This window comes from Streptosporangium lutulentum (assembly GCF_030811455.1).
In the GTDB taxonomy this organism is placed as follows: Bacteria; Actinomycetota; Actinomycetes; order Streptosporangiales; family Streptosporangiaceae; genus Streptosporangium; species Streptosporangium lutulentum.
In genome coordinates, this window is the sequence record NZ_JAUSQU010000001.1 from 7,217,991 (window position 1) to 7,273,387 (window position 55,397).

Sequence of the window (55,397 nt, forward strand, 5' to 3'; positions counted from 1 at the left end):
GACCTTGACGATGCCCTTGCGTGCCCGCGAGAGCTGCCGGCCCTTCAGCACGCTCCGGTCGGGCGGGGCGACCTCGACGAACTGACCGCCCCCTATGCCGTCGAACACCTTGGGGAAGCCCGAGGTGTCGATGAACGCCTTGATCGGCGCCTGCAGGTCCTTGGCCCCCTCCGGCATCACCTGGTCGACGGTGCTGATCAGCAAGGACCTGTGGACCTGCTCGCTGAGCATGGTGAACTGCGACGAGACCAGTAAGGAGCCGATCAGCCAGGCGACGATCAGGACCGAGAACGCACTGGTGAACGTGCCCCCGACCGCGTCGACCACCTTGGCGGGCTCCCAGGTGACATGGCTGCGGACCACCGCGCCGATCGTCGACGAGGCGAACTGCCCGATCGTGGCGGCGAGGAAGACGACGACGATGGCGAGCAGCGCTCGCTCGGTATCGCCGTCGACCACGGCCTCGGCGATAGGGGGGGCGATGAACATGCCCAGCAGCGCGCCCCCAACGAATCCGACAAAGCTTAGGACCCCGATGATGAACCCCTGGCGGTATCCCGACACCGCGAAGGCCACCATCAGGGCGATCAGGATGAGATCGAGGAGATCACCGCTCACCCCTTTACGGTATCCAGCCGTTGTCCCGCGCGTGCACACCTTCCCCGAGGTATCTGCGGTTATCGTGGCCAGATGGCAACGATCGGGGGGTCGGCGGCCGTGGAGTCTCTCATCGAGACCGCGCTGCGAGATCAGGACCAGGACGGCGCGATCCGCTGGCACGCGATCAATGAGCTGCAAAAACGTGGCGATCTGGAGACTTTCACCGCGGCCCGGCGGTTGTGCTCGGGAAAGACTACGGCCGAGCGGATGCTCGGGGTGGACATTCTCGGCCGGCTCGGTTTCGTCGGTCGTAGCCTGCCGGTGCTCCGTTCCCTCTCCGTCCGCGAGGACGACTGCCTGGTGCTCTACTCGGTGCTGATCGCCTTCGGTCACCTCAGAGACCGTCGCGCTCTCCCCTCGGTGATCGCCCTGGCCGAGCACCCCGATCCCAGGGTTCGCTACGGCGCCGCCTACGCGTTACCGAACATCATGGGCAACCCGCCGGACCCGTCCGGTCTGTCCGCCCTGAGACGGCTGATCAACGACCCCGACGACGACGTGGCCGACTGGGCCTGCCTCGGCCTGGCCCTGTCAACGGGATGCGAGGTTAACGACGTCAGGGGGCAGGTCCTCGACCCGTGACCGATCCCAGGGGAGCTCGAAGCCCGAGGCGGCGAGCACCCCGTCGAGCACTCCTGCCGTGAACCCCCACACCAGCAGCCCGCGCACCCGGAACGCCGGGCCGCGATAATCGTTCGAGTGGCGCAGCCTGAGCCTGTTGGCCGGATCGACGAGCTCGCTGATCGGGACCCGCTCCACCGACTCCACCTCGTCGGGTGAGGCCGCGTGCACCACGCAGGGAGTGTGCCACCAGCCCAGCACCGGGGTCACCCGGTTGTCGCTGTGGGGCAGGTACAGCTCGGACATCGTGCCGATCACCCGGACACCGGCCGGATCGAGACCGGTCTCCTCCTGGGCCTCACGCAGCGCGGCGGCGATCGGGCCGTCGTCCTCGGGATCCACCCCTCCGCCGGGGAAGGCGGGCTGCCCGGCGTGCGTGCGCCCCCGCGAGCTGCGCTGGATCAGCAGCACGTCGGGGCCGAGCGGCCCCTCGCCGAACAGCATCAGCACCGCGGCCGGGCGTCCGCCGGACGCGGGCGGGCGCATCGGCGGGGGCACCGGTGCCCCCGCGGCACGTTCGGCCAGCGTCTCCAACCATTCAGGCACTTCCACGGGCACACCTCCGGTCTCTGCAACACGGCATCCCGCCCGGCGCTTCCCGATCGCGGGAAGCGCCACCGCCCGATTATGCGGGCGACCCCGGCGGTTACGAGGGTGGCCCCGCCCCGTTACGGGAACGGACCCGCCCGGTTACGGGAACGATCCCGGACGGCCGCGGGACGACCGGGGAGGACGTCAGGAGAACGGCCCCGGACGCACCAGCTTGGCGGCCTCGACGGGGTTCGTGGGACCGATGCCGTACGAGGGACAGAGCGCGGCGAGCGGGCACACGCCGCAGGCGGGCTTGCGGGCGTGGCACATGCGGCGGCCGTGCCAGATCAGGCGGTGGGACATCATCGTCCAGTCGCGCTTCGGGATGAGCTCCGCGACGGCCTGCTCGATCTTGACCGGGTCGGTCTCCTCGGTCCAGCGGAACCGGTTCACGAGCCGCTGGAAGTGCGTGTCCACGGTGATCCCGGGCACCCCGAAGGCGTTGCCGAGCACCACATTGGCGGTCTTTCGGCCGACTCCGGGAAGGGTCACGAGATCCTTGAGCCTGCCGGGAACCTCGCCGCCGAAGCGGTCGCACAGGACCTGGGCCATGCCGACGATGCTGTTGGTCTTGGCCCGGAAGAACCCGGTGGGCCGGATGATCTCCTCCACCTCGACCCGGTCGGCGCCCGCATAGTCTTCTGCTGTCCGATATTTCGCAAAAAGCGTAGGAGTAACCGTATTGACCCTTTTGTCCGTACACTGCGCAGATAAGATCGTCGCTACCAGCAGTTCCAGGGGATCACGGAAGTCAAGCTCACAGTGGGCGTCAGGGTAGGTTTCCGCCAGAATTCGGTCCATCCGCCGAGCTCGACGGACCAGGGCAAGCCGGGATTCACCTGCGGAGCTGACGTTGCGGAGCACTCCGACAGCCTACGCGCATGGCCCCCCGGAGAACCGCGCGGTGCGATAGGTCACAATTACTGCGTGAGCCGTGAAACAGGAGGCACTGTGAACACCGACGACGTGCTGGGCAAGGCTCCGCTCTTCTCGGCGCTCGACCGGGAGAGCGCCGCCGCGCTGCGCACGAGCATCTCCGAGGTGCAACTGTCCAAGGGACAGACCCTGTTCGCCGAGAACGAGACCGGGGATCGCCTCTACGTGGTGCTCGAAGGCAAGATCAAGCTGTCCAGGACCGCGCCCGACGGCCGGGAGAACCTGCTCAGCGTGCTCGGCCCGAGCGAGATGTTCGGTGAGCTGTCGCTGTTCGACCCCCGCCCCCGCACGGCGTCCGCCACCGCGCTGACCGACGTCCGCCTGGCCGGGCTCGGCCACGACGACCTTCGCCCCTGGCTGACCGGTCGCCCCGAGGTCGCCCTGCACCTGCTGCGCGCCCTGGCCCAGCGGCTCCGCCGTACCAACGACGTGCTGGCCGACCTGGTCTTCACCGACGTCCCCGGCCGGGTCGCCAAGGCCCTGCTCGACCTGGCCGAGCGCTTCGGCCAGCGGATCGAGGACGGCGTCCGGGTCCACCACGACCTCACCCAGGAGGAGCTGGCCCAGCTGGTCGGAGCCTCGCGCGAGACCGTGAACAAGGCCCTGGCCGACTTCGCCCAGCGCGGCTGGCTGCGCATCGAGGCCAAGGCCGTGGTCATCATGGACCTGGAGCGGCTGCACAACCGCTCGCGCTAGCCGTCGAGATAGTCCAGCTGGGCGCGGACCGACATCTCGGCGGCGAACCAGAGCGACCTGTCCACGTCCGCGTAGACGATCTCCACGATCTCCCTCGGCGTCGCCGCACCCCCCTCGCGCGCCTTCCGGATCTGGTCCAGCCGCCGCCGCCGGTGTGCGATGTAGCCGTCCAGCGCGCCGATCGGGTCGGGCAGCACCGGGCCGTGGCCCGGCAGCAGCGCCTCGGCGCCGACGTGCTCGGTCCTCGCGCGAAGCCGGTCGAGAGACCGCAGGTAGTCGGCCAGGTCGCCGTCCGGAGCGATCACGGTGGTGCCCCGGCCGAGCACGGTGTCCCCGGTCAGGATCGCCCGGTCCTCGGGCAGCCAGAAGCAGAGCGAGTCGAACGAGTGGCCCGGCGTGCCGACCACGTGGAGCTCCAGGCCGCCGACCGTGAGCACGTCACCGTCACCGAGCCCCTCCTCCCCCAGCCGGTGCGCGGGGTCCAGTGCCCTGACGGGTGCGCGGAGCAGCCCGGCGAGCTTTCCCGCGCCCCCGCTGTGGTCGTGGTGACCGTGGGTGAGCAGGATCGTCGCGACCCTGCGCCCCTCCAGCTGACCGGCGACCCTCGCGAGGTGGTCGTCGTCGTCCGGCCCGGGATCGACGACCAGGACGTCCTCCCCGTCGCCGATCACCCACGTGTTGGTCCCGTCCAGGGTCATCGGGGACGGATTCGGGGCCAGAAGGTTGAGGGCGTGGGTCGTGCCCGACCCGTCGGGCCCTTCCAGGGGGATCCGCAGCCCGCTCACGCGGCACCGAACCTGTAGTCGTCGTCGAGCACGATGTGCATCTCCCCGTCCACCTCCGCGATCTCCGGCATGAGGGTGACGATCTCCCGTTCGACCGCCAGCACGTCGGGGACCTTCTCGTAGGCGCGCAGCTCGCCGAGCGTGCGGTAGGTCGGGGGCATCAGGAAGATCTGACCGCTCCTGGCCCGGTCGATCGCGTCGGCGGGCCGTACCCAGGCGACCTGGTCGGCCTCACCGCCGACGTCACGGGTGCGCTGGCCCGGAGGGAGGGCCGCCACGAAGAACCGGGTGTCGAAGCGCCTGTGCTCGACCCTGGGGGTGATCCAGTGAGCCCAGGGACGCAGCAGGTCGGAACGGAGGACGAGACCGCGCCTGTCCAGGAAGTCGGCGAAGGACAGGCTCCTGTCGATCAGGGCGAGCCGGTCGGACTCCCACTCGTCGCCGGTGGTGTCGGCCACGACGGAGTCCTCGGACAAGCCGGCGAGCAGCACGCCCGACTCCTCGAACGTCTCCCGTACGGCGGCGCACACCAGCCCCCGCGCCGTCCTGTCGTCCGCGCGGAAGACCTCGCCCCACGCGGCGGGCGAGGGCCCGGCCCAGGCGACCGCCTGGTCGGTGTCACGTGGATCCACCGAGCCTCCGGGGAAGACGTAGGCTCCCGCGGCGAAGGCCATACTGGCCTTGCGCCGCAGCATGTAGACCTCCGCGCTCTCGCGGCCCTCCCGGAGGATGACCACGGTGGCGGCATCCCGGGCCGGGACGGGCTCCACCCGCCCGGCCAGAATGTCGCGTGCGCGCTCGCCCAGCTCACCAGGAAGCGGGATACCACCCATTCAGACCCTCCACCAGAACCTCACTCGGTTTCAGGGTCCATCATGTGGCACCGCCCGGTCTTGGACAATCATCAACAAACCCTAATGAAACTCAGCGAACCTCAGCGATCATTTCGATCTCGACGGGCGCGTCCAGCGGGAGAACCGCGACGCCCACCGCGCTGCGGGCATGCGCGCCCGACTCGCCGAACAGCTCGCCGAGCAGCTCGCTGGCCCCGTTGACCACCCGAGGCTGGCCGGTGAAGTCAGGAGCGCTGGCCACGAAACCGACGACCTTGATGATCCTGACGACGTTCGGCAGGCCGCCGGACACCGAGGCGATGGCCGCGAGGGCGTTGAGGGCGCAGATCTTGGCCAGGCCGTGGGCGTCCTCGACGTCCACCTCGGCGCCGACCTTGCCGGTCGTCATCAGCTTGCCCTCCACCATCGGGAGCTGGCCCGAGGTGTAGACGTAGTCACCCGTGCGGACGGCCGGGACGTAGGCCGCCAGCGGCGACGCCACCTCCGGCAGGACCAGGCCCAGCGCCGCCAGCCTCTCCTGCGGGGTCACTGCTTGGGCCGCTTCATGTAGGCGACCAGCTGCTCGGGGTTGTTCGGCCCGGGCACGACCTGGACGAGCTCCCAGCCGTCCTGGCCCCAGTTGTCAAGAATCTGCTTGGTGGCGTGCACCAGCAGAGGAACCGTCGAGTACTCCCATTTCGTCATGCGGGACACATTAGCGAGACCTCCGCGGCGAGCGGTTCCATCCGAACATCCCTCCGGTGGAACGGCTTGCCATAACAAGCTGTGAGAAACCACATATTTATGTACGGAGCAAGGCCGCGGCGAATCGTCAAGTGGCCGTTGGGTAGCCTTCGAAAGGTGAGAGCTCGCGACACCGATTGGGACGGCGTACGCCTCCACGTCGTCACCGGTAAGGGCGGCACCGGTAAAACCACGGTGGCCGCCGCACTCGCCCTTGCCCTCGCCGCGGGCGGACGCAAGGTCCTGCTGGTGGAGGTCGAGGGCCGGCAGGGAATCGCACAGGTCTTCGACCTGCCGCCGCTGCCGTACGAGGAGAGGAAGATCGCCGTCGCGCCCGGTGGCGGGGACGTCTACGCGCTGGCCATCGACGCGGAAGAGGCCATGCTCGACTACCTCGAGATGTTCTACGGCATGCGCAGGGCGGGCAAGGCGCTGAGCAAGATGGGCATCGTCGACTTCGCCACGACCATCGCCCCGGGCTTTCGCGACGTCCTGGTCACCGGCAAGACGAGCGAGGCCGTCCGGCGCAAGGGCAAGGACGGCAGGCGGGTCTACGACGCGGTCGTGCTCGACGCGCCGCCGACCGGCCGGATCGCCCGCTTCCTCAACGTCACCAACGAGGTCTCCGGGCTGGCCAGGATGGGTCCGATCAAGAACCACGCCGACCTGGTGAACGGGGTCGTGTCCTCCCCCGAGACCGCGGTGCACTTCGTCACGCTCCTGGAGGAGATGCCCGTCCAGGAGACCCTGGACGGGCTGCAGGAGCTCCACACGATCGGCCTCCCGGCCGGCGGGGTCTTCATCAACATGGTCAGGGAGTCGTTGCTGCCCGACTCCGTCCTGAAAGCCGCAGCGAAGGGCCGGTTCGACCCGGGCGAGCTGGTGCTCGGCCTCAAGGCGGCCGGACTCACCGACGGCGGTTCCACCGGGGTCTCCGTGGCCGAGGCGCTCGCGGAGGAGATCGCCGATCACGCCCACCGGGCCGAGCTCGAACACCGCGAGCGGCTGGCGCTGAACAAGGCGGGCCGCCCCCGCTACGAGCTGCCGCTGCTGGCCGACGGGGTCGACCTTTCCGGGCTGTACGAGCTGGCGGAGTCGATCCGCGTCCAGGGAGCGGCATGAGCAAGCGCGACGAGCGACCCGGCGGGCACCGGAAGGCCCCGGTCCTCGACCTCGACGCGATCATCGACGATCCGGGCACCCGGATCGTCGTCTGCTGCGGCTCCGGCGGCGTCGGCAAGACCACCACCGCGGCGGCGCTGGGACTGCGGGCGGCCGAGCGCGGCCGTTCCGCCGTGGTGCTCACGGTGGACCCCGCCCGGCGGCTGGCGCAGTCGATGGGGCTGACCGAGCTCGACAACACCCCCAAGCCTGTCTCGGGCGTGAAGGGCAAGGGCAGGCTGCACGCCATGATGCTCGACATGAAGCGGACCTTCGATGAGATCATCGAAGCGCACGCCGACCCAGAGCGAGCCCGCCAGATCCTGACGAACCCCTTCTACCAGTCTCTGTCGTCCAGCTTCTCCGGCACGCAGGAGTACATGGCGATGGAGAAGCTGGGGCAGCTCCGCCGCTCGGGCGACTGGGATCTGATCATCGTGGACACCCCGCCGTCCCGCTCCGCGCTGGACTTCCTGGACGCGCCCGAACGGCTGGGACGTTTCCTCGACGGACGGCTCATCCGGGTGCTGATGGCCCCCGCCAAGGCCGGAGGGCGCAGCGCGTTCAAGCTGCTCAACGCCGGTTTCGGGTTCATCGCCGGAGCCATGACCAAGCTGCTGGGCGCGCAGGTGCTCAAGGACCTGCAGACCTTCGTGTCCGCCCTGGACGCCGTCTTCGGCGGGTTCAGGGCGCGTGCCGACCAGACCTACAGGCTCCTGCAGGCCCCCGGCACCGCGTTCGTCGTCGTGGCCTCGCCCGAACGCGACGCGATGCGTGAGGCGTCCTACTTCGTGGAGAGGCTGGCCGCGGAGCGCATGCCCCTGGCCGGACTCGTGATCAACCGGATGCACCTCTCGCCGGCGGGCGTGCTGTCGGCGGCCCGGAGCGCCGCCGCGGCGGAGGACCTGGAGTCGCGTGGCGAGCACGAGCTGACCGCCGCCGTGCTGCGGCTGCACGCCGGCCGGATGCAGCTGGCCGCCCGCGAGCTACGCGAGCAGGAGCACTTCGTCTCCGCCCATCCCACGGTGCCCGTGGCCCGGGTTCCCGCCATGGCGCAGGACGTGCACGACCTGAAGGGTCTGCGCGAGGTGGGCGAGCTCCTGGGCTCCCAGTAGGCGCACACGCCTGCCGGACGCGCGGCCTCGTGCCGCCCGCGGGGGCCCGCGCGGATCGTCCCGGTCCCGTGGGCGGGTCCGGCTCCTTCACGGAGACGGACCCGGCGTACGGGCACGATTACGGACGACCGCATGCGCGGACCGATGACGGACGGGCACGGCCGCGAACGTCGCACGCGCGGACCCATGGGTCTGCGACAGCCCAGGGAACGTCAGGCGCGAACGTCGCACGCGCATGCGCGGACCGGTGGCGCCCGGTCCTGGCATACGCGTGTACGGCTGACGCCCGGCCAGGCGTTCACAAGGATCGAAAACACCTGGCCGGGCGTACGCAATGTACGGCCGGCGCCGAGCGCCGGCCGTACAGGATCAGTGCGAACTCAGCCGGCGATCAGCTCATTCGTTCGCTCGTACTCTTCTTTGGCCAATTCCAGCAGGTCTCGCCAGGAATCGACATCCGGTCGCCGGCGCAGCAGCGCTCGGCGTTCGCGCTCGGTCATCCCGCCCCACACCCCGAACTCGATGCGATTGTCCAGCGCATCGGCGAGGCACTCGGTCCGGACCGGGCACCCTCGGCAGATCAGCTTTGCTCGATTCTGGGCTGCACCCTGAACGAACAAAGCATCAGGATCCGCACCCTTGCAGGCCGCACGGGAGGTCCAATCCGTGATCCACATTCGACCCCACTCCCCTTAGGTGGTCAGTCGTGACTTTTGGGGCCGACGGGCGCGGGCGTCGAGCCTTCGGTATTCAATTGCCGCAGAAAGAGAACGTACGCAATCAGACGTTCGGGCCGACAGACCCCGGCGGGACCAAATTCTCACATGGTCATCCACGGCCATCTGGCCGGGAATGACTAGTCACCTGTCCAAGCACAATCGAGACACGGACATGTCAAAATGTCGTTCCGTTACCGTTTGAGCCATCCGTCCGTCGCCGTCCGACGTACCCTGGGACTCGTGCAAGCTCAAGGCAAAGATCTGAGTTCGGCAGCCGTCAATGTGCTACGGCTCCTCGCCGCAGCCGTTGCGACAGGCGTACTGGTCGCCGCCGTGGCACTTCCGGCGATAGGCGGGGCGGGTCTGACCGTGAACGCCGCCACCGACGAGTTGCGCCTCCTTCCCGAGGAACTCAACGAACCCCCGCTCCCCGAGAAGACGATCTTGCTTGACGCGAGCGGCAAGCAGTTCGCCCAGTTCTACTTTGAGAATCGCGAATCGGTCTCGCTCGACCAGGTCTCCGACTTCATGAAGACCGCGATCGTCGCGATCGAGGACGACCGGTTCTACCAGCACGGGGCCATCGACATCGAAGGCACCTTCCGCGCGCTGGTGAAGAACTCCGCCGGTGGCGGCGACGTGCAGGGTGGCTCCTCCATCACCCAGCAGTACGTCAAGCTTGTACGGCTCAACAGCGCGGAGACCAAGGAGGAGCAGGCCGCCGCGATCGCGCCGACCGTCTCCCGCAAGCTCAACGAGCTGCGCTACGCGCTGGCGATCGAAGAGAAATACACCAAGCCGGAGATTCTTGAGCGCTATCTGAACATCTCCTACTTCGGTGCGGGCGCCTACGGCATCCAGGCGGCGGCCAAGCGCTTCTTCGGCAAGCCGGCCTCCAAGCTGAACCTGGCGGAGGCGGCCACCCTGGCGGGAGCCGTGCAGAACCCGAGCAAGACCGACCCGAACGCCGGCAAGGAGAGCCGCCAGCGCCTGCTGGACCGGCGCAACCTCGTCCTGGACCGGATGGCCGAGCTCGGCAAGGTCACGCCGCAGGAGGCGCGGGAGGCCAAGGCGAAGAAGCTCGGGTTCAAGGACACCCCGGTCCCCGGCGACTGCGACGCGAGCCCGTACCCGTATTTCTGCCTCTATGTGAAGTACGAGATGCTCAACAACGAGGACTTCGGCAAGACTCCGGCGCTGCGCAAGAGGCAGTTGCAGCGCGGCGGCCTGACGATCAAGACGACGCTCGACCCCCAGGCGCAGGCGGCCTCCGAGAAGGCCATCAAGCAGTACGTGAAGACCAGCGACAAGCCGGTCGCCTCACAGGCGATGGTCGTCCCCGGCACCGGTGCCATCAAGGGCATGGCCGCCAGCCGGAAGTACGGGCAGAACAAGAAGAAGAACGAGATCAGCTACAACCTCCCCGCCGACGGGATGCACGGCGGCGGAAGGGGCTTCCAGGCCGGATCCACGTTCAAGATGTTCACCCTGGTCACCGCTCTGAGCGAGGGCCTCAAGATCGACGACGGTTTCGGCACCGGCTCGGGCTACCGGGCTCCGAGCTCCAGCACGTTCCGCGACTGCAAGGGCAACAGGGTCGGCGAGCCCTCCCACGAGGTCCGCAACTCCAGCGAGGGCGGCGGCGGCTTCAAGACCCTGACGACCGGCACCCTGGGCTCGGTGAACACCTTCTTCATGCGGCTGGAGGAGGAGGTCGGCCTCTGCGACGTGGTCAAGACCGCCAAAAGCCTCGGTATCAAGCGGGCCGACGGGGGCAAGCTCCAGGAGGTCGAGACCTTCACCCTCGGGGTCAACGAGATGGACCCGGTGACGGTCGCCGCCGCCTACGCGACGATCGCCTCCCGCGGCGCCTACTGCAAGCCGATGGCCATCACCGAGATCCGCGACCGCGACAACAAGGCCACGTCCTACAAGCCGTCGTGCAAGCAGGTCCTGGACGAGGAGGTCGCCGACGCGGCCACCCACATCATGTCCGGGGTGTTCACCAAGGGCACGATGTCCGGGATCGGCGGCATCGGCCGCCCGGCCGCGGGCAAGACCGGCACCACCGACGCCTACACCGCCGCCTGGTTCGCCGGTTTCACCCCCGACCTCGCCTCGGCGGTCAGCCTCGGCGACCCGCGCGGCGCCTTCCAGCACGACCTGATGGGCGTGACCATCGGCGGCCAGTACTACAGCTACGTCTACGGCGCGGACATCTCCGGCCGGATCTGGAAGGACTCCATGGGCCGCGCCCTGAAGGGCGTCGATCCGACCTCCTTCACGCCGGTGAACAAGGAGCGCTTCGGCGGTTGCTCCGGCGGCAGGTGCGCGCCCAAGCCGCCCCCGAAGCCCAGGGGTGACTCGGGCGACCAGGGCGACGGCGGCGGCACCGACAACGGTGGCGGCGACGGCGACAGCCCGCCCCCGGACATCATCCTGGACCCCAACGGCGGCGCCCCCATCGTCCCGTAGCGGCACCTGAGCCCTCACGACGCCCCCGCGTCTCGCCGGGTCACCGGGAGGGCTCCCGGTCCACATCCGGGCCGCCTGTCGCGGCGAGCGGGCCCTCAAGGCTCTAGGGCGGAGCGGATGCCCACACGCGGGCGCGCGCTCCGCCCAGGGCCGTCAGGGGCTCGGGCAGAGCGCGTCGGGGACTCCGGCGCCGGAGTCCTCGTCGAAAAGCTCGGGCGAGGCGGTCGTCAGGGCCCAGGAGGGCCACCGGATCCGTCACGGGTCCGCACGAGACCGCCGGAGTTCGGCGCCGGGCCGGGATCGGCCCGGCAGCCGGGCCCGTACGCCAGGCCGACAGACGGTCGGACAGGCCCCAATGACCGTGTCGCTGAGCCGGGCCCCGTACGTCAGGCCGACAGGCGGGCCCGTACGGCCTGCGCCACCCGGCCGCCCTCGGCACGTCCGGCGACCTTCGGGTTCAGGACCTTCATGACCTGGCCCATGGCCTGCGGCCCGGCGGCGCCGCTCTCTGCGACGGCCTCGTCCACGAGCTTGAGGAGCTCCTCGTCGGAGAGCTGGGCGGGGAGATACTCCTCCAGCACGGCCTGCTCGTCCACCTCGGCCTGCGCCTGCGCCGTACGGCCGGCGCCGCTGAACGCCTCGGCCGCCTCCCGGCGCTTCTTGGCCTCCTTGGCCAGCACCTTGACGACTTCGTCGTCGGAGAGCTGACGCGCCGTCTTGCCCGAGACCTCCTCGACCCCCACGGCCGCCAGGGCCATGCGAATCGTCCGGGTGCGGATCTCGTCCCTGCTCTTCATGGAGGCCGTGAGATCGGCCTTCAGCTTGTCCTTCAATGCGCTCATGCAGTCCATCTTGCCGTCTCGCCATCCCGCTGTATCCCAAGTTTCCTTTCGAGTGCTTGATGTCGGGCATGATGGGAGGGTGAGGAAAGCAGCTGCTGTGCCCCTGTCCCTGCTCGGCGCCGGCCTGGCAGGCCTCGCCTACGCCTCGGTCATCGAGCGCAACGCCTTCCGGCTGAGGCGTTTCGACGTGCCCGTGCTGGAGCCCGGCAGGCGTCCGGTGCGCATCCTGCACCTCTCCGACCTGCACCTCACCCCCGGCAGGCGAATGCTGATCAACTGGGTCCGCTCGCTGGGCGCGCTCAACCCCGACCTGGTGGTCAACACCGGCGACTCCATCGCGCACCCCGACGCGGTCGGCCCCCTGCTGCACGCCCTCGAACCCCTGTTGTCGCGTCCGGGCCTGTTCGTCTACGGCTCCAACGACCTGTACGCGCCGCGCCCCAAGAATCCCGCACGCTACCTCTGGCGCACCTCCAAGGGTGATCGCCGCCAGACGATCCCCTCGCTCCCCTGGGAGGAGCTGGGCGCCGGCATGGCCGTCGAGGGCTGGCTGGACATGAACAACACCACGGCCCGCATCAAGGTCGGCGATCTCGACGTGGCCGTGGGCGGCATCCACGACTCCCACATCAACCGCGACCGCTACGACCTGATCGCCGGACCCGCTCCCGCGGAGGCCGATCTGCGCCTGGGCGTGATGCACTCCCCCGAGCCCCGCAACATGACCCGCTTCGCCGCCGACGGCTACCAGCTGCTGCTCGCCGGCCACACTCACGGCGGCCAGCTCTGCGTCCCCTTCTACGGCGCCCTGGTCACCAACTGCGGCATCGACCGAGCCCGGGTCAAGGGTCTGAGCCGCCACGACTCCGCCTATCTCCACGTCTCCGCCGGCCTCGGTACCAGCCCCTACGCCCCGGCCCGGTTCGCCTGCTACCCCGAGGCCACTCTCCTGACGCTGGTGCCTCGTCGCCGTGGCGACGCAAGCACCTCCGAAGTCCGCTAGACTTTCCCAAGCACGAGCAAGACCGGGGTGTGGCGCAGCTTGGTAGCGCGCTTCGTTCGGGACGAAGAGGCCGCAGGTTCAAATCCTGTCACCCCGACGTTGCAAGTCCCGAGGTAGAGGGCCGTTCCTGAGAGATCAGGAGCGGCCCTTTGCGTTTGCCGAGTGAATGACCGCGTGACGACGCTTCTCCGGCGTCTTTGTCATTCGTCCCATAAAAGCCGGCATGTGGCCTTCCCCTTCTGTCGCGAAGATCTGACCTGAGAAGAAGGTCGGGTCGCGGGAAAGACCAGATGCAGATTCGAGCCGGAGTTCCTGCGGCAGAGGACTTCCCCCGGTGGATCCGAGTCAGCCCCCGATCCAGAAGAGGATCGTGTCCGCGGCGTGGCCGCGCTTCAGGGAGGTCTGCCACTCCTCGTGCTCCACCTGGAGGAGCTCGATGAGGAGCTTGGTGTCGTAGGTGAAGGCGCCGTCCAAGCGGTCGAGTACGGCGGTGTAGGCGTCGGCAGCGGCTTTGGCCTGGGCCAGGGGGAGGTAGCCGATGGCCGGGTAGCCGTCCATCGGGCTCGGGATGTGGAACGGAATCTCCTTGGGCAGGCCCGCGTACAGAAAACCGCGTGGCAGAAGATAGGCGGGGACTCCCAGGTCACGGAGTTCGTCGTCCATGAGGCCGAAAAAGGTGGAGGGTTTGGAGTACACGCCCACGTCGAGGGCGTCGGATCCGGTGCACGCGATGACGGCCAGCAGCGCGGTGTGGTAGGCGTTGCCCGCGTAAGGGCCCACCGCGTCGGCCCGTCCGGCGATGAGGTGCTCCAGGGCCTCGGGGATGGTGAGGTCCCAGTCGATGCCCTCCTCGTCGAGGCGCAGCTGGTCGGCCCGCGCCCGCTCGCGCATGTTGTCGAGGATCTCCTCCTGCTGGGCGCTGAACGGGCCGCCCTGGACATAGGCGAAAGTCCGGCTCAGGGTAACCGTCTTCATGGCGATCACGTGACTCATGCGGACATGGTCGCATGAGCCACTGACACCGGCGTCCCAGAGCGGCAGGGGGTGGCGGCAGAGGAGGTGCCGGGCCCATAATCAAGGCCGATTTCCGCCAGCGCGTCAGACCGGCGAAGTCCAGCATGAATCTATGAGCATTTTCCGTACATTTGCCATCGACGCCGAGGTCGTCGCCGAGCTGCGCGTCCGCGACGACGCCGGGCGTCCGCCCCGCCTGATCGTCGACGCCGAGGGCGGCTCCCCGCTGCGATGCTGCCTGCGCCGTAGCCTTCCAGGAGAGCGGCTCGCCCTGCTCTCGTACGCGCCGCTGCGCCGGTGGGCGGCGCGGACCGGAGGCGATCCCGGCCCGTACGAGGAGCTGGGCCCGGTGTTCGTGCACGCGGAGCCGTGCGAGGGGCCCGGCGGGACGGGTTTCCCGGTCGACGTGGGCGGTGAGCGGCGGGTCTTCCGCGCCTACGACGCCGCGGGCGACATCCTCGGAGGACAGCTGGTGGATCACCACGTCAGCTGCGACGCCATCGCCGCGGAGACCATCTTGGCCGAGCAGTTCGCGGACCCCGAGGTGGCGCTGGTTCATGTGCGGGCGGTGGAGTTCGGCTGTTTCCTGTTCGAGGCGCACCGGGCCTGACCGTTTTCCTCGTACTTCCGGCTCGAAGGCGCGTTGACGGGGTCGAGGGAGATCGGGGAAGAGATCGGCGCCGAGGGCCGGGACGCCGGGGGCCGCGGGTCGGCGCACGGCACTGTGGCACGGCTTCCCGAGCGACCCGCCGTAACGTCATACGAACATGTTTGCGGGAGACTGTTCGGCATGATTGAGACAGAACCGAAAGCGGATCTTTGCCGTTACCTGCAGACCGTCCGCGAAGCCCTGCTGTGGAAGCTCGACGGGCTCTCGGAATACGACATCCGCCGGCCGCTGACGCCGACCGGCACCAACCTGCTCGGATTGGTCAAACACGCGGCCGGCGTCGAGCTGGGGTACTTCGGCGAGACCTTCGGGCGGCCGTTCGACGAACCCCTGCCGTGGCTGGCGGAAGACGCCGAACTCAACGCGGACATGTGGGCGACCGGCGACGAGACACGCGACGAGATCGTCGGCCTGTACCGCCGGGCGTGGGCGCACGCGGACGCGACGATCGACGCGCTGACGCTGGACACCGTCGGTCACGTGCCGTGGTGGCCGGCCGACCGGAGTGAGGCGACGCTGCACCGGATCCTGGTACACGTGATCGCTGAGACCAATCGGCACGCCGGGCACGCCGACATCGTCCGGGAGCTCATCGACGGAGCCGCCGGGCTGCGGAAGGACAGCGGCAACATGCCGTCAGACGACCAGGCGTGGTGGGAGGACTACCGGAACCGGCTGGAGCGTGTGGCGCTGGAATCCGGTCGGGGCTGAGCCCGTCGTGCCGTCGTCCGCACGGACACCCCCGGCTCCCGGAGGGGGTCCGCTGCGCCGGACGACCGCCCACCGGAGTGGCGCCCGGCGCCGGCGCCATCACCGTCGCGCCCGCGCCGGACCACTACCGGCGGCATGATCAGGATCTACGGCTCGCCGTACGCGGGGTAGCGGCGGGCGAACGGCCCGCTCGCCTTCTCAACCCGCCAGCACCTTCCGCAGCGCCTCGGCGAATTCCTGGGGCTGCCCGAGGAAGCCGCCGTGGTCGCCGGGGAACTCGACCGGCTGCGTGCCCAGCAGTCCGGCCAGCGCCGTGGAGGTCTGGTAGGTGACCAGGCCGCCCGAGCCGACGCCGAGGCCGACGACGATACGGGTGGGGCCGGCCGTCAACGCGGCGATGTCGGGCACGTGGCGGGTGGTGCCCCGGAGCTCGTGGCCGAAGAAGTGGGTGTTGTCGGCGAGGTCCTGCTCCGAGGGTTCCCCCTGCGGGGGGCCGGCGGGGACGTCGTCGCTGCCGACGTCGAGCCCGGAGCTGATCATGAACTTCTTCCACGCCGCCTCGTGCCCCTCCCGGTGGAAGGTCTCGATGATGTCGTCGACCGCGGCACGCCGCTCGACGACGTCGGGGAGCAGTTCCAGCAGTGGGGGCTCGTGCGCGACGAGCGTCCGCACCCGTCCCGGATGCCGCGCGACCAGCGCGAGCCCTGTCACCGCGCCGCCGCTGCTGCCGAACACGTCGGCGGACTCGGCTCCCAGGGCGTCCAGAAGGGCGGCGACGTCGTCCGCCCGCAACTCGGGGGTGGAGTCCTGCTCGGGGTCGTCGAGAGTGCTGCCCGCGACGCCCCGCGGATCGTGGGTGACGACGGTGTGATCGCCCGCGAGCGCGTCGGCCAGGGGCGCGAAGGCCGCGGCGGACATCGGCGCCCCCATGACCAGCAGAAGCGGTCCCGCGCCACGGACCTCGTAGTGCAGGCGCCCGCCTGAGATGTCAAGAGTGTGGATGGTGGTCATGACCGATCGTCCTTCCTCAAGTGGTCGTCGCGATGGCGGCGACGAAGCTATGACTCCGGCCGGCGGCGAAACTCATCGCTCGCCCGCTCGATCTCCTGATCATCTTGAATCTCCGCCTCGTCCTCGTGGACGCCGGCGTCTTCTCCCCGCGCGGATCAGGCCGGATCCGCGCGATGCGTCTTTGTGCGTTTCACCGTTCCGTCCGCGTCGTGGTCCGTCCACTCGCCTGTCTTCCTGCCGTTCACACACTCGCCGTCGTCGTGTGCCGTTCCGCCGGTTGTTCTCGTCGCCGGAGGAGCCGTCGCGGGACGCCCCGTAGAGAAGTCTCCTTGGTGGCCCGTGTCCGGTCGGCGGTTGAAGCTGATTTCACCAATAAGACGGTTATGCGGATCTGCTGCCGCACCGGCCGGTAATTGTCGATGCGACCCGTTAATCATCGTCCGTATCGAGGGACGGCATCAAGAAAACATATGAATCAGCGTCTAGCCCGTAAGAACCCCATATCAATTGTCCCGTCCTCATCGAGCCGGTCCGACACTGAAAACGCCGACCTCAGGAGGAGACATGGCAGTACGCACCCCCGAGCACAGTGAGCTCCCGGATACCAGGAGCGCTCTGGGACGTGGAATGGAACAGTTCCATCACCCGCGCCCCGTGTGCATCGGCCACGGGAGCGATTTCCACCCGACCCCGCAGCGCGAGCGGTTGACGGCGGGTCTCACCGGACGCGTTCTGGAGATCGGAGCCGGAGACGGGGTGAAGCTCGGATGCTTCCCCTCGGGACTCGACGAGATCGTCCTCATCGAGCCGGATCCCTTTCTCCGCGAGGTGGCCCGGACTCCCGCCGCCGAGATCTCGACACCGGTGCGTATCCTCGACGGGGATCTGATGACCCTGCCGGTCGCGAACGCTTCCTGCGACGCCGTCGTCTGCTCTCTGGTCCTGTGCTGCGTGCCCCGGCCGGAGGCGACGCTGTCCGAGGTGAGGCGCGTTCTCCGCCCGGGAGGCGAACTGCGGTTCTACGAGCACCAGCGCTCGGGCAATTCGGTTGTCGCGCTGATCGAGACCATGGCGACCCCTCTCTGGGCGCGCGCCTGCGGCGGCTGCCATCCCGCCCGCGACACCGTTGCCGCCATCGAGCGGGCGGGGTTCGGCATCGAACGACTCGACCGCCTCTCCTTCGACCACGTCAGCCACGTCCTGGGGGTCGCCCGGCCCCGGTGAGAGCACAGTCGCCCGGCCCCGGTGAGAGCCCGAAGGACCACCGGAGGAACGGAAAGCCGGGCGACCCGGCGTCTCGCGTGTCGCCCGGCCCGATTGAGCGTTTCGCCCAGCCCAAGTGCGGCCCAAGTCCGGCCTGAGCCCGGCCTGAGCCCGGGCGGAGCCCGGCCCGGGTGGGAACGCGAGGCGGGCGTCCGGGGATCGGGAAACCCGGACGCCCGCCTCGCGCCGATCCGGCATCGCCGCGCGGACGCCGGGATCAGGGATTGAAGCGGTAACCCATTCCGGGCTCGGTCAGCAGGTGAACCGGGTGGGCCGGGTCCCGTTCCAGTTTCTTGCGCATCTGGGTCATGTACTGGCGCAGGTAGTGGGTCTCCTTGAGGTACTTCTCCCCCCACACCTCGGTCAGCAGCTGGCGCTGGCTGACCAGCTTGCCGGGGTTGCGCAGCAGGATCTCCAGCAGATGCCATTCGGTGGGGGTCAGCCGCACGCCGTCGGAGACGGTCTTGCTGACCAGGTCGACGACGCGGTCGCCGATGTGGATCTGGGCGAGCTCCGACTCGTGGAGAGCGGTCCGCCGGGTCACCGCGCGGACGCGGGCGAGCAGCTCGTCGATGTTGAACGGCTTGGTGACGTAGTCGTCGGCGCCCGCGTCGAGCGCGTCCACCTTGTCCGCGCCGCCGGTCCGGCCGGAGAGCACCAGGATCGGGATCGAGGTCCAGCCGCGCAGCCCGTGGATGACGTCGATCCCGTCGATGTCGGGCAGACCGAGGTCGAGTATGACCAGGTCCGGGTGCCAGTCCGCGGCCTCGCGCAGTGCCGCGCCGCCGTCGGCGGCCACCGCGACCTCGTAGCGGCGGGCGGCCAGGTTGATCCGGAGCGCGCGCAGGATCTGGGGCTCGTCGTCGACGACAAGAATGCGGGTCATGCTCCCTCCGCAACGGCGGGCATGACCTGCTCCCGCGAGGAGATGGGCAGTGTCAGGGTCATGGTGAGACCTCCCCCTGGTGTCTCTTCGGGGGTGAGGGTCCCGCCCATCGCCTCCGCGAGTCCTCGGGAGAGCGCGAGGCCGAGACCGACACCGGTGTGGTTGTCCCGGTCACCGAGCCGCTGGAACGGCAGGAAGACACGATCGTGCGCCTCCACCGGGATGCCCGGACCACGATCGACGACCCGGATCTCCACATGGTCGCCGTGCGAGCTGCCCGTGACGAAGACCTTCTGATCGGCCGGGCTGTACCGGATCGCGTTGGACATCAGATTGACCAGGATCCGCTCCAGCAGCGCCGGATCGGCACTGATGTCAGGCAGTTCAACCGATATGTTCCCCTCGATCCTCTCGGACAGGTGACCGAGATCGTCGATGGCGCGCGGCACGACCTCTCCCACCCCCGTCGGTTGCGGCACCAACCCGAGCACCCCGGCCTGCAGGCGGCTCATGTCGAGGAGGTTGGCGACCAGCCGGTCGAGCTTGACCAGGGACTCGTCGGCGGTGGCGAGCAGTTCCTCCCGATCCTCCCGGCTCCATCTGATCTCGGTGGTGCGCAGGCTCTCCACGGCCGCCTTGGCCGAGGCCAGCGGGGTGCGCAGGTCGTGGCTGACGGCGGCGAGCAGCGCGGTGCGCATCTTGTCCGCCTCGGCCAGCGGCTTGGCCTGGTCGGCCTCTTCCCTCAGCCTCTCCTGGCGCAACGCCACGGCCGCCTCCGCGGCGAACGCCTCCAGCACCCGCCGGTCGGAGGCCTCCAGCAGCCTGCCCCGCACGACGAGTACCAGTTGCTCGTCGATGACCACGTCGGTGTCGGCCGTGCCGGGACAGGTGCACGGGGAGCCGCCCGCGGTGGCGACGATCCGCCACGCCTCGGGATCCGACTGGTCGTCCGGGCCTGGTTCGTCGATCCTCTCCAGCAGCGTGACCGAGGTCAGGCCGAAGGTCTCCCTGAGCCGGGCCAGCAGGGACGGCAGCGCCGCATCGCCACGCAGAACATGGCCCGCCAGGGTGGACAGCACCTCGGCGTCCGCCGTCGCCCGTGCCGCCTCCCTCGTACGGCGGGCCGCCACGTCGACGATCCCGCTCACCGCGGCGGCGACCACGATGAAGACGACGAGGGCGAAGAGGTTCTCCGGGTTGTAGATCGTCAGGGTGTGGAGGGGAGGGGTGAAGTAGTAGTTGATGAGGAAGGAGCCGACGATCGCCGCGGTGAGGGCCGGCCACATGCCGCCGATGAGGGCGACGCCGACGACCATGACCAGGAAGAACAGGATCTCGCTGGGCAGCGACAGCACGTCTCTGAACGGGATCAGCACGGCGGTGAGCGCCGGCATCCCGACGACGGCGACCGCCCATCCGGCCAGCCTCCTCTTGCGGGTCAGCGCGGCCCGCGCGTACGGAAGCCGGCGTCCTTTCCTCGCCTCGTCGTGAGTGACCATGTGGACGTCGATGGTCCCGGACATCGTGGTCGCCGTGACCCCCACCCCCCGGGAGAAGATCTGAGCGAACCGGCCACGCCGGGAGGCCCCCAGCACGAGCTGGGTCGCGTTCACCCCCCGGGCGAAGTCCAGCAGAGCACGCGGGACGTCGTCACCGACGACCTGGTGGTAGGTGCCGCCCATGCTCTCCGCCAGTGCGCGCTGGCGGACCAGACTGGCCGGGTCTCCCTCGGTCAGGCCGTCGGACCTGGTGACGTGGACGGCGAGCAGGTCGGCGCCCTTGGTCCTGGCCGCGATCCTGGCGGCCCGCCGTACCAGCGTGTCACCCTCCGGACCGCCGGTCAGCGCCACCACCACCCGCTCACGGGCCTCCCACGTCCCGGCGATGCCGTGGTCGGCGCGATACCGGTCGAGCTGCTCGTCGACCTTCCCCGCGACCCAGAGCAACGCGAGCTCCCGCAAGGCGGTCAGGTTCCCGATCCGGAAGTAGTTGGAGAGGGCGGCGTCGACCTTCTCCGGGGCATACACGTTGCCGTGGGCCATCCTGCGACGCAGCGCCTCGGGCGACATGTCGACCAGCTCGACCTCACTGGCCCGCCGGACGACCTCGTCGGGCACCGTCTCGCGCTGCGGCACCCCGGTGATCGCCTCGACGACGTCGTTGAGCGACTCCAGGTGCTGGACGTTGACCGTGGAGATCACATCGATCCCGGCATCGAGGATCTCCTCGATGTCCTGCCAGCGCTTCGCGTTCCGCGACCCCGGCACATTGGTGTGCGCCAACTCGTCGATCAACGCCACCCTCGGCCCACGCGCGATGACCGCGTCCACATCCAGCTCGGTGAAGACGGTCCCCCGATAGGTCAGGGACCGCCGGGGAACCACCTCCAGGTCGTCGACCAGCTCGGCCGTACGGGGGCGGCCATGGGTCTCCACGAGACCCACGACCACGTCCTTGCCCCGCATCAGTCTCCGCTGCCCCTCACTGAGCATCGCGAAGGTCTTGCCGACACCGGGAGCCGCACCCAGATAGACGCGCAGCCGCCCGCGTGCGGTGTTCACCTGGTCGCTCCGCTCCGAGGTCGCGGCGCGAACCGCTCGTGCCTCGCATTCCACAGCGCCCACCCGGTCGCTCCGCTCCGGGGCCGCGGCGCGAACCGCTCGTGCCTCGCGTTCCACAGCGCCCACCTGGTCGCTCCGCTCCGAGGTCGCGGCGCGAACCGCTCGAACCTCGCATTCCACAGCGCCCACCTGGTCGCTCCGCTCCGAGGTCGCGGCGCGAACCGCTCGTACCTCGCGTTCCGCACCGCGGTCATCCTCTGTCGAGGGCCAGGTTGAGCTTCAGCACGTTGACGGCAGGATCTCCCATGAAGCCCAGGGCACGGCCGGTGGTGTTCTCCTTGATCAACTGCTCGACCTTCTCCAGAGACATGCCGCGCTCCTTGGCGACGCGAGGTGCCTGGATCTCGGCGTAGGCGGGCGAGATGTTCGGGTCGAGGCCGGAGCCGCTGGCGGTGACCGCGTCGGCGGGCACCACGGCCTTGGCGTCACCGCGAACGGCGACCGTACGGCCGGCCGCGTAGTCCTCGCCGGGCTTGCCGCACTCCACCTTCACGCCCTGGTAGTCGGTGACGAACGGGGCAGCGGGGCAGGCCTGGTTGACGCTGACCGCGCGGGTGACCGTGCCGACGGCCGGGAAGACCTTCAGCACCGCGCCCACGCCGTCCGGCGTGCAGTACGGCCTGGCGCCGCTGACGCCGTCCAGCTCGCCGATCGCCTTGGACCGGGCGCAGACCTGGGTGAGCAGCGACTGCTTGCCCTCGTCCGGGTTGCCCTCGTCGTCCTTGGCTCCCGGCACCGGCAGGGTGTCCAGGATGTCCTCGGGGCCGAGGTTGCTGGCACTGGTGGAGGTCGGGTCGTAGCCGTCACCGGCGGCCGACGGGCGGCTCTGGAAGTACTGCTTGAGCGGATTGCCGTCGGCGTCGGTGAATTTCTGGCCGATCAGCGCGCTGCCGACCGGCTTGCCGCCCTTGTCGATGATCGAGCCGTTGGCGTTGCCGTTGAACACGGCCTGGGCGACCCCGGTGACCAGGAGCGGGTAGGCCGCGCCGAGGATCAGGGTCAGGACGATCAGCGCGCGGAGCGCGGCGAGGTGCTGGCGGACCCAGCTGGGCAGGCGTTCCATTAGGACATCCCCGGAAGGAACTGGATGAGAAGGTCGATGATTTTGATGCCGACGAACGGCACGACGATGCCGCCCAGGCCGTAGACGTACAGGTTGCGGCTGAGCAGTTTCGACGCGCTGGACGGCCGGTAGCGGACGCCTCTGAGCGCCAGCGGGATCAACGCGATGATCACCAGGGCGTTGAAGATGACCGCCGACAGGATCGCCGACTGCGGGCTGGCCAGGCGCATGACGTTCAGCGTGTCCAGGCCCGGATAGACCGCGGCGAACATCGCGGGAATGATCGCGAAGTACTTGGCGATGTCGTTGGCGATCGAGAAGGTCGTCAGCGCGCCCCGGGTGATCAGAAGCTGCTTGCCGATCTCCACGATCTCGATGAGCTTGGTCGGGTTGGAGTCGAGGTCGACCATGTTGCCGGCTTCCTTGGCGGCCGACGTGCCGGTGTTCATCGCCACGCCGACGTCGGCCTGCGCGAGCGCGGGCGCGTCGTTGGTGCCGTCACCGGTCATGGCGACCAGCCGGCCGCCCTCCTGCTCCTTCCTGATCAGTGCGAGCTTGTCCTCGGGCGTGGCCTCGGCGAGGAAGTCGTCCACGCCCGCCTCGTCCGCGATGGCCCTGGCCGTCAGCGGGTTGTCACCGGTGATCATGACGGTCCGGATGCCCATCCTGCGCATCTCGTCGAACCGCTCGCGCATGCCCTGCTTGACGACGTCCTTGAGGTGGATGACCCCGAGCACGCGGGCCGTGCCGTCGGCGACCTCGCCGACCACCAGCGGGGTGCCGCCGGAGCCGGAGATGGCGTCCACCGTGGCGCCGACGTCGTCGGTCGGGTGCCCGCCGTTCTCGCGGACCCAGCGCATGACCGCGGTGGCGGCGCCCTTGCGGACCTGGCGGCCGTCGAGGTTGACGCCCGACATCCTGGTCTGGGCGGTGAAGTTGACCCACTCGGCGTGGGCCAGCTCGCCCGGTTCCCGCTCGCGCAGGCCGTACGCCTGCTTGGCGTAGACCACGATCGAGCGCCCTTCGGGGGTCTCGTCGGCGAGGCTGGCCAGTTGCGCGGTGGTGGCCAGTTGCTCGGCGGTGACGCCCTCCACGGGCACGAACTCCGACGCCTGCCGGTTGCCCAGGGTGATGGTGCCGGTCTTGTCCAGCAGCAGCGTGCTCACGTCACCCGCCGCCTCCACGGCACGACCGCTCATGGCCAGTACGTTGCGCTGCACGAGACGGTCCATGCCGGCGATGCCGATCGCGCTCAGCAACGCGCCGATGGTCGTCGGGATGAGGCAGACCAGCAGCGAGACCAGGACGATGCCTGTCACGCCGTCGGCGGTCAGGGCGAGCGAGTCGGGGATGCCGGGGTTGATCGACTTGGAGTAGATCGCCAGGGGCTGCATGGTGGCGGTGGTGATCAGGAAGATGATCGTCAGCGCGGCCAGCAGGATGTTCAGTGCGATCTCGTTGGGCGTCTTCTGGCGGTTGGCGCCCTCGACCAGAGCGATCATCCGGTCGATGAAGCTCTCGCCCGGCTTCTGGGTGATCTGGACGACGATCCGGTCCGACAGGACCTTGGTGCCGCCGGTGACCGCCGACCGGTCGCCGCCGGACTCCCGGATGACCGGTGCGGACTCGCCGGTGATGGCCGACTCGTCCACCGACGCGATGCCCTCGACCACGTCGCCGTCACCAGGGATGATCTCCCCGGCCACGACGACCACGAAGTCGCCCTGCCTGAGCTCCGGCGCGCCCACGGTGTCCCACTGGGAGACCTCGGCACCGGGCTTCCAGCCGCCCAGACGGCGGGCGGTGGTGTCGCGCTTGGCGGCACGCAGCGTCGCGGCCTGGGCCTTGCCGCGGCCCTCGGCCACGGCCTCGGCCAGGTTCGCGAAGACCACCGTCAGCCACAGCCACACGACGATGGCCCAGGCGAAGAACGACGGGTCGACTATCGCGAGGACGGTGGTGAACAGGGCACCGGCCTCGACGATCAGCATGACCGGGTTGCGCCACAGCGTCGCCGGGTTCAGCTTCCTGAACGCGTCCGGCAGAGACCTGACGAGCTGCTTGGGATCGAGCAGGCCGCCGCCGATCTTCTTCTCCGAGGCGGGGGTACGACCCGGCGCTTCGAGCACTGGGGTGGACATCAGTGGATTCCTTCTGCGAGCGGGCCGAGCGCGAGGGCGGGGAGGAAGGTCAGGGCGACGACGATGATCGTCACGCCGACGACCATGCCGACGAACTGTGGCCGGTGCGTGGGCAGCGTGCCCGCCGACGCCGGGACCGGCGCCTGCCTGGCCAGCGATCCGGCCAGGGCGAGAACGAAGATGATGGGCAGGAACCGGCCGAACACCATGGCCAGCCCGGTCGCGACGTCGTACCAGGGGGTGTTGACGGTGAGACCGCCGAACGCCGAGCCGTTGTTGTTGGACGCGCTGGTGAAGGCGTAGAGGATCTCGGACAGGCCGTGTGGCCCGCCGTTCAGCATGCTCGCCCGTTGCTCCGGCGATCCCATGGCGAGAGCGGTGCCGACGAGCACCAGGGTCGGCGTGACCAGGAAGTACATCGACGCGAGCTTCATCTCACGGGCGCCGATCTTCTTGCCGAGATACTCCGGCGTACGGCCCACCATCAGGCCCGCGACGAAGACCGTGATCACGGCGAGCACGAGGATGCCGTACAGGCCCGCGCCCACACCGCCCGGCGCGACCTCGCCCAGCATCATGTTGAACATCGTCATCATGCCGCCGAGCGGGGTGAACGAGTCGTGGAAGGAGTTGACCGCTCCGGTGGACGTGAGCGTGGTCGCGGCGGCGAAGGTCGCGGAGTTCGACACCCCGAACCGCAGTTCCTTGCCCTCCATCGCGGCGCCGACGGCCTGGGTCACGGTGGCGTTGCCGGACAGCTCGAAGACGTTGGTCAGCACGACGCTTCCGAAGGCCAGGATGGCCATGACCGCGACGATCGCGTAGCCCTGCTTGACCTGGCCGACCATCCTGCCGAAGGTGCGCGGCAGGGAGAACGGGATGAGCAGGATCGCGAAGATCTCGATCCAGTTGGTCCACGAGGTGGCGTTCTCGAACGGGTGGGCGGAGTTGGCGTTGTAGAAGCCGCCGCCGTTGTTGCCCAGCTCCTTGATGATCTCCTGGCTGGCCACCGGGCCGCCGGTGATCGCCTGCGGGTTGCCCGTGAGGGTCGTCAGCTCGTGCGCCCCGGAGAAGTTCTGGATCAGACCGCCGGCGACCAGCACGAGCGCGCCGACGAAGGCGATGGGGAGCAGGATTCGGATGGAGCCGCGGACCAGGTCGACCCAGAAGTTGCCGAGCCCGTCGCTCTTGTTCCGGGCGAATCCGCGGACCAGCGCGATGGCGACGGCCATGCCGACCGCGGCCGACACGAAGTTCTGCACCGCCAGACCGGACATCTGCACCAGGTGGCCCATCGTGGACTCACCGGAGTAGGACTGCCAGTTGGTGTTGGTCACGAAGCTGATCGCGGTGTTCCACGCGATGTGGTCGGTGACCGGCGCCATCCCCAGGGACAGGAAGAGCTTGTCCTGCAGGCGCTGCAGGCCGTACAGGAAGAGGATGGAGATGACCGAGAAGGCCAGCACGCTGCGGGCGTAGACGCTCCAGCGCTGTTCGGAGTCGGGCTGGACGCCGAGCAGGCGGTAGACGAAGCGCTCGACGACGTTGTGCTTGGCGCCGGTGTAGACCCGGTACATGTAGTCGCCCAGGGGGCGGTGGGTCAGGCCCAGCACGACGATGAGGGATCCGATGAACAGGATCCCGGCGAATGTGGAACTCATCAGAAGCGCTCCGGGAAGAGCAGGGCCGCGATCACGAAGATCACCAGGCCGATGACCACCACCAGGCCGGCGGCGTTGACGGCGCTCACAGGCGCTCCACCGCCTTCACGACGAACCCGAAGATCACGAAGATCGCGATCGTCAGGACGACGAAGATGAGGTCGCCCATCTCACTCCTCTGAATCCGGAAATATTTCGCCACACCAGACGGGGGCGCGAATGCAAGCAAAGCGTGAGTTTTTTCTTATAAGGCGCTTCTTGACGGGTTCCATACGCGAGACCGCCAAGCTTTGACGCCATCACTACGCGGAGCCCGGGGATTCACGACGTCCCCGCTCCAGGGGCCAGAGGCGATCCCTCTCGTGAGGGCCTGAACCCTCTGGGGCCCAGAGTCCCGCGTCCTCCCCGTACGGGGGCCAGAGACGATCTCTACGCAGGGGCTCGGAGACCCGCGTTCATCCCTTACCCGGGAAGCCGGAGCCCCATCCCTGCGCAGAAGGACGGAGACGCGCGTCCGGGCAGGTCACGCCGCACGCAGGTGGTGGTCTCGGCTCTCCACGGTGCCCGCGGGGTCGACCACGACGCCGACACCGCCGAGGTCTTCGACCATCCCGCGAAGCGCGCGCCCACAGAGCCACGTCCATTCCTGGTCGCCGCCCAGTACCTTGGTCAGCCGGTCTCGCGAGGTGAACGCGACCGCCGTCCGATCGCCCGCCGGAGTCCGGAAGAGCCGAAGCCCCAGAACTCCGCCCGCCGAACGGACGGGCACCAATAACGGGGGGTCGTTGACGAGCGAGCTTTCCATGTGTTCCTCCTGCTTTCGCAGCCGGGCCGTATGTCCGGCGAAAGAACGTTATGGCGCTCCGAGACCAAAAACGGAAGGTCCACATGGGATCCTGACGCGCTTTCGCTCAACCCTGACAACCCTTTGACGTTCGACCACATATTGCGATCGCACGAATTCCGTACGGAGTCGAATGACCCGGCTTCGGCGAAACAGGGGCCGTCGAATTGTCGTGTGACTTTTTGAAATCGACTGTTCACATACAGTAAACGCCTGTCAAGAGGTCGTCAGAGTTGAGCGGGGGCGCGTCAGGATCCCGTCCGGACTCACTCCCTCCGGCCTTCGGCGTTTTAGCGTCCTTTGTGTCGGCCATCAGATCCGGCCGCGAAAGCAGGAGGAAAGCATGGGCATCTCACGCGAAAGCGGATCCTCGTCGCCGCCACCTGTCCGCTTGATACGCGAAATCCTGTCCCTCCGGCCTTTCATCCGGCCCGACTATCTCGGCCCGATCTACATGATCGCTTTTGTGTCCGCGGCAGTCATTCTGATCAAGGTGCTCACATGACCGTACTCATCGAAACCACCGGCGCCCCCTGGTCGGCGACCACGCGGGTCACCGGCACAGGGGATGTCACGATCGGCGGAGTGTCCCTCGCCGAGGTCGCCCGCCGGTTCGGCACCCCCACCTACGTGATCGACGAGACGGACGTGCGGCTGCGCTGCCGCGCCTACCGGTCCGCGCTTCCGGAGGCCGAGATCGCCTACGCCGCCAAGGCGTTCCTGTGCCGCGCGATGGCCGGCTGGATGCGGGCCGAGGGAATGAGCCTCGACGTCTGCTCGGGAGGCGAACTGGCGATGGCCAGATCCGTCGGGTTTCCCGCGCAGCGGATCATCATGCACGGCAACGCGAAAACCCCGGCCGAGCTGCGGAAGGCGGTGGACGAGGGCGTCGGCAGGATCGTGGTGGACAACATCAGCGAGATCAACCGGCTCGCCGCGCTCGCCCCGATCGACCGGCGTCAGAAGGTACTGGTCCGGGTGACGCCCGACATCGAGGCGGGCGCCCACCCCAAGATTCGCACAGGCGGCGAGGACCAGAAGTTCGGCCTGTCCATCATGAGCGGCGCCGCGGGAGAGGCCGTGTCACGGGTCCTGCGCCAGCCCCGGTTGCAGCTGGTGGGCCTGCACTGCCATCTGGGCTCTCAGATCGACAGCGTCGAGCCGTACGAGCTGGCGGCCAGAACCCTGGTCACCGAGCTGGCCAGGATCCGCGACACCCATCACGTGGTCCTGCCCGAGCTCGATCTGGGCGGCGGGCACGGCATCGCCTACCTGCCGGGGAGGGAGGGACTGAGCCCCGAGCGGTTCGCGGACTCGGTCCTCACCGCGATCAAGGAACGGGCCGCAGGATTCAGCCTGCCGGTGCCGCGGCTCATCGTGGAGCCGGGCCGGGCGATCGTCGGCACCGCCGGGACCACGCTCTACCGCGTCGTCGCGGTCAAGCACGGCGGCGCGCGGACGTTCGTCGCCGTCGACGGCGGGATGAGCGACAATCCCCGCCCGGCCCTGTACGGCGCGCGCTACGCCATCCAACTGGTCGGACGCGCCTCCCGCGAGGGATCGCGCCCGTTCACGATCGTCGGCCACCACTGCGAGACGGGCGACCTGATCGCGGAGGACGCCCAGCTCCCCGGCGACCTGCGCCCGGGCGACCTCATCGCGCTGGCGGCCACCGGGGCCTACCACCACTCGATGGCCTCGACCTACAACCTCATGGGCCGGCCCCCTGTCGTCGCCGTGCACAACAACCACGCGAGGCTGCTCGTCCGCCGGGAGGTCGACGAGGACCTGATGCGCCGTGACGTGGGCCTATAGGCATGAGGGTAAGGAACCGTTGTGATGTTCCGATCTTCCGAAGAAGCGACCGCGACGACCCGGCCTGCCGTGGGGACGGCGGCGACGGCCCGGCTCCAACCGGCCGGATTCTCACTCGCCGGCGGTTTCCTCGTCGTCGTCGCCGCGACCGTGACCGCCTCGCTGTCCTTCGCCCCGGCGGAGATCACCGCCCGTGTACTGATCATGGCGATCGCCGTGTGCGGTTATGCCGCCTGCGGGATCCGGGTCACGGTCTCGCTGGCGACAGCCGTCACGGCCTGGCTCTTCGGCACGGGCTTCCTGGTCAACGGCGCCGGGGAGCTCAGCTTCGGCGGGTCCGACCTGCTGCGTCTCGGCCTGCTCGTGGTCGCCGCCCTGGGCGGGAGCACGTACGCCGCGACGCGCCGGGCCGCCGGGCGGCGACTCCGCCGTTCATCCGAGATCGCGGCGACGGAGCCCGGCCGACCCGGCGACGGCGATCACGACCAGCATGATCAGCGGCGTCACGGTGAACTCGGCGGCCGGAAGCCCTGGCGTCTGCGCGAACGGCGAGATCTTCAGGACCGGCGGGCCGGCGTGCAGTAGCCTCACCGCGAACTCGAGACCGAGGGTGGTGGAGGCGATGATCGCGGTAGGGCGAGGCAGCGGACCGTACCTCAAATGGGCTGCTCAGGCAGTGTTCGCGGAGCCGGGTCGTCTCACATGATCAGCGACGGAGCGTCTCGCGTCATGACGGTGGGCCCGAGGGATTCCATGCCGCATTCCGGGCATCACCCACCTTGACCGTCCATTCATGAGCTGGAGAGGGAGGCGCCATGAACGCCCCTCAGACCGATCACACGACGGCTCTGCTGCGCCATTTCGCCGATCTGCGTGACGGCGTCCACGGTGACGCCGTCACGCGGCAGGACAAGGAACGGCTCTTCGCCGCGGCCGTCACGCTGCTCGACCCGTACGCCAGGCAGGCACTGGAAGAGATCAACACCGCCCTGCTCCTCGGAACCGGGGAGGTGACCGCCGGCGGCGTCCAGCGGATGGCCGACGGCGGAGTCGAGGCCGTCTGGTCCCTGTCGTGGCGTGAACAACGGACGGCGGAGATCAGCCCGGTCGTCATCCGGGCCTTCTACGGGAGCAGGTTCCATCACCCGCACCTCCAGGGCGCCACGGTCGGCGAATGGCCGCTCAACGTCTTCGACGAGGAGCAGGCGGCGGCCGAACTGTGCACCCTGCGCGCCATCACCGCCGCCGACCTTCACAACCTGGTCTTCCAGCGCGACTACCGGATCATCCCCGCCACCACCGCGATCTCCCGGTAACCCGACGAGAGATCCTCCGCAGCCCGGCCCGCGGCCGGCGGCCGGCGCGTTGAGGTCCCGTTTCACGCGCGATGCCACACCCCACGTCCAGCGTGTATCCGGTGGAGTGAACCTAGCGGGTGACCACGTCAGTGGGCGTGACAGAGCTCTTGCCGCGGGGTCCGGCCGGTTCGATGGGTGGAAAAGGCGCAGGGCCGTCAGACCGGTTGGTCTGACGGCCCTGGTCGGCCGGTTCACACTCAGGCCTTGTTGAAGGTGTTCTTGGCCCACAGGTAGGACAGGGCGGCGATGACGGCGCACCAGGCGATGGCGATGGCGGCGCTGTTGCCGATCGGGGTGCCCAGCAGCAGACCGCGGATGGTTTCCATGATCGGGGTGAAGGGCTGGTATTCGGCGAACCAGCGCAGGACGGTGGGCATGGAATCGGTGGGCACGAAGCCGCTGCCGAGGAAGGGCAGCAGGACCAGGGGCATCGGGGCGTTGCTGGCGGCCTCGGGGGTGGGGGAGGTCAGGCCCAGGGCGACCGCGAGCCAGGTGATGGCCACCGCGAACAGGGTGAGCAGGCCGGTGGCGGCCAGCCACTCCAGGGCGGTGGCGTTCGGGCGGAATCCGATGGCCAGGGCGATGGCGATCAGGACGACCATGCCGAGGAGTTGCTGGATGACGCTGGCGACGACGTGGCCGGTCAGGACCGAGGCCCGCCAGATGCGCATGGTGCGGAAGCGGGCGATGATGCCTTCGGTCATGTCGGTGGCGACCATGACGGCGGTTCCGGTGGCGGCGGTGGCCGCCGCCATCAGCAGGATGCCGGGCAGGACGTAGTTGACGTAGGCCGCACGGCCCCCACCGAGTCCGCCGGCGAGTCCGTCGCCGAGGGTGCCGCCGAGGACGAAGACGAACACCAGCAGGATGACTGCGGGGGTCAGGACCAGTTGCACGGTCATCGACGGGTAGCGGATCAGGCGTTTGAGCTGGCGCCGGACCATGGTGGAGGAGTCGCGCACCGCCAGGGAGAGGGTGTTCATCGGGGACTTTCCTTCTGTGGGCCGGTGCAGGGTGGGGGTGCTCATCGGCTGGGCTCCTGATGCGGGCCGGTGCAGGGCGGGGGTGGGGGTGCTCATCGGGGGCTCTCCTTCTGTGGATCGGGGCATGGTGGGGGTGCTCATCGGACGCTCTCCTTCTGCGGGCCGGTGAGGGTGAGGAAGACGTCGTCGAGGTCGGGGGTGTGCACGCTCACCTCGGCGATGTCGATCGATCGCTCGTCCAGCAGGGTGAGCAGTTCGCGGATCGCGCGCACGCCGCCGTCGCTGGGCACCTGCAGGGTGAGGGCCTCGGGGTCGGCGACCCCGGCGCCGTCGAGGAGGTGGTGGGCGGCCTGCAGCAGGTGTGCCTCGGCGAAGGTAAGGGTGATGTGGCCGCCGGGGATGAGCCGCTTGAGCTCTTCGGGGGTGCCTTCGGCGATCAGCCGTCCGCCCTCCAGCAGGGCGATGCGGTCCGCGAGCTGGTCGGCTTCTTCCAGGTACTGGGTGGTGAGGAAGATGGTGACGCCGTCGGCGACGAGTTCTCGCACGATCTGCCACATGGAGCGGCGGCTGCGCGGGTCCAGGCCGGTGGTGGGCTCGTCCAGGAAGATCAGGCGGGGGTCGCCGACCAGGGTCATCGCCAGGTCCAGGCGGCGTTGCATGCCGCCGGAGTAGGTGCCGGCCGGTTTGCGGGCGGCGTCGACGAGGTCGAAGCGCTCCAGCAGTTCGGCGGTTTTGCGTTTGCCGTCGGTGCGCGACAGGTGGGTGAGGTCGGCCATCAGGAGCAGGTTTTCCTCGCCGGTGAGGAGTTTGTCGACGGCGGAGTACTGGCCGGTGACGCCGATCGCGCCGCGGACGTCGTGGGGGGTGCGGATCAGGTCGTGGCCGGCGACGGTGGCGGTGCCGGCGTCGGCGGTGATCAGGGTGGACAGGATTTGCACGGTGGTGGTTTTGCCGGCGCCGTTCGGGCCGAGCAGGGAGAAGATCGTGCCTTCGGGGACGGTCAGATCGATGCCGTCGAGCACGATGTTGTCGCCGTAGGACTTACGCAGCCCGTGGGCGGCGATGGCCAGATTCGTCATGAGAGGTACTCCTTGGGAGGCCGCGGGTCGGGGGTTGCGGGTCAGAGGCTGCGGGCGGTGATGTCGCCGTAGGAGGTGGTCGCGCGGATGTCGAGCTGGGCGGCGGCGCCTTCGGTGTTCTTGAGCGCGTTGTGGATCCGGCCGGAGGAGGTGCCGGCGTCCAGGGAGGCGGAGACGCCGGCGGCGGCGGTGACCGAGATGTCGCCGGCGTCGGTGCGCAGCACGAGCGTGCCGCCCGTGGCCTCGGTGATGCGGATGTCGCCCTTGCTGGTGCGGATGTCCGCGGGGCCGCCCAGGCGGCCGGCCTCGACATCGCCGGCGAGAGTGGTGAGGCGGGCGCTCGCGGCCTCGTCGAGCTTGATCTGGCCGTGGGAGCTCTCGAAGGTGACGTCGCCGAGGCGGCCTACGGTCCGGAATTCGGCGCTGGCCGCCTTCGCCTCGATGCGGGAGCCGGCGGGCAGCTGAACCGTCACCTCGATGGATCCGGAGGAGCCGAGGATCTGGTTCTTCGCCGAGGACTTGATCCGCAGGACGCCGTCGCCGTATTCGACCGTGGTCTGCTCGACCACCTTCACGTCGCGGCCCTTCGAGGCGTCCGCGGGCAGGACCTCGACCGTGGTGTCGGCCCGGTCGGCGGCGACGAACCGGACGCGGCCCGCGGGGATGTCGAGGATGGCGCTGATCGGGGCGGGGGTGGCGAAGGTCTGCATGGTGTGCTCCTGTGCTCGTTGTTTCTGACATGAGAAACGCTACGTTGCATTCCATATTTCTGCAAGCAGCTTGTTGCTAGCAATCATCGTCGGTGCAGGTAGATAGCTATAAATCGTTGCATGGCTCTGAAAATAACGCAACGATCGTCTCGTTGCTCGTTGCATTGGATTGAGCGTGAACGCTATGGCGGAGGCATCGGGGGAACACGAGGGAGATCGCGATGTCCGCAGGCCCCCCGGCGGGACCACCCGCGGATCTCGCTTCGAGGCAGGCGGGACGACGCCCACCGTTCCCGTGCCGGAGGTCCTCGCCTACCGCAGCCCGCGCTCACCCCGCCGAGGCAGAGCACGGCGAGGGGCAAGCCGGCGATGTCTCACCGAGGATCTTTCACAGGAAACGCGGCGGGCGGGAGCCACTCCACGAGCTGGACCACCACACCGTTGGGATCGGTGAGCTGCAACACCCATTCGCCCCAGGGCTCCTGACGCAGGGGTGCGGTGATGTTGGCGCCTTCCCGGCGCAGCCGGGCGTGTTCGGCCGCGATGCCGGTGACGGCGAAGGAAACGGTCACGTTCGCGCGGGGACGGTCTTCCATCAGGTAGATGTCCACCGCGGCGTCTTCGCGGCCCAGGGCCACGAAGCCGGTGCGCACGATCACCTCGTGGAATCCCAGATGCGCGTTGAAGAACCGGCTCGAGGCCGCCGCGTCGGCGACTCCGATCACCATGGCGGAGGAAGTGATGTTCACGAGGTAAATGCTGGTCCGGTCCCTCGGGGGGAACAACGACAGCTTCGATACCATGCCTTTACTTCTCGCTTAAGTATGGATGGGGCATGCATGGAGCTGAGGTACATCGAGATCTTTTTGACCTTGGCTGAGGAGTTGCATTTCACCCGTACCGCCGAGCGGTTGCACGTCACGCCTGCCCGCGTCAGCCAGGCCATCAAGAAACAGGAGCGGCAGGGGCGCACCTGCGCGCGCTTTTATCTCCAGGTCGCTTTTTTGAGGATCCCGGACAGGCCGGGGGTGTTCCACTGGTCGATGATCAGGACCTTCGATATCGGCAGGAACCACTCTCGCCGGCTGAAATACCTGACCTTGTGGTTGGCGCACCGGCCTTTCCAGTTGCGGTAGTCCGCCTTGTGCCCGGGGCCGATCTGGCGTAGTCCCTTGCTCGCCAGGGTGTAACCGATGAGTTGCATGTCCTTGCCGAAGTCAATGGGACAGGGCCTGACATCGGTAGACGGGTAGAAGGGCCTGTCTGTGGTGTAGGAACGGAAGAGCTCATCCCCCACTTTGATCGCTCTGGGGCCCATCACCCAGAAGCTTTCACAGTCGGGCTCGCGAAATCCCCAGCCGCTCGTGCCGGGGCGGGCGCGCGATCCGGTCAAGATACGCAGCCAGTCCTTCTCGAACTCGTACACCTTCCAGGAGACGGGGATTGTCAGCGTGAGGCCTTTGCGGAGGTGAAGAGACTTCGTTCCGGGCTCGGCGGTCAACGTCAGCGCGGCACGTCCGCGCAACAACCCGGTGAGATTCATGGGCATTCCTTTCCTCCTCCGAATAGACGCGAAGCGGAAGCGAAAAGTTCTGCCACGAACCGACAACGGCGAGCACGCCACAGGCTTTCAGAATTCCCCGCCCAGTGGAGGACGCCGGTCATCCTGCACACACTGCGCCCGTTCTTCTGCGGCGAGCAGGAGCCCGACGAACAGTCGATGCGCGAGCGGTTCACTCGTGCATATGTGCCGACGCTTCGCGTTGGCACACTGACTTTTTTCAACCCGAATCCGCCGGCTGGGTCAGCCGACCGGAAACACGGTCATCGGCGGCAAAGCTCGTACTCACCCGGTGCGCGTGTCGAGAAATTCAACCCCCACGCGGCATACAACGAGATGGGAACGGGCGGCGCGCAGACCCGCGCGTCGTAGTCGCCTCGGAAACGCCAGTCGCCGCGTCCCTCGCGTGTCCAGAAGTGCAGCCCGTCCAGCGACGCGACCACGTAGTAGGAGTCGGTCGCCTCGCTTTCGCCGTAGACCACCCCGTAGTAGACGACTCCCCCGTCGGCCACCCCCGCTGACTTCGCGGAAGGGCCGGCGGCGGCGCGGCTCGCGGCGACCAGCTTGTCGCGGGTGGCCTGGCCGATCTTGAGCGGCAAGGCCCTCCCGGCGGCCAGTCGCTCCTCGAATCCTTCCTCGTCCTCGTCCGGATTCTTCTCGGGGGCCGTCACCGCGCCCGTACCCGCGACCGGAGTCGGCGACGGCAGGGAACCCGCAGGCCCCGGTGACACGCCGGCCCCGGCTCCAGGCGGCTCCAGGTCCGGCGTGGCGACCACCAGCATCACGGCCGCGACCGCGGCTCCGACGAGGGCGAGCAACATTCCTATGATCGCTACCGGCGCCACCAGTGATCTTCGCATGTGTCATCCATAACATCGCGAGATCGGCTTTGAACGGGTTTTCCGGCCTCCGGAGAACGAGTAACCGGAGAACGGGTAAGGAGTCCACCCTCAAGGCGTACGGGTCCGCGGTGCTCGGTCCTGTCTACTGAGCCGGCTCGGCCTGCCCCCCGCAGAACACCTCCTCGACGAGTTTCTGCGTCGCCTTCTGGAACTCCCCCGCCAGGGACATCGCGGCGTCGTCCACGTAGGTCAGCGAGGCGGTCAGGGTCTTACCGCCGTCGGGCGTGCTGTACATCAGCGCCGCGGAGCCGTCGATGCCGCCGTTGTGGTGGAAGACGGTGCCGTTCGGGCCCACGTCCTGCACGAACACCCCCAGGCCGTAGCCGATCTTCGGGTGCGGATCGCGCATCTCGGCCAGCAGCGGGGCCGGCAGGAGCTTGCCGCCCATCAGCGCGGAGAAGAACGTGTGCAGATCCTGGGTGGTCGAGATCATGTCCCCGCCGGCGGAGATCCAGGAGGGGTTCTGGCGGGTGACGTCGACCGTCTTCTGCCGGCCGTCCTCCTCGTAGCGGTAGTAGGCGTGGGCGTGCGGCTCGGGGACCTCCGTCGAGGTGCCCGGCGCCACGGTGCCCGACAGCCCAAGCGGCCCCAGGATCAGCCGCCGCAGTTCCTCGGCGAACGAGCGGCCGGTGACCTTCTCGATCAGCAGCCTGGCCAGCACGTAGTTGGTGTTGGAATAGCTCCAGTCCGTTCCCGGCTCGAACCGCAACGGCTTGGACACCGCCAGCTCCACCAGTTCCTGCGGCCGGTAGGTCTTGAACCTGTTGTCCACCCACTCCTGGCCCGACCAGACGATCCCCGGTGCGATCGTCCCGTCGTCGTAGTACTCGCCGGTGAAGTTGAACACCCCGCTGGTGTGCTGCAGCAGCATCCGCACGGTGATCCGCTCGTCCAGCCCGAACTCGGGCAGGTAGTCCGCCGCCGGAGTGTCCAGCTCGACCTCGCCCTCGGCCACCAGTTGCAGCACCAGGGTCGCGACGAAGGTCTTGGTGGAGCTGCCGATCCGGAAGTGCCCGTTCGTCGGCGGCTTCGCGGCCCCGCCCAGCTCGGCCGTCCCGGCGCTGCCGACCCACTCGCCCCGCTCATCGTGCACGCGAAGCTGCACCCCGACGATACCTGAATCGACGAACGCCTGGATGATCTTCTGCAGTTCCGGGCGATCCTGCCCGGCGGTGCGCAGGGTGAGCTCGTCCCGGTCGGTAAGGGGAACGGACATGGTCATGTGCTCCTTTACATCTGTTCTTAAAGTCAACTGAATGGACGGATGGCGGAACGCGGTCCCGTTGGTGCCCCGGGGTGTCCGAATCGCCCTCGGGCGAACAGGGCCAGGACCGGACAGCGACGGTTCGGCCGCCTGGGGCCCCGGGACGTGGGCTCGGGGTCAGTCGTCGATCGCCTGGTAGAGCGTGGTCCAGAAGTCGTGGACGACCCGCGCCGCATCCGGGGTGGACATCCCGAAGCCCCAGCCGCCGTGCTACCCCTGGCCGAATGACACATGAACGTTGTCGACGGCCATGGCGTGCCGGGCGGCCTGTTGCTCGGGCGTCAGGCGGTTGGTGGTCATCAGCTCGACGGCGGGCCGGGACAGGATCCGTTCGCCGCCGTGCGTGCCGTGGTTCAGCAGCATCCGGAAGTAGGCGTGGTAGTCGTCGACGGTCGAGACCAGCCCGCCGCCACCCCCCTGGAACGCCGGAGGCAGGCTCCAGCGTCCCCCCTCGGCCTCGTCCCATCCAGCACGTCGTGCAGTCTGCGCAACCCCGGTTCGGAGAAGCCGCCGTTGATTTTTCCCATCGTGAATCTCCTCGTGCGCAATCTTCGATAAGTGGATGGATCAGGCGCCGCTGGGCGCGATCCATTCGGTCAGCTCGACGACGATGCCGTTGGGGTCGGTGAGACACATCAGCCACTCACCCCACGGGTTGCGCCACAGGTGCCTGGTGATGGGTGCGCCCTCCGCGTGCAGACGCGCGTATTCCCTGGCCAGATCGGTGACCGCGAACGCCACCACCGGCTGGGCGATCCGCTCTCGCGGCAGTTCGAGGTCACGCTGGTGCACCATGATGTCGGCGGCCGCGTCGTCACGGCTCAGCCAGGTGAAATCCGGAGTGTCGAGCACCTCGCGGAAATCCAGATAGGTGGTGAAGAAGCGGCGGGAGCCTGCCAGATCGTCGACGGTGAAGACGACCGCCGAGGCGACTATGTTCATGATTCTGCCTGTGTGTAGTTGTTTATTGAGTTTTCCCTCCTATGTGGCGATTCGCCCTAGACCAAGGTTGCCGGTACGGCTCGGCCGGAGCAATGCCGGATCTCGCAATGCTGCGTTAACCGCAGACTTCACATCGAGGCGGACGTCACTGGAGATCCGCGACATCGAGATCTTCCTGGCGCCGGCCGAGAGGCCGCATGCCGACCGTACGGCGGAGCGGCCGCACGTGTCGGCCGCTCAAAGGAAGATCAACGTGCCGCGCGTCGGCCTGGTCGGCGACACCACGACAGCCGACGCGGGCGGACGATCTCAGTCGGGCAGCGGTCCCAGGTCGCGGACGACGCGGGCGAAGGCGCGGATCATGTCGTTCTCCGCGGCGCTGCACCACACCAACCCGAACCGCAGCGCATCCATGTCCTTGACAGGCAGATAGGCGATGTCGGGGCGGGGGTAGTACCGGGTCACGTGGGCCGGGAAGAGGGCGACGGTCTCTCCCAGGACCGTACTCATGAAGATGTCCTCGACGTTGTTCACGCTGGCGGTGCGTTCGATCAAGCGGCCCTTGGGCGTGAGCTCCGGGACGTACTGGTCGTACCAGTAGTCGGGCACGGACTCGACGGCGATGTGCCCGAAGTCGCCGACCGCCTCCAGGGAGACCGAGGACCGTTTGGTGAGCGCATGGTCACCGGCCACGGCCAGCACCCGCGGCTCGGCGAAAAGCAGCGGGCCCACGGTGAGATCGGGCTCCTCGACCGGCAGCCAGGTGGCCAGAATGTCGACCTCACCATTGCGTAGCTGGGCGAACGGATCCTGGTAGGCCGACATCCGCAGGCGCAGCTCCCACTGCGGGTGCCCGGCGCGGAAGGTCTCCCAGTAGCGGCGCAGCTCCTGGATGTTGGCCGGGAACAGGCTCACCCGGAGTGTGCCGGTCTTGCCGCGTGCGGCCAGTCGTGCCCGCTCCAAGGTCTGCGCCAGGCCCTGGCGCAGCGGGCGCAGATCGTCCCGCAGCTGCTCACCCAGCCGCGTGAGCCGGACGCTGTGGCTGTTCCTCGCGAAAAGCTCGGCACCGATGGCTCGTTCCTGCTTCTTGATCGCCTGGCTGACCCGGGCCACAGAGACGTGCAGCCGCTCGGCGGCGTGGCCGAAGTGCAGCTCCTCGGCCAAGGTCAGGAAGATCTCGATGTCCCGTAGCTCCACAGGCCCCATTTCGCCTATCTGCGCTATGTACGGAGGGAAGTTTGGCATATCAGGCCAGGAAGGAAGCTCGCAGGCAACCGGACCCCTCTAACGGCCGCCTCTGATCTGCGGAGAGTCCTCATCGCCCCCGGTGTTTCCATATCGGAAAGTTGTGAGTTGACAGTATGGAAAGTCAGTGGTTGTCTTTCCGCTATGGAAACACAACAGGGTTCCGGCGACCCGGCCCCCCGGCCCACCCCCGAAGAGGCGCGCCTCGCACTGCGCGAGGCGCAGCAGGCGCGATCCTCCCTTGACTCCATCCCGGTGCCGGGATGGTATTTCCCCGTCCTGGCCCTCATGATCGCCGGGATCACCCTGAGCCAGCTGCTCCCGAGCTTCGCCGGGCTGGCGGTGGTCATAGTGATGATCGCGGGCACCGGGGCGATGGTGGGCCTGTACGTCAACAAGATCGGAGTCCGGCCGCGGATCAGCGAGGTCAAGGGACGACTGGCCTGGCCGCCGGCGGCGGCCGTCCTGCTCGTCTCCCTGGCCGCCTTCGTGCTGGATCAGGGCTACGGTCAGGATTGGGGGTGGATCGTGGCCGCCGTGGCGAACGCGGGCCTCATCCTCGGCTACGGCCTCTACCTCCGGCGGCACCTCCGGAAGCCGGCATGACCATAACCGGCGATCCCCTGGACGGCTTCGACGCCACGATCCACGCACCGAACCGGCTGCGCGTCTGCGCCCTGCTGGACGCGGTGGTCGAGGCGGAGTTCGGCGCGATCCAGGAACGGCTCGACGTCAGCGCCTCCGTCCTCAGCAAACACGTGAGCGTGCTGATCGAAGCCGGCTACGTCAAGCAACGCAAAGCCACCCGCGACACCCGGCAACGCGTATGGCTCCAGCTCACCGACGCAGGCCGCACCGCCTACCGCGCCCACCTCGCCGCCCTCCGGGCCATCGTCGGAGAACAGCCCGCGTAGACACCGGCCGATCGCCCGGCCGCACTCCCCGCGAAAGCCACGGCCCTCAGAACAATCAGCTCGCTTCTCGGAGTGGCTCGAACTGGACGCTGAGTCGCACTTCCAAGGCTCCGGCGAGGCGTTCCAACATGGGGAGGGTGGGCATCGTTCCGCCTGCCTCGAAGCGCGCCACCGCCGGCTGCTTGAGACCTGAGCGATCGGCCAACTCCGCCTGGGTGAGTCCGAGTTCCTCGCGGCGAAGCCGTACGGCCTCACCCAGCTCGAAGCGGATTCGAGTTGCCTCATAGGCGGCCCCGGCACCTGGGCGGCTCATGATCTCGGCTCGCTTGTCGGCCCACGCCCTACGCTCGCCCATGTCACTCACTCCTCGTCCACCGTGTGCGCTTGGGCGATGCATCGCTCCATGGCCCGCCACGCCCGCTCGATCTCAGCGATCTCACGCATCCGCTGCTTGCGGAACACCGTCAGCAGGACGATCCGCCTGCCCGGTGCGATCCAGTAGCTGATGCGTACCGCCTCTCGGTCGAGATGGAAGCGCAGTTCCCGTAGCTTGCCCCGGAGCTGCCTGGTGTACGGCTCATCGAGCAGGACTCCACGCTTGGCCAACAGATCGACATAGAACGACGCCGTCTCCTGACCCCCTTGGTCGAGCGTGTCGAACCAGTCGTCGACCTCAGGTTCCAGCTCCACCTCTCCCCAATTCATAACACGGACGTTATACGGCGGGCAAGTACGGCGCTCCCGAATCCAGCAGGTCCCAGCGATAAGAACTTTCAGCGAAGCTCGCCGAGGACGCGAAATAAGCCCCGGGAGAGAATGGACCGCTCCAATAAGGGCGCCGGCTAGTCCAGGCCGACGGCGCGGAGCATGGTCTGGAACTTGGCGGTGGTCTCGGCGAGCTCGGCCTCCGGCACCGAACCGGCGACGATTCCCGCTCCGGCGAACAGCCTCAGGGTGTGGTCGGCGACCTCCGCGCAGCGGATGGTCACGACCCACTCGCCGTCGCCGGCCGCGTCGCACCAGCCGACCAGTCCCGCGTAAAGGCCGCGGTCGAACGGCTCGATCTCCGCGATGGCCTGCCGCGCCGCGCCGGCGGGCGTGCCGCAGACCGCGGGTGTGGGGTGCAACATGGTGGCCATCTCCAGCGACGTGATCTCCGGGTCGTCGAGCACTCCGGTGATCCGGGTCGACAGGTGCCACATGGAGGCGGTGGACAGCAGTGACGGCCCGGCGGGGACGGACAGATCCCGGCAGTACGGGCGCAGGGCCTCCACGATGTTCTCGACCACCAGCGCGTGCTCGCGAAGATCCTTGTCAGAGGAGAGCAGGGCTCGCCCCAGGTCCCGGTCGACGGTGGGATCCGAGTGACGCGGCGCGGACCCGGCCAGCGGATTTGTCGTGACGCGCCGGCCGGAGCGGGAGAAGAGCAGTTCGGGGCTGGCCCCCAGCAGCGTGCGGGCCGTACCCGCGGCGGAGGGCAGGTCCACCGCGTAGCCGTACGCCTGCGGGTCGCGGCGGACGAGGTTCCGCAGGATCTTGCGGACGTCGACCGGGGCGCCCATGGTGATGTCCAGGGCCCGGGCCAGCACGATCTTCTTCAGCTCTCCCGTGGTCAGCTTGGCCAGCGCCTTCTCCACCCCGCGCACGTAGTCGCCGGAGTCCGGGACCGCTCCAAGCGTGGTGGACACCCTGGTCACCTGCTCGGGGACGGAGGACGTCCCGGTCCGGGGGCTCATCCAGCAGACGGCGGCGGGCACCAGCAGGCGCGCGGGACGGTCTTCACGGAAGGGGATCGCGCCCACCGCGACGGGGTGGGGGTGCCCGGACTCCTCGGCGTCCCGCAGGGCGGAGGAGACCCGATCGTGCAGACTCGTCGCCCCCGAGTCGGGGACTTCGAGATGGACTCCCCTGGCGAGCAGGGTCCGGGTCGGCGACGTGAAGAAGAAGGTGCCGGGTTCGTACTCGCGCAGGAGGTCGGGCGTGCGGGTGAGGGTGAGCGTGTTGTTCGGGGACATGGTCGAACTCCTGTCGGGGGAGGGGGCTCCGGAAGGGTCGGTCAAGGGGCCCGGAGAGGATGACCCGGGGATCGGGAAGGATCGGGGAATCCGGAATCGCCTCCCTGGCAGCCCTTGCCGCTAGGCAGGTTAGTGCCATCACTTTGGGTTTTGCAGCAAAAGCGCATTGTCACCCCGCGCAGTTCCGGGGAGCGGGTTCCGGAAGGGCGGACGTGAGTCCCCCGGCCGTCCGCCGGTCCCGTCCCGCGACGGACGCCCCGGAGGGTTCCTCGGGAAATCCCCGCTCCTCCGCGCGGCTCACGTCTTTCCACGCGACCGGCGCCGGGTCCCCGGCATGGGCGACGGGCCGTCGAGCGCGTTTGTTTTTCGTCGATCTTCTGTCCACCGGCGTGGTTGACGATCGCGCGTCGCGACAAGTCAACTCACGCCGGATCGACGTGAATGAATTCCTCCAACGCCGGAGAACCCCGCCCCCGTCCGGGGCACGGAATGAAGCTCAGCCGGAGGGCGGGCGCGACGACGTGCCTCCGCGGCACGGTGTTACGCTCGATCCCAAGAAGTCGGCCCCGCCCACGCTCGCGCCGGACGACCGGGTGATCGCACTGCCCGGGAGGAGATCCAGACGGGTTCCGGCCTGCTCTTGTCCCCGTTCGCGCCTTCCGCGGATTCCTTACGCACAGCGATTCCCGCACCTGACAATTCTCGCGGGCGGCGAACAGAAAAAGCGTTCCGGGAAACCGGACGACGTCCTGTCGGCGCATACCTTCACCGAATGCCGATACACCTGAAAATCGGGGCCGAGAAATCCCGAGAATCAGGGAACAACCATGACCTATGCCAATATCGGCGACCACCGTCTGTTCTATACCGACGACGGCGCGGGCGACCAGACCGTGCTTCTCCTGCACGCCGCGATCTGCGACTCGCACGACTGGTCCTCGCAGATCGGTCCCTTCGCGGCCGGACACCGGGTGATCGCTCCGGACCTTCGCGGTCACGGCCGGTCCTCGGAGACCCCGGGAAACCACACCCCGAAGGACTTCGCGGAGGATCTGGCGCTGCTCCTCGACCGGATCGGCACCGGGCCGGTCGTGGTGGTGGGGCATTCGCTGGGCGGCACCGTCGCCTCGGTGCTCGCGGTCGAGTGGCCCGACCTCGTCCGCGGCGTCGTCGCGGTGGATCCGGGCTACGGCTTCGACGCCGGATTCGCCGCCGAGAGCGCCGACGCGTTCCGCGGCCCCGACCCGATCGCCGTCGCCACCGCGCTCCTGTCGAACCTGGAGAGCACGGAACGCTCACCGGCGACCGACTGGCTGCCGACCTGGCACCACCGCCGGGTGCTCGGCATGTCGCCGGTGGTCGTCGCCGAGACGTTCATCGGCCTGTTCGAGACCTCGGGCGACGTGACCCGGCGCCCCACGAGCGAAAACTACCTGCGCCGCCGGGCCTGTCCCGTCCTGACCGTCTCCACGCGGACGGCCCTGACCATCAGGGGCGTCGACGTCGGCTGGGACGAGTCGGTGGCGAGCGCCCACCCGTACAGCCTGGCGGTGGCGTGGGACACCGGTCACTGGCCGCAGCAGGAGCGGCCGGAGAAGTTCAACACGCTGGTGCTCGGCTGGATCTCCGGACTGCCCTCCTGACCTTCCCCGGCGCCCTTCCACGACGTACGGCGGGCCGGTTGTGCCCGCCGTGAGACCGGACGGCCCGGGACGAACGGTTCCCGGCGCCCGAGCCGGGCACCGGGAACCGTCAGGTTCCTGAGATCGGAAGACGCCCCGATCAGGAAGACGCCCCGATCAGGAATAGGCCTCGATCTCGATGATCCGGCTGTAGTCGTTGGCCCCGTTGGAGGCCAGCGTGGAGATGCGGACGGCGTCGGCGACGACGGGGGCGAAGTCCGACCTGACCATCCCGGCGGTGTTGCCACGCACCTGGGCGACCGTACGCCACTGGCCGTCCACCCTGGCCTGGACGTCCCAGTCGCGCAGTCCCACCGAGGCCGCCGGGTAGCGCTCGGTGTTCAGGGTGTACAGGTCGACCCTGGAGATCTGCCCGGGCTCGCCGAGCGCGATGTCGACGGTGTCGGGCCAGGCGCGGGAGGTGGCGTCGTTCCAGCCGTTGCCGCCCGCCCAGCCGTTGGAGCCGCGGTCGCCGTCGGCGACGCTGCACGGCGGGTAGTTGGCGTTGGTGTGCTGCGACGACGGCGTGACCGGCCTGCGGAGCGCCAGGTTGCCGCCGTTGTCCAGCTCTCCGACGTCGACGACGGAGATCGGTACGGCCAGCTCCTCCTTCCCCGCCTTCAGGCGCAGGCCGTACTCGCCCTTGGGGGTCGTGGGCGGGACGCCGACCAGCAGCTTGGCGCCGAGTTCGTAGCCCGGTGGCAGGTAGCTCGACAGCATCGGACGCGAGGCGACGAGCGGCTGGTCGACCTCGACGAACATGTCCGCGTAGAGAGGCTTCTTCGCGTCGCTGCGCATGCCGACCTCCAGCTTGGCCGGGCAGGCCGGGTCGACGCCGAGCGGTGCGACCAGCCGGTCGGCCCCGGCGATCGGGGTCAGGTCGCCCGTCCCCTTGGAGGTGCCGCGCTTGACCCGGACGGCGGGATCCAGCGCGGGGGCGCCGATCGCGGGTTCCGGCGACTGTACGGCGGGCCCGGGGGCGGGTGTTCCCGGTCCGGGGGCCGCGGCGTCGGCGACGGGTCCCGCGAGGACGGCCGCGGCGGCGACGGCGAGCGCGGCGGTGATACGTGAATGACGCATGTTCGTTGCTCCCTTCAGAGGGCCTGCAGGCCGGGGACGCCGTTCAGCGCCACGAGACTGCCTCTGGTCGACACCGGGGCACCGACCTTGTCGACGTAGGGGATCACCTTGAAGTCGCTCTGCCACCGGGCCCTCGTGATGTCGCAGGCGACGTAGCCACGCTGGTAGCTGGAGAACCTGATGTGCGGGTTGACCGGGTCGGAGCCTCCGGCGGGCAGGCCGGTCGCGGCGTTGCCGTTGCCGCCGCTGCTGATCGAGGTGCCGACGAACTCGACGCCGACGGTCGGTGAGGCCGGGTCGTCGAAGTTCGCCTTGAGCTCCCCGGCGAAGTTGTTGTGGATGTCACCGGTGAGCACCACCGGATTGCTCACCTTCCGCTCGACCATGCCGGTGAGCACCCTGTCCTTGGCGGCCTTGTAGCCGTCCCACAGGTCCATGCTGAGCCGCTGGGCGGGCGCGGGATCGTAGTCGAGCTGGCACATGGCGATCTGCTGGGCGAGGACGTTCCACCGGGCGTCGGAGGCGCCGAGCCCCTTGAGCAGCCATTTCTCCTGCTCGGCGCCCAGCATCGTGCGGGCGGGGTCGAGCCTGTCCACGCAGTCGTACTGCTGGCCGTCGCCGCACACCTGGTCGTCGCGGTACTGCCGGGTGTCGAGGACGTTGAACTCCGCGAGGTCGCCGAACGTGAAGCGGCGGTAGATCCGCACGTCCGGACCGCTCGCGGGCCGCTGCAGCCGCATCGGCATGTTCTCCCAGTAGGCCCGGAAGGCGTTCGCCCGGATGACGAGGTAGTCCTCGGGCGTGACCTCCCCGCCGGGGCCCGCGGACCCGGCCCAGTTGTCGAGCACCTCGTGGTCGTCCCAGGTGACGATCCACGGGGCGGAGTGGTGGGCGGCCTGCAGGTCGAGGTCGCTCTTGTAGAGGCCGTACTGGATCCGGTAGCGGTCGAGGGTGTCGCACTGCACCCTGAACTGGTCGGGCACCGGGGTGTTCCGGGTGCCGCCGCTCGCGACGATCCCGTACTCGTAGATGTAGTCGCCCAGGTGGAAGATCACGTCGGCGTTCTCGTTCGCGAGGTGGCGGTAGGCGGTGTAGAACCCGTCCTGCCACGAGGCGCACGAGGCGAACGCCATCCGGAGGTGCTCGGGACTGCTCCGGACCGCCGGCGCGGTCTTGGTCCTGCCGACCGGGCTGATCTCACCGCCGGTGCGGAACCGGTAGAAGTACTCCCGGCCCGGCTTGAGGCCGCGCACGTCCACGTGGACCGAGTGGCCGTACTCGGGGGTGGCCCACGCGCTGCCGTGCTTGGCCCGCCGGGCGAACGCCGGGTCCTCGGCGACCTCCCAGTCGACCTTGACCCGCCCGTACGGCATGCCGCCCAGGGGTTCGAGCGGCCGCACGGCGAGCCGGGTCCAGAGGATCACGCTGTCGGGCAGGGGGTCGCCGGAGGCGACACCGAGTTGGAAGGGGTAGCCGTCCCGGCCGCGGGACCGTGCGGTCCAGGGATCGGCGAGGTTGGTGGTGAAGGCCAGTGCCATCGCGGCACCGGTGAAACCGAGGAAGGTACGGCGTGAGGGATCGCCGAGTACACGAGCGAGCCGCTGTCCGTCGTCCATGGTTCTCCCAGGGGGTCGGGGGAAGGAGATCCGCTGCAGCCCACACTTTTTAGCAATTAAATTGAGTTTTTAACAAGACCTAACTTTAGATTTCACAGTGAACTTCTCAGGTTCCGTACGTCGTCGAGGTAGCGCCGGTAGTGCTCCTCCAGGTCGTGACGGGGCTCGTACCAGCGCGTACCCGCCGTCCAGGCGGCCTCGTCCACGGCGAGGCCGAACCGGCGGGCCGCCGCCAGCGCCGCGCCCCTGGCGCCCACCTCCGGTCCCCGGGCCAGCCGGAGCGGGCGGCCCAGCGCGTCCGCGAAGATCTGCAGCCAGTCCTCGGAGCCCGTGCCTCCGCCGCAGACGGCCACCTCCCCGGTCAGCCCCGCCGCCTCGAAGCAGTGCCTCGCCGCGAAGGCCAGCCCCTCGCAGCCGGCGCGGACGACGTCGGCCTTGGTCACGGCCAGTTCCAGCCCGTCGAGCCGGCCCCTCGCAGCCGGCTCGACGAACGGCGCCCGCTCTCCCGACGGGGAGAGGTAGGGCAGGAAGCGCACGCCGCGCGCCCCGGGCGGGCTCTGCCCGAGGAGCGCGCCGAGCTCGTCGTGCCGGGCCCCGACCAGGCCGAGCAACCAGTCGAGCGCCGCCGTGCCGGTCATGGCGGGCATCGCGCGCAGCCAGCCGTCCGGCAGGCAGAGGGTCTGGCCGGCGGGTTCTCCGCCCAGGTCCAGGTGGTCGGTGACGACCTCGCAGGCGAGCGTGGTCCCGATGATCAACAGGCCGTCGCCGGGCCGGGTGACGCCCGCCCCCGCGGCGCAGGCGGGCAGGTCGTACGGCCCGGCGGAGAGCGGGACGCCGCCGAGGGCGCCCCCCAGGATCTCCCCCGCGGGGAGTTCGGCGGAGACGGGCGGGAGCAGCCCCTGACGATGCTCCAGACCGCACAGGCGGAGAAGGTCCGCGTCGCGGGTCCTCGTCCGCGGATCGGTGAACAGGTTGGAGGCGTCCGACAGGTCCGTGGCGCGCACGCCGGTGAGCCGCTGCATGATCATGTCCTTGCAGCGGGCGGCGGTGGCCGCCCGGTCCAGCGTCTCGGGGCTGCCGCGGTCGAGGTGGGCGAGCAGGGGGGCGCCCGCGCCGGGGAAGGCGGCGTTTCCGGTGCGCCGGAACAGCTCCTCGAACGTGCCGTCGCGCATCCACCCGTCGACCAGCGGGGTGGCGCGGCCGTCCAGCCAGGACAGGGCCGGACCCGCGGGCCGTCCCTGCTCGTCGAGCAGCCAGAGCCCGTCTCCCTGGCCGGTGAGCCCGGCGGCCCGGACCTCGTCCGCCCGCACGCCTCCGGCCACGAGCCGGTCGAGGACCTCCTCGACGGCCGCGACCACCGTCTCCGCGTCCTGCTCGACCTGGCCGGGCCCCGGATGGGCGAGCGCCAGCGACCGCGACTCGACCGCCACCACCTCGCCGTCCGGCGCGAACGCCACCGCCTTGACCCCGGACGTCCCGGCGTCGACTCCGACGATCATCTCCAGCTCCTGCTCATAGGGGACTGCCGAACCATGGGGAACCTTGTGGGGCCGCCGCCCCGAGGCAGCCCCCGGGGGATTTCCGGATCAAGGGCGGCTCCCGGGAAACCGCCACGGGGAGGACGACTCATCGACGACCGCCTCGCACCGAGGACGACCCGTGGAGGCCGCCGCACCGGGGACACCCCGTGGAAAACGGTCGCATCACGACGGCCGGGGGAAGAGGAGCGGTCAGCCGGTGAGAGCGGGGGCGGCGACCGCGTAGGCGAGGGGCTCGTCGCGGCACCAGCGGGCGACCTCCTCGACCGCCATCCGGATCGCGCGGTCGGCGGTCTGCCGGGTGGCCCCCGCCAGGTGCGGGATGAGGAGGGTGTTGGGCGCGGACCTCAGCGGGTGGGACGCGGGCAGCGGCTCCGGCTCGTAGACGTCCAGGCCGGCCCCGCCCAGGTGTCCCGACTCCAGGGCCGCCGTGAGCGCGTCCGTGTCCACGAGGGCGCCCCGCGCGGTGTTGATCAGGACCGCGCCGCGAGGCATCAGGGCCAGCTCGGCGGCCCCGATCAGGCCGTTCGTCTCGGCGGTGAGGCGGGCGTGCAGGCTCACCACCCGGGAGCGCGCGAGCAGCTCGGGCAGCTCCACCGGGGTCACGCCCTCCGGCAGCGAGCCGGCGAACGGGTCGGCCACGAGGACGCGGGCGCCGAGCGCCTGGAAGGCGGCGGCGACCCGGCGGCCGATGGCGCCGAACCCGACGATGCCCACCTCGGAGCCGTCGAGCTCCCCGCCGCAGGCGTCGTACGCGTAGAGGTCGGAGCGCCACTGTCCCTCGCGCATCGTGGCGTGCACCTCGCTGAGGCGGCGCAGCACGCCCAGGGTCAGCGCCACCGCCAGCTCCGCCGCGGCGGGGGCGTTGCGCCCCGGGGTGGAGCACACCGTCACCCCTCGCGCGGCGGCCTCGGCGAGGTTCACGTTGACGGGCCCGCCCCGGGTGACCACGAGGAGCTTCAGCGCGGGGGCGTTCGACAGGACCCGGGAGGTGAACGGCGCCATCTGGGTGATCGCGACCTCGACGTCCTGGAGCGCGGCGATCAGCTCGTCCTCGTCTCCGGACGCCTCGTGCACCTCGGCGATCGGGCCGAACGGCCGCATCGGCCACGGCCCGGTCAGGGACGTCACCGCGACGCGCTCGCCCAGCTCGGCGTGGAGTCCTTCGGCGACGGCGGCGGGCCGGACGAAATGATCTCCGGCGACGAGCACGTTCACGACATCTCTCAGCATGACCTGAAACGCTACCGCAACGTTGTGAAAGTTAACATAGAAGATGTTAGATCTCTCATCAGAATGACCCGGACCGGGCCTTCCACCCCGTCGCCCTCGACCCCGGGACGACAGAAGTCCGCAGCTCGGCGCCCCGCCACCGGCACGGCAAAAGCCGGGGATCGGCGCTCCCGGTACCGCCCCCGGCACGACGAAGGCCGGGGATCGGCGGTCGCGGCGCCGGTACGACGAAGGCGTGGCCTCTAGAGCTCGGCGACCTCGACGTTGCGGTGTTTGTCCCGTAGACGCTGGACGGCCTCCGCCGGGGCCCGCGAGTCGACGACGATGAGGTCGAAGTCGTCGAGCGGGGCCACCCGGTGCAGCGCCACCCTGTCGAGTTTGGAGTGGTCGATGGCCAGGATGCGGCGGGACGCGGAGCGGAGCATCGCCCTCTTGACCAGAACGATCTCCTGCTCCTGGTGGAAGGCGTAGCGGTCGGAGATCGCGGAGGTGGAGACGATCACCACGTCGGTGCTCATCGCCTCGACGGCGTCCACGCAGGCGACGCCGAGGAAGGAGTCGTGCGTGGGGTGGTACTCCCCGCCGAGCGCCATCAACCGGATGCCGGGCGCCGCCGCGAGCAGCTTGATCGCCTCCAGGAAGTTCGTGACCACGGTGAGCGGGGTGACGTCACCGAGGTGCCTGGCCACCGCGAGCGCGGTCGTGGAGTCGTCGAGCATGATCGAGCTGCCGGGCTCGACGAGCTGGGCGACGTGCCGCGCGATCGCCTCCTTCTCCTCCTGGTTGGCGGTGAGCCGGTAGACGATGTTGCTCTCGAAGACGTTGGAGGCCTGGGCGGTCGCCCCTCCCCGGAACTTCCGGACCATCCCCTGGCGTTCGAGCTCGTCCAGGTCGCGGTGGACCGTCATCACACTGACCGCGAAGGCCTCGGCGAGTTCGGTGACCGAGGCCGAGCCCTGGCGCATGACATGCTCGGCCATCGCCTGGCGACGGGAGGCGCCGCCGGCCGTGTGCTGACGCGAATTCACCTGGCGTGCTCCAAGACGTGGTTGATCGCGCATCGTAGCGCTATTGGATCGGGGAGTTGAAGCGCCGCAGCGCCGGACCTCCCGGGCCGAAGACCAACTCGGTCACCGAACCGTGCTCGATGAGCGGCAGCCGCCTGCGGTAGTCGGCCAGCGGGACGCCCAGGAGCCCGCACAGGGCCAGGCGCAGGATCGTGTTGTGCGCGACCACGAGGACCCGCCCGCCCGAGGCGAGTTCTCGCAGGCACTCGGTGACCCGCTCCACGGCCAGGACCGGATCCTCCCCGCCGGGCAGGAAGTCCGTGACGGGGTCGGCCTCGAAGCGCCGTACGGTGTCGGGGTCCAGCTCGGTGCGGCGAAGCCCCTCGGCGACGCCGAAGTCCAGCTCGCGCAGGCGGGGATCGGTCCGCACCTGCAGCTTCGCGGCGTGGGCCGCGCCGGTGGCGGTGTCGCGGGCGCGCACCAGGGGCGAGGACACCACACCGGTCAGCCTGGCCCCCCGCGCCCACCTCGCGAGCAGCCGGGCCTGCCCCTGCCCCACCTCGTCGAGGGGGATGTCGCTGACGCCCGCGTAGCGTCCCTGGACGCTCCACTCGGTACGGCCGTGCCGGGCAAGAAAGATCGTCATGACGCGACCGCCTTCGCTGCGAGTTCGGTGGTGAGGTAGTCCCGCTCGACGAGCGCGTCGACGAGCAGGCGGAAGCTGTGCTCGAACCGCTCCACGCGGTCCGGGCGGGGGTCGATCAGCTCGCCGCGGGGGACCATCTCCCGGGCGGTCTCGTCCAGCGAGCGCCCGGACGAGGCGGCGAGCACGGCCATGCCGACGGACGCCTCGGGGTGGAGGGGGATCCTGACCGGCCCGCCCAGGACATCGGCGCGGAGCTGGGACCAGTAGCGGCTGCGCGTGGCTCCGCCGACCAGCGCGAGGGGCTCGGAGACGGGGGCGCCGAGCAGGGCGAGGGCGGCCACCCCCAGCCGCTCCCCGTACGCGACGCCCTGGAGCAGCGCCGCGTAGTGCTCGGCCTCCGACCCGATCTCGCCGACCACGACCTGCTCGGCGTCCGGCCGGTAGAAGGGGAAGCGCTCGCCGCGGGCGGTGAGCGGGTAGACGACGGCCCCCGCGGGTTCGTACCTCGCGGCGGCCTCGTCGAGGGCGGCCAGGTCGCGGCCGGGGAACACCGAGGCCAGCACGCCGGCGCCGACGTTCGACGCGCCGCCGGGCAGCCAGCCGCCGTCGGGATGGCGGTGGCTGTAGACGGCGCCGTTCGGGTCGCGCAGGAGTTTCTCGCTCACGCCCTTGAGCACCAGCGTGGTGCCCAGCACGGACACCCCGCTGCCGGGCGTCAGCGCGCCGGCGGCGATCTGGCCCGCGCAGCCGTCGGTCATGCCCGCGACGATCCCGCACCCCTCGGGAAGCCCGGTGAGGGCCGCGGCCTCCGCCCCCACCTCGCCGATCGGGCCACCCGGCCGCACGACGGGGCCGAACAGCTCGGAGGGCAAACCCAGCCTGGACATCACCTCCAGCGGCCAGCGCTCTCCGAGCGAGTCGTAGCCGCTCTTCAGCGCGTGGCTGGAGTCGGTCGCGGTCAGCTCGCCCGCCAGTCGCGCGGTCACGAAGTCGGCGGAGTGCAGCAGGCGCGCGCCGTCGGGCAACCCGCCGTTCTCGGCGAGCCAGAGCAGCTTGGGCAGTGCCCACGACGCCTGGATCCGCACGTTCAGATCGTCCCAGAGCTCACGCCCCGCGGCGGTCACCCGCTCCACGTAGGGGCGGCCCCGGTCGTCGTCGTACATGAGGGCGGGCGAGACGGGCCTGGCCGCGGCGTCGGCGAGCACGATCGTGCCGGAGGTGCTGCACACCGCGAGCGCTCGGATCCGCCCGGGGGCGAGGCCCGCCGTGGCCTGCCGGCACGCCGCGACCGCGGCCCGCCACCAGTCTTCGGGGTTCTGCTCATGCCCGCGTCCCTCGCCGCGAAGGCTGTCCAGCGGGGCGGACCCCGCCGCCAGCGGCGTGCCCCGGCCGTCGACGACGGTCACCCGCACTCCCTGGGTGCCGATGTCCATCCCGGCCCACGCGGGATCACCTGTGAAGTTCTCAGAACCCATGCGCCCTCTCATGCCCCAACCTCGGCGGAATCCCGCACCGGACCGCTCTTGACACTCAGATCTGGTGGCTCATAGTCTCCACCCATCAATCACAAAATCACACCATAAGTCGTTAGATTTAACAAAGAGATAGCAGGGAGGTGCGCGTGGACGGCAGAACGGCCCGCCATGCCCTCGCCCAGCCCTCGGCCCCGGCCTCGCCTCCCGCCACGTCCCCCGCGCCCGGCTTCACCCCGGCTCGTGAGACGACCGCGGCCAGGCTGACGCCGTACGGCCTGCGCTGCGAGCACCGGCGGACGCCGCTCGGCGTCGGCGAGCCCCGGCCGCTGCTGTCGTGGCGGCTCGCGTCGGCACAGGCGGGCGACGACCCCGTGGCCTACGAGCTGGAGGTGGGCGACTGGTCGAGCGGCAGGGTCGACGACCCCGCCGCGATCGGCGCCCTCTACGGCGGGCCGCCGCTCCTTCCCCGCACGAGGTACGACTGGCGCGTCACGGTCTGGGCCGAGGACGGCACCGCCGGCAGCGCGGAGTCGTGGTTCGAGACCGGCCAGGACCTCTGGCAGGCGTCCTGGATCGCGCACGACCCCCACGCCGTCGAGCACGTCGATCCGCCGACCGAGGGCGACCAGGCGCTCAGCCACCACGGCCTGCTGCCCTGCCCCCGGCTGCGCACGAGTTTCGAAAGCTCCGGGGTGAGCAGGGCCAGGCTCTACATCAGCGCCAAGGGCCTGTACGAGGCCGGGGTCAACGGCCACCGCGCCGGCGACGCCGAGCTCGCCCCGGGCTGGACCGACTACCGCAGGCGGATCCAGTACCAGGTCCACGACGTGACCCCGTTCCTGCTCGACGGCGAGAACGTGCTGGCCGTGACGCTCGCCGACGGCTGGTGGAGCGGCTTCGTCGGGTTCGACCCCCGCCGCCCCGGCTACCACTACGGCCGCTTCCCCGAGCTCATCGCCGAGCTCCACCTGACCTTCGAGGACGGCTCCACCCGGGTCGTCGCCACCGGTGAGGGCTGGCGCACCGGCCACGGCGCGATCCGCTACGGCGACCTGCTCAAGGGCGAGTGCCACGACGCCCGCGCCGAGACCCCGGGCTGGGACCTGCCCGGCTTCGACGACTCCTCCTGGCGCCCCGCCGTGGTCACCGGGGACGACCACTCCCTCCTCGTCGCCTCCCGCGACGAGCCGGTGCGCGCGCTCGGCGAGCTGCTCCCGGTCTCCTCCACCCCGGTCCGGCCCGGCGTGCACCTGGTCGACTTCGGGCAGAACATCGCCGGCCGGGTGCGGCTCACCGTGCGGGACCAGGAGCCGGGACGGCGGGTGACCGTACGGCACGGCGAGAAGCTCGACGGCGACGACCGCCTGCACACCGCGAACCTGCGCACCGCCGACGCGACCGACGTGCTGATCACCGCGGGCGGGGCGGAGGAGGTGTTCGAACCGCGGTTCACCTACCACGGCTTCCGCTACGCCGAGGTGAGCGGGCTCGACCGGCTCGACGACATCAGGGCGGTCGTCCTCCACAGCGACACCCCGCCGGCCGGCACGTTCGAGTGTTCGGACCCGGAGATCAACCGGCTGCACGAGAACATCGTCTGGGGCCAGCGCGGCAACTTCGTCAGCGTCCCCACCGACTGCCCGCAACGCGACGAACGGCTGGGCTGGCTCGCGGACGCGCAGGTGTTCCTGCCCACCGCCTGCTTCAACGCCGACGTCTCCGGGTTCTTCGGCAAGTGGACGCGGGACGTGGTGGACGCCCAGTCACCCGAGGGCGGTTTCCCCAACGTCGCCCCGCTGCTCAGCGGGGTGGCCGACGAGGGCGCGCCCGGCTGGGCGGACGCGGGGGTGCTGGTCCCCTGGCACCTCTACCGGACCTACGGCGACGACAGGTTTCTCGACGTCGACGCCATGGCCCGGTGGGTGGACTTCGTCGCGCGGAACAACCCCGACCTGATCTGGCGGCACCGGACCGGCCCGCACTTCGCCGACTGGCTGGCCCCCGGCCCCGCCACCCCGCGCGAGGTGCTGGCCACCGCGTTCTTCCACCGCAGCGCGGCGCTCACCGCCGAGGCCGCCCGGGTACGGGGCCGGCACGACGAGGCGGAGCGCCTCGGGTCGCTGGCCGTCCGCATCCGTGAGGCGTTCGCCGCGGAGTTCGTCGGCGACGGCGGCCTGGTCGAGGGCGACACCCAGACCGGATACCTGCTGGCGCTGGCGTTCGGCCTGCTCACCCCCGAGCAGACCGTCGGCGCCGCCACACGGCTGGCCGCGCTGGTCGAGGAGTCCGGTCCGCTGACCGGGTTCCTCGGCGTCAACCTGCTCTGCCCGGTGCTGTCCGCGCACGGCCGCGACGACCTCGCGCACGCCCTGCTCCGCAGGACCGAACCGCCGTCGTGGCTCTACCAGGTGCGACAGGGCGCGACCACCGTGTGGGAGCGCTGGGACGGGGTCGGGGCCGCCTCGATGAACTCCTTCAACCACTACGCGTTCGGATCGATCGGCGAGTGGCTCTACAGCGGCGTCGCCGGGATCGACCAGGCACCCGGTTCCGTCGCCTACCGGGAGCTGGTGATCCGGCCCCTTCCCGGCGAGCTGAGCCGGGCCGGCGCCTCCTACGAGTCGGCGCGCGGCCTCATCTCGGTGAGCTGGCGAAACGACGACGAAGGGTTCCGGCTCCAGACGCGCATCCCGCCCGGCGCCACGGCGACGGTGCACCTGCCCGGCGGCGACACCCACCGGGTGACCTCGGGGGACCACATTTTCGAGCTAGTCCGAGGAGAGAAAGCATGACCGACCTTCGCGACGCGAAGATGAGTCGCGCCCAGTTCTTCCGCATGATGGGAGGCCTGACGGTGGCCGCCGCGGCCACCGCGTGTTCCACCAACCCCCAGGCGGGCGGCACCACCGCCGGCGGCGCGAGCGGTGACGCGGCGGTGAGCCTGAAGTTCGTGGGCGTCGCCGACGAGAAGGCGCCGATGGACGAGTTGGTCGCCCTCTACAGGCAGGTCAGGTCCAACGTGTCGATCGCTGCCTCCTACGCCCCGACCGACCAGGTGCAGACCTCGCTGCGCACCCAGCTCGGCGCGGGCAACGCCCCCGACCTGCACGTCGTCTACCCCGGCAGCGGCAGCGCGATGTCGATGACCGAGATCGCCGGAGCCGGCCTGCTGGCCGATCTGTCGGCCCAGCCATGGACGAAGACCATCCCTGCAGGCTTCAAACCCGACTTCCAGCTCCAGGGCAAGACCTACGTCTTCTCCGCCG

57 protein-coding genes, 1 tRNA gene and 1 pseudogene (2 of these 59 cut by a window edge) are annotated in these 55,397 nt (G+C 69.4%); 19 read left to right on the top strand and 40 right to left on the bottom strand.

All coding sequences use genetic code 11. The annotated features are described in order from the left end of the window. Positions 1-618: the 5' portion of a MarP family serine protease gene (locus J2853_RS32280; protein WP_307564482.1), read on the bottom strand. Its footprint begins 579 nt before the window's first position; the window shows 618 of its 1,197 coding nt (coding positions 1-618); the start codon lies at positions 616-618; the stop codon falls past the left edge of the window. Between the two features lie 72 nt (positions 619-690). On the opposite strand from J2853_RS32280, the gene J2853_RS32285 reads away from it, so the two are divergent. Then, positions 691-1,242: a HEAT repeat domain-containing protein gene (locus J2853_RS32285; protein ID WP_307564483.1), complete on the top strand. Its 552-nt coding sequence runs from the start codon at positions 691-693 to the stop codon at positions 1,240-1,242. Here J2853_RS32285 and J2853_RS32290 read toward each other — a convergent pair. Together J2853_RS32290 and nth are read right to left on the bottom strand one after the other, a co-directional pair. Continuing rightward, positions 1,192-1,833 carry an NUDIX hydrolase gene (locus J2853_RS32290; RefSeq protein ID WP_307564484.1) on the bottom strand — a complete coding sequence of 214 codons (642 nt, stop codon included), beginning with the start codon at positions 1,831-1,833 and terminating at the stop codon, positions 1,192-1,194. The two genes, J2853_RS32285 and J2853_RS32290, sit on opposite strands and share 51 nt — an antisense overlap. Positions 1,834-2,016: 183 nt before the next feature. Further along, positions 2,017-2,736 (bottom strand): endonuclease III, encoded by a 720-nt coding sequence (gene nth, locus J2853_RS32295; RefSeq protein WP_370879419.1) that lies wholly within the window; start codon positions 2,734-2,736, stop codon positions 2,017-2,019. 87 nt (positions 2,737-2,823) lie between these two features. Here nth and J2853_RS32300 point away from each other — a divergent pair, with 87 nt between their 5' ends. Further along, positions 2,824-3,504, top strand: coding sequence for a Crp/Fnr family transcriptional regulator (locus J2853_RS32300; protein ID WP_307564486.1), 681 nt, complete (start codon positions 2,824-2,826; stop codon positions 3,502-3,504). Here the strand turns inward: J2853_RS32300 and J2853_RS32305 are convergent. The 4 genes from J2853_RS32305 to sp36 form a co-directional block, all read right to left on the bottom strand. Next, on the bottom strand, positions 3,501-4,289 hold the full coding sequence (locus J2853_RS32305) for an MBL fold metallo-hydrolase (protein ID WP_307564487.1): 789 nt from the start codon (positions 4,287-4,289) through the stop codon (positions 3,501-3,503). The two genes, J2853_RS32300 and J2853_RS32305, sit on opposite strands and share 4 nt — an antisense overlap. Continuing rightward, positions 4,286-5,122, bottom strand: coding sequence for an NUDIX hydrolase (locus J2853_RS32310; RefSeq protein WP_307564488.1), 837 nt, complete (start codon positions 5,120-5,122; stop codon positions 4,286-4,288). The genes J2853_RS32305 and J2853_RS32310 overlap by 4 nt, the downstream gene beginning before the upstream one ends. A gap of 91 nt (positions 5,123-5,213) precedes the next feature. Further along, positions 5,214-5,672: a RidA family protein gene (locus J2853_RS32315; RefSeq protein WP_307564489.1), complete on the bottom strand. Its 459-nt coding sequence runs from the start codon at positions 5,670-5,672 to the stop codon at positions 5,214-5,216. Next, the gene (gene sp36 / locus J2853_RS32320) at positions 5,669-5,827 is read right to left on the bottom strand and encodes a Sp36 family protein (RefSeq protein WP_307564490.1); all 159 of its coding nucleotides are present in this window, start codon (positions 5,825-5,827) and stop codon (positions 5,669-5,671) included. The genes J2853_RS32315 and sp36 overlap by 4 nt, the downstream gene beginning before the upstream one ends. A 156-nt stretch (positions 5,828-5,983) precedes the next feature. Here sp36 and bagA point away from each other — a divergent pair, with 156 nt between their 5' ends. Next, complete coding sequence (gene bagA / locus J2853_RS32325) at positions 5,984-6,988, top strand: ATPase BagA (protein WP_307564491.1); 1,005 nt, start codon at positions 5,984-5,986, stop codon at positions 6,986-6,988. Then, positions 6,985-8,142: an ATPase BagB gene (gene bagB, locus J2853_RS32330; protein WP_307564492.1), complete on the top strand. Its 1,158-nt coding sequence runs from the start codon at positions 6,985-6,987 to the stop codon at positions 8,140-8,142. The genes bagA and bagB overlap by 4 nt, the downstream gene beginning before the upstream one ends. Before the next feature lie 380 nt (positions 8,143-8,522). Here bagB and J2853_RS32335 read toward each other — a convergent pair whose 3' ends face one another. Continuing rightward, positions 8,523-8,819 carry a WhiB family transcriptional regulator gene (locus tag J2853_RS32335; protein WP_012887233.1) on the bottom strand — a complete coding sequence of 99 codons (297 nt, stop codon included), beginning with the start codon at positions 8,817-8,819 and terminating at the stop codon, positions 8,523-8,525. A gap of 282 nt (positions 8,820-9,101) precedes the next feature. Between J2853_RS32335 and J2853_RS32340 the strand changes: the two genes are divergently transcribed. Next, on the top strand, positions 9,102-11,336 hold the full coding sequence (locus J2853_RS32340; protein ID WP_307564493.1) for a transglycosylase domain-containing protein: 2,235 nt from the start codon (positions 9,102-9,104) through the stop codon (positions 11,334-11,336). Between the two features lie 386 nt (positions 11,337-11,722). On the opposite strand, the gene J2853_RS32345 is transcribed toward J2853_RS32340, so the two are convergent. Continuing rightward, positions 11,723-12,178: a GatB/YqeY domain-containing protein gene (locus J2853_RS32345; RefSeq protein ID WP_307564494.1), complete on the bottom strand. Its 456-nt coding sequence runs from the start codon at positions 12,176-12,178 to the stop codon at positions 11,723-11,725. Between the two features lie 79 nt (positions 12,179-12,257). On the opposite strand from J2853_RS32345, the gene J2853_RS32350 reads away from it, so the two are divergent. Beyond that, entirely contained in the window at positions 12,258-13,181 is a 924-nt protein-coding gene (locus J2853_RS32350) for a metallophosphoesterase (protein ID WP_307564495.1), read from the top strand. Positions 13,182-13,204: 23 nt separating this feature from the next. Beyond that, positions 13,205-13,278: transfer RNA gene (locus J2853_RS32355), tRNA-Pro, on the top strand. 248 nt (positions 13,279-13,526) lie between these two features. Here the strand turns inward: J2853_RS32355 and J2853_RS32360 are convergent. After that, positions 13,527-14,174 carry a DUF7691 family protein gene (locus tag J2853_RS32360; protein ID WP_307564496.1) on the bottom strand — a complete coding sequence of 216 codons (648 nt, stop codon included), beginning with the start codon at positions 14,172-14,174 and terminating at the stop codon, positions 13,527-13,529. Between the two features lie 133 nt (positions 14,175-14,307). Between J2853_RS32360 and J2853_RS32365 the strand changes: the two genes are divergently transcribed. Further along, positions 14,308-14,805, top strand: coding sequence for a DUF1203 domain-containing protein (locus J2853_RS32365; RefSeq protein ID WP_307564497.1), 498 nt, complete (start codon positions 14,308-14,310; stop codon positions 14,803-14,805). A gap of 180 nt (positions 14,806-14,985) precedes the next feature. After that, a complete protein-coding gene (locus J2853_RS32370) occupies positions 14,986-15,576 on the top strand; it encodes a DinB family protein (RefSeq protein WP_307564498.1) in 591 nt (196 codons plus the stop codon). A 198-nt stretch (positions 15,577-15,774) separates the two neighbouring features. On the opposite strand, the gene J2853_RS32375 is transcribed toward J2853_RS32370, so the two are convergent. Further along, complete coding sequence (locus tag J2853_RS32375; protein WP_307564499.1) at positions 15,775-16,587, bottom strand: alpha/beta fold hydrolase; 813 nt, start codon at positions 16,585-16,587, stop codon at positions 15,775-15,777. A gap of 564 nt (positions 16,588-17,151) precedes the next feature. Between J2853_RS32375 and J2853_RS32380 the strand changes: the two genes are divergently transcribed. Beyond that, positions 17,152-17,811, top strand: a complete 660-nt coding sequence (locus J2853_RS32380) for a class I SAM-dependent methyltransferase (protein WP_307564500.1) — start codon at positions 17,152-17,154, stop codon at positions 17,809-17,811. Positions 17,812-18,067: 256 nt separating this feature from the next. Here J2853_RS32380 and J2853_RS32385 read toward each other — a convergent pair whose 3' ends face one another. The 8 genes from J2853_RS32385 to J2853_RS32420 form a co-directional block, all read right to left on the bottom strand. Then, positions 18,068-18,736 carry a response regulator gene (locus J2853_RS32385; protein ID WP_307564501.1) on the bottom strand — a complete coding sequence of 223 codons (669 nt, stop codon included), beginning with the start codon at positions 18,734-18,736 and terminating at the stop codon, positions 18,068-18,070. After that, the gene (locus J2853_RS32390; protein WP_307568904.1) at positions 18,733-21,297 is read right to left on the bottom strand and encodes a sensor histidine kinase; all 2,565 of its coding nucleotides are present in this window, start codon (positions 21,295-21,297) and stop codon (positions 18,733-18,735) included. The genes J2853_RS32385 and J2853_RS32390 overlap by 4 nt, the downstream gene beginning before the upstream one ends. Before the next feature lie 250 nt (positions 21,298-21,547). Next, positions 21,548-22,420: a potassium-transporting ATPase subunit C gene (locus J2853_RS32395; RefSeq protein WP_307564502.1), complete on the bottom strand. Its 873-nt coding sequence runs from the start codon at positions 22,418-22,420 to the stop codon at positions 21,548-21,550. Beyond that, positions 22,420-24,561, bottom strand: coding sequence for a potassium-transporting ATPase subunit KdpB (kdpB, locus tag J2853_RS32400; protein WP_307564503.1), 2,142 nt, complete (start codon positions 24,559-24,561; stop codon positions 22,420-22,422). The genes J2853_RS32395 and kdpB overlap by 1 nt, the downstream gene beginning before the upstream one ends. Next, positions 24,561-26,222: a potassium-transporting ATPase subunit KdpA gene (kdpA, locus tag J2853_RS32405; RefSeq protein WP_307564504.1), complete on the bottom strand. Its 1,662-nt coding sequence runs from the start codon at positions 26,220-26,222 to the stop codon at positions 24,561-24,563. Before kdpA ends, kdpB begins: the two co-directional genes overlap by 1 nt. Next, positions 26,222-26,311 (bottom strand): potassium-transporting ATPase subunit F, encoded by a 90-nt coding sequence (locus J2853_RS32410; protein WP_089211357.1) that lies wholly within the window; start codon positions 26,309-26,311, stop codon positions 26,222-26,224. Before J2853_RS32410 ends, kdpA begins: the two co-directional genes overlap by 1 nt. After that, positions 26,308-26,451, bottom strand: coding sequence for a hypothetical protein (locus tag J2853_RS32415; protein ID WP_307564505.1), 144 nt, complete (start codon positions 26,449-26,451; stop codon positions 26,308-26,310). The genes J2853_RS32410 and J2853_RS32415 overlap by 4 nt, the downstream gene beginning before the upstream one ends. A gap of 294 nt (positions 26,452-26,745) precedes the next feature. Continuing rightward, on the bottom strand, positions 26,746-27,027 hold the full coding sequence (locus J2853_RS32420) for an SAV_915 family protein (RefSeq protein ID WP_307564506.1): 282 nt from the start codon (positions 27,025-27,027) through the stop codon (positions 26,746-26,748). Between the two features lie 382 nt (positions 27,028-27,409). Between J2853_RS32420 and J2853_RS32425 the strand changes: the two genes are divergently transcribed. Together J2853_RS32425 and lysA are read left to right on the top strand one after the other, a co-directional pair. Then, complete coding sequence (locus J2853_RS32425; protein ID WP_307564507.1) at positions 27,410-27,571, top strand: hypothetical protein; 162 nt, start codon at positions 27,410-27,412, stop codon at positions 27,569-27,571. Next, positions 27,568-28,881 carry a diaminopimelate decarboxylase gene (gene lysA / locus J2853_RS32430; RefSeq protein WP_307564508.1) on the top strand — a complete coding sequence of 438 codons (1,314 nt, stop codon included), beginning with the start codon at positions 27,568-27,570 and terminating at the stop codon, positions 28,879-28,881. The genes J2853_RS32425 and lysA overlap by 4 nt, the downstream gene beginning before the upstream one ends. A 432-nt stretch (positions 28,882-29,313) precedes the next feature. Here the strand turns inward: lysA and J2853_RS48220 are convergent, their stop codons facing one another. After that, positions 29,314-29,541, bottom strand: a complete 228-nt coding sequence (locus J2853_RS48220) for an efflux permease Rv1217c-related protein (protein ID WP_503167742.1) — start codon at positions 29,539-29,541, stop codon at positions 29,314-29,316. 155 nt (positions 29,542-29,696) lie between these two features. On the opposite strand from J2853_RS48220, the gene J2853_RS32440 reads away from it, so the two are divergent. Beyond that, a complete protein-coding gene (locus J2853_RS32440) occupies positions 29,697-30,197 on the top strand; it encodes a hypothetical protein (RefSeq protein WP_307564510.1) in 501 nt (166 codons plus the stop codon). A gap of 239 nt (positions 30,198-30,436) precedes the next feature. Here J2853_RS32440 and J2853_RS32445 read toward each other — a convergent pair whose 3' ends face one another. The 4 genes from J2853_RS32445 to J2853_RS32460 all read right to left on the bottom strand — a co-directional run bounded on the left by J2853_RS32445 (position 30,437) and on the right by J2853_RS32460 (position 33,760). Then, positions 30,437-31,222 (bottom strand): ABC transporter permease, encoded by a 786-nt coding sequence (locus J2853_RS32445; protein ID WP_307568905.1) that lies wholly within the window; start codon positions 31,220-31,222, stop codon positions 30,437-30,439. 137 nt (positions 31,223-31,359) lie between these two features. Beyond that, entirely contained in the window at positions 31,360-32,301 is a 942-nt protein-coding gene (locus J2853_RS32450; protein WP_307564511.1) for an ATP-binding cassette domain-containing protein, read from the bottom strand. 41 nt (positions 32,302-32,342) lie between these two features. After that, positions 32,343-33,011: a DUF4097 family beta strand repeat-containing protein gene (locus tag J2853_RS32455; RefSeq protein ID WP_307564512.1), complete on the bottom strand. Its 669-nt coding sequence runs from the start codon at positions 33,009-33,011 to the stop codon at positions 32,343-32,345. A gap of 374 nt (positions 33,012-33,385) precedes the next feature. Continuing rightward, the gene (locus J2853_RS32460) at positions 33,386-33,760 is read right to left on the bottom strand and encodes a VOC family protein (protein WP_307564513.1); all 375 of its coding nucleotides are present in this window, start codon (positions 33,758-33,760) and stop codon (positions 33,386-33,388) included. A gap of 90 nt (positions 33,761-33,850) precedes the next feature. On the opposite strand from J2853_RS32460, the pseudogene J2853_RS32465 reads away from it, so the two are divergent. Then, positions 33,851-33,976 (top strand): annotated as a pseudogene (locus tag J2853_RS32465) (LysR family transcriptional regulator); the annotation flags it as partial. 20 nt (positions 33,977-33,996) lie between these two features. Here the strand turns inward: J2853_RS32465 and J2853_RS32470 are convergent. The 6 genes from J2853_RS32470 to J2853_RS32495 form a co-directional block, all read right to left on the bottom strand. Continuing rightward, positions 33,997-34,554 (bottom strand): hypothetical protein, encoded by a 558-nt coding sequence (locus tag J2853_RS32470; protein ID WP_307569053.1) that lies wholly within the window; start codon positions 34,552-34,554, stop codon positions 33,997-33,999. Between the two features lie 281 nt (positions 34,555-34,835). Next, a complete protein-coding gene (locus J2853_RS32475; RefSeq protein ID WP_307564514.1) occupies positions 34,836-35,432 on the bottom strand; it encodes a hypothetical protein in 597 nt (198 codons plus the stop codon). Positions 35,433-35,556: 124 nt separating this feature from the next. Next, positions 35,557-36,690, bottom strand: a complete 1,134-nt coding sequence (locus tag J2853_RS32480; RefSeq protein WP_307564515.1) for a serine hydrolase domain-containing protein — start codon at positions 36,688-36,690, stop codon at positions 35,557-35,559. Between the two features lie 258 nt (positions 36,691-36,948). Then, positions 36,949-37,101: a hypothetical protein gene (locus J2853_RS32485; protein WP_307564516.1), complete on the bottom strand. Its 153-nt coding sequence runs from the start codon at positions 37,099-37,101 to the stop codon at positions 36,949-36,951. Positions 37,102-37,305: 204 nt separating this feature from the next. Next, positions 37,306-37,680, bottom strand: coding sequence for a VOC family protein (locus J2853_RS32490; RefSeq protein ID WP_307564517.1), 375 nt, complete (start codon positions 37,678-37,680; stop codon positions 37,306-37,308). A gap of 309 nt (positions 37,681-37,989) precedes the next feature. Beyond that, positions 37,990-38,877, bottom strand: a complete 888-nt coding sequence (locus J2853_RS32495; RefSeq protein ID WP_307564518.1) for a LysR family transcriptional regulator — start codon at positions 38,875-38,877, stop codon at positions 37,990-37,992. Positions 38,878-39,069: 192 nt separating this feature from the next. Between J2853_RS32495 and J2853_RS32500 the strand changes: the two genes are divergently transcribed. Both J2853_RS32500 and J2853_RS32505 read left to right on the top strand, forming a co-directional pair. Then, complete coding sequence (locus J2853_RS32500) at positions 39,070-39,531, top strand: hypothetical protein (protein WP_307564519.1); 462 nt, start codon at positions 39,070-39,072, stop codon at positions 39,529-39,531. Next, complete coding sequence (locus tag J2853_RS32505; protein ID WP_307564520.1) at positions 39,528-39,839, top strand: transcriptional regulator; 312 nt, start codon at positions 39,528-39,530, stop codon at positions 39,837-39,839. The genes J2853_RS32500 and J2853_RS32505 overlap by 4 nt, the downstream gene beginning before the upstream one ends. A gap of 55 nt (positions 39,840-39,894) precedes the next feature. Here the strand turns inward: J2853_RS32505 and J2853_RS32510 are convergent, their stop codons facing one another. The 3 genes from J2853_RS32510 to dhbC form a co-directional block, all read right to left on the bottom strand. Then, on the bottom strand, positions 39,895-40,194 hold the full coding sequence (locus J2853_RS32510; protein WP_307564521.1) for a helix-turn-helix domain-containing protein: 300 nt from the start codon (positions 40,192-40,194) through the stop codon (positions 39,895-39,897). Positions 40,195-40,199: 5 nt separating this feature from the next. Further along, entirely contained in the window at positions 40,200-40,544 is a 345-nt protein-coding gene (locus tag J2853_RS32515; protein WP_307564522.1) for a type II toxin-antitoxin system RelE/ParE family toxin, read from the bottom strand. A gap of 137 nt (positions 40,545-40,681) precedes the next feature. Next, entirely contained in the window at positions 40,682-41,854 is a 1,173-nt protein-coding gene (dhbC, locus tag J2853_RS32520; protein WP_307564523.1) for an isochorismate synthase DhbC, read from the bottom strand. Between the two features lie 827 nt (positions 41,855-42,681). On the opposite strand from dhbC, the gene J2853_RS32525 reads away from it, so the two are divergent. Continuing rightward, positions 42,682-43,497, top strand: a complete 816-nt coding sequence (locus J2853_RS32525) for an alpha/beta fold hydrolase (protein ID WP_307564524.1) — start codon at positions 42,682-42,684, stop codon at positions 43,495-43,497. A 156-nt stretch (positions 43,498-43,653) separates the two neighbouring features. On the opposite strand, the gene J2853_RS32530 is transcribed toward J2853_RS32525, so the two are convergent. From J2853_RS32530 to J2853_RS32560, 7 genes are all read right to left on the bottom strand, one after another. After that, positions 43,654-44,616 (bottom strand): discoidin domain-containing protein, encoded by a 963-nt coding sequence (locus J2853_RS32530; protein WP_307564525.1) that lies wholly within the window; start codon positions 44,614-44,616, stop codon positions 43,654-43,656. Between the two features lie 14 nt (positions 44,617-44,630). After that, positions 44,631-46,232, bottom strand: coding sequence for an alkaline phosphatase D family protein (locus J2853_RS32535; RefSeq protein ID WP_307564526.1), 1,602 nt, complete (start codon positions 46,230-46,232; stop codon positions 44,631-44,633). 92 nt (positions 46,233-46,324) lie between these two features. Beyond that, positions 46,325-47,731 (bottom strand): FGGY-family carbohydrate kinase, encoded by a 1,407-nt coding sequence (locus J2853_RS32540; protein WP_307564527.1) that lies wholly within the window; start codon positions 47,729-47,731, stop codon positions 46,325-46,327. Between the two features lie 231 nt (positions 47,732-47,962). Beyond that, positions 47,963-49,003: a 2-hydroxyacid dehydrogenase gene (locus J2853_RS32545; RefSeq protein WP_307564528.1), complete on the bottom strand. Its 1,041-nt coding sequence runs from the start codon at positions 49,001-49,003 to the stop codon at positions 47,963-47,965. A gap of 242 nt (positions 49,004-49,245) precedes the next feature. After that, positions 49,246-50,031 (bottom strand): DeoR/GlpR family DNA-binding transcription regulator, encoded by a 786-nt coding sequence (locus J2853_RS32550; protein ID WP_307564529.1) that lies wholly within the window; start codon positions 50,029-50,031, stop codon positions 49,246-49,248. A 40-nt stretch (positions 50,032-50,071) separates the two neighbouring features. Beyond that, positions 50,072-50,656, bottom strand: coding sequence for a histidine phosphatase family protein (locus tag J2853_RS32555; RefSeq protein ID WP_307564530.1), 585 nt, complete (start codon positions 50,654-50,656; stop codon positions 50,072-50,074). Beyond that, positions 50,653-52,131, bottom strand: coding sequence for an FGGY-family carbohydrate kinase (locus tag J2853_RS32560; protein ID WP_307564531.1), 1,479 nt, complete (start codon positions 52,129-52,131; stop codon positions 50,653-50,655). The genes J2853_RS32555 and J2853_RS32560 overlap by 4 nt, the downstream gene beginning before the upstream one ends. A 146-nt stretch (positions 52,132-52,277) precedes the next feature. Between J2853_RS32560 and J2853_RS32565 the strand changes: the two genes are divergently transcribed. After that, entirely contained in the window at positions 52,278-54,923 is a 2,646-nt protein-coding gene (locus J2853_RS32565; protein WP_307564532.1) for an alpha-L-rhamnosidase, read from the top strand. Further along, positions 54,920-55,397 carry the 5' portion of an extracellular solute-binding protein gene (locus J2853_RS32570; protein ID WP_307564533.1) on the top strand. 830 nt of this gene lie beyond the right edge of the window, so 478 of the gene's 1,308 nt are visible here — the first part of the coding sequence; its start codon is at positions 54,920-54,922; the stop codon falls past the right edge of the window. The genes J2853_RS32565 and J2853_RS32570 overlap by 4 nt, the downstream gene beginning before the upstream one ends.

Bases quoted from the DNA above. Each gene is read 5' to 3' on its own strand.
- bagB (WP_307564492.1), top strand. From the start codon at position 6,985: ATGAGCAAGCGCGACGAGCGACCCGGCGGGCACCGGAAGGCCCCGGTC.
- J2853_RS32545 (WP_307564528.1), bottom strand. From the start codon at position 49,003: ATGCTGAGAGATGTCGTGAACGTGCTCGTCGCCGGAGATCATTTCGTC.
- J2853_RS32475 (WP_307564514.1), bottom strand. From the start codon at position 35,432: ATGCGAAGATCACTGGTGGCGCCGGTAGCGATCATAGGAATGTTGCTC.
- J2853_RS32375 (WP_307564499.1), bottom strand. From the start codon at position 16,587: ATGACCACCATCCACACTCTTGACATCTCAGGCGGGCGCCTGCACTAC.
- J2853_RS32365 (WP_307564497.1), top strand. From the start codon at position 14,308: ATGAGCATTTTCCGTACATTTGCCATCGACGCCGAGGTCGTCGCCGAG.
- sp36 (WP_307564490.1), bottom strand. From the start codon at position 5,827: ATGACGAAATGGGAGTACTCGACGGTTCCTCTGCTGGTGCACGCCACC.
- J2853_RS32515 (WP_307564522.1), bottom strand. From the start codon at position 40,544: ATGAATTGGGGAGAGGTGGAGCTGGAACCTGAGGTCGACGACTGGTTC.
- J2853_RS32525 (WP_307564524.1), top strand. From the start codon at position 42,682: ATGACCTATGCCAATATCGGCGACCACCGTCTGTTCTATACCGACGAC.
- J2853_RS32425 (WP_307564507.1), top strand. From the start codon at position 27,410: ATGGGCATCTCACGCGAAAGCGGATCCTCGTCGCCGCCACCTGTCCGC.
- J2853_RS32380 (WP_307564500.1), top strand. From the start codon at position 17,152: ATGGCAGTACGCACCCCCGAGCACAGTGAGCTCCCGGATACCAGGAGC.
- kdpB (WP_307564503.1), bottom strand. From the start codon at position 24,561: ATGTCCACCCCAGTGCTCGAAGCGCCGGGTCGTACCCCCGCCTCGGAG.
- J2853_RS32395 (WP_307564502.1), bottom strand. From the start codon at position 22,420: ATGGAACGCCTGCCCAGCTGGGTCCGCCAGCACCTCGCCGCGCTCCGC.
- J2853_RS32455 (WP_307564512.1), bottom strand. From the start codon at position 33,011: ATGCAGACCTTCGCCACCCCCGCCCCGATCAGCGCCATCCTCGACATC.
- J2853_RS32490 (WP_307564517.1), bottom strand. From the start codon at position 37,680: ATGAACATAGTCGCCTCGGCGGTCGTCTTCACCGTCGACGATCTGGCA.
- J2853_RS32450 (WP_307564511.1), bottom strand. From the start codon at position 32,301: ATGACGAATCTGGCCATCGCCGCCCACGGGCTGCGTAAGTCCTACGGC.
- J2853_RS32345 (WP_307564494.1), bottom strand. From the start codon at position 12,178: ATGAGCGCATTGAAGGACAAGCTGAAGGCCGATCTCACGGCCTCCATG.
- J2853_RS32470 (WP_307569053.1), bottom strand. From the start codon at position 34,554: ATGAATCTCACCGGGTTGTTGCGCGGACGTGCCGCGCTGACGTTGACC.
- J2853_RS32500 (WP_307564519.1), top strand. From the start codon at position 39,070: ATGGAAACACAACAGGGTTCCGGCGACCCGGCCCCCCGGCCCACCCCC.
- J2853_RS32540 (WP_307564527.1), bottom strand. From the start codon at position 47,731: ATGATCGTCGGAGTCGACGCCGGGACGTCCGGGGTCAAGGCGGTGGCG.
- J2853_RS32560 (WP_307564531.1), bottom strand. From the start codon at position 52,131: ATGGGTTCTGAGAACTTCACAGGTGATCCCGCGTGGGCCGGGATGGAC.
- J2853_RS32505 (WP_307564520.1), top strand. From the start codon at position 39,528: ATGACCATAACCGGCGATCCCCTGGACGGCTTCGACGCCACGATCCAC.
- lysA (WP_307564508.1), top strand. From the start codon at position 27,568: ATGACCGTACTCATCGAAACCACCGGCGCCCCCTGGTCGGCGACCACG.
- J2853_RS32335 (WP_012887233.1), bottom strand. From the start codon at position 8,819: ATGTGGATCACGGATTGGACCTCCCGTGCGGCCTGCAAGGGTGCGGAT.
- dhbC (WP_307564523.1), bottom strand. From the start codon at position 41,854: ATGTCCCCGAACAACACGCTCACCCTCACCCGCACGCCCGACCTCCTG.
- J2853_RS32360 (WP_307564496.1), bottom strand. From the start codon at position 14,174: ATGAGTCACGTGATCGCCATGAAGACGGTTACCCTGAGCCGGACTTTC.
- J2853_RS32440 (WP_307564510.1), top strand. From the start codon at position 29,697: ATGAACGCCCCTCAGACCGATCACACGACGGCTCTGCTGCGCCATTTC.
- J2853_RS32535 (WP_307564526.1), bottom strand. From the start codon at position 46,232: ATGGACGACGGACAGCGGCTCGCTCGTGTACTCGGCGATCCCTCACGC.
- J2853_RS32555 (WP_307564530.1), bottom strand. From the start codon at position 50,656: ATGACGATCTTTCTTGCCCGGCACGGCCGTACCGAGTGGAGCGTCCAG.
- J2853_RS32385 (WP_307564501.1), bottom strand. From the start codon at position 18,736: ATGACCCGCATTCTTGTCGTCGACGACGAGCCCCAGATCCTGCGCGCG.
- J2853_RS32285 (WP_307564483.1), top strand. From the start codon at position 691: ATGGCAACGATCGGGGGGTCGGCGGCCGTGGAGTCTCTCATCGAGACC.
- J2853_RS32510 (WP_307564521.1), bottom strand. From the start codon at position 40,194: ATGGGCGAGCGTAGGGCGTGGGCCGACAAGCGAGCCGAGATCATGAGC.
- J2853_RS32310 (WP_307564488.1), bottom strand. From the start codon at position 5,122: ATGGGTGGTATCCCGCTTCCTGGTGAGCTGGGCGAGCGCGCACGCGAC.
- J2853_RS32370 (WP_307564498.1), top strand. From the start codon at position 14,986: ATGATTGAGACAGAACCGAAAGCGGATCTTTGCCGTTACCTGCAGACC.
- kdpA (WP_307564504.1), bottom strand. From the start codon at position 26,222: ATGAGTTCCACATTCGCCGGGATCCTGTTCATCGGATCCCTCATCGTC.
- J2853_RS32445 (WP_307568905.1), bottom strand. From the start codon at position 31,222: ATGAACACCCTCTCCCTGGCGGTGCGCGACTCCTCCACCATGGTCCGG.
- J2853_RS32485 (WP_307564516.1), bottom strand. From the start codon at position 37,101: ATGCTGCTGAACCACGGCACGCACGGCGGCGAACGGATCCTGTCCCGG.
- J2853_RS32480 (WP_307564515.1), bottom strand. From the start codon at position 36,690: ATGTCCGTTCCCCTTACCGACCGGGACGAGCTCACCCTGCGCACCGCC.
- J2853_RS32420 (WP_307564506.1), bottom strand. From the start codon at position 27,027: ATGGAAAGCTCGCTCGTCAACGACCCCCCGTTATTGGTGCCCGTCCGT.
- J2853_RS32530 (WP_307564525.1), bottom strand. From the start codon at position 44,616: ATGCGTCATTCACGTATCACCGCCGCGCTCGCCGTCGCCGCCGCGGCC.